This is a genomic window from Streptomyces sp. NPDC047130 (genome assembly GCF_040643475.1).
GTDB lineage: Bacteria > Actinomycetota > Actinomycetes > Streptomycetales > Streptomycetaceae > Streptomyces.
Genome location: NZ_JBEYUK010000001.1, coordinates 527,927 through 579,689, shown reverse-complemented (window position 1 = coordinate 579,689; position 51,763 = coordinate 527,927). Strand labels below are relative to the sequence as shown.

The 51,763-nt window shown below is 74.4% G+C and carries 49 protein-coding genes and 1 pseudogene; 20 read left to right on the top strand and 30 right to left on the bottom strand.

Annotated elements, in window-relative coordinates; all coding sequences use genetic code 11:
* Window positions 1-148: 148 nt before the first annotated feature.
* Complete coding sequence (locus tag ABZ836_RS02545) at window positions 149-1,663, bottom strand: DUF3152 domain-containing protein (RefSeq protein WP_361138505.1); 1,515 nt, start codon at window positions 1,661-1,663, stop codon at window positions 149-151.
* An 8-nt stretch (window positions 1,664-1,671) separates the two neighbouring features.
* Entirely contained in the window at window positions 1,672-2,715 is a 1,044-nt protein-coding gene (locus ABZ836_RS02540) for an alpha/beta hydrolase (protein ID WP_356130367.1), read from the bottom strand.
* A gap of 245 nt (window positions 2,716-2,960) precedes the next feature.
* Between ABZ836_RS02540 and ABZ836_RS02535 the strand changes: the two genes are divergently transcribed.
* The 4 genes from ABZ836_RS02535 (at window position 2,961) to ABZ836_RS02520 (ending at window position 4,870) form a co-directional block, all read left to right on the top strand.
* Window positions 2,961-3,203, top strand: a complete 243-nt coding sequence (locus ABZ836_RS02535; protein ID WP_356130365.1) for a hypothetical protein — start codon at window positions 2,961-2,963, stop codon at window positions 3,201-3,203.
* Window positions 3,204-3,404: 201 nt separating this feature from the next.
* Window positions 3,405-4,046 (top strand): TetR/AcrR family transcriptional regulator, encoded by a 642-nt coding sequence (locus ABZ836_RS02530; RefSeq protein ID WP_361138501.1) that lies wholly within the window; start codon window positions 3,405-3,407, stop codon window positions 4,044-4,046.
* A 129-nt stretch (window positions 4,047-4,175) separates the two neighbouring features.
* On the top strand, window positions 4,176-4,403 hold the full coding sequence (locus ABZ836_RS02525; protein WP_351114827.1) for a DUF3107 domain-containing protein: 228 nt from the start codon (window positions 4,176-4,178) through the stop codon (window positions 4,401-4,403).
* 182 nt (window positions 4,404-4,585) lie between these two features.
* Window positions 4,586-4,870, top strand: coding sequence for a hypothetical protein (locus tag ABZ836_RS02520; RefSeq protein WP_361138498.1), 285 nt, complete (start codon window positions 4,586-4,588; stop codon window positions 4,868-4,870).
* 85 nt (window positions 4,871-4,955) lie between these two features.
* Here ABZ836_RS02520 and ABZ836_RS02515 read toward each other — a convergent pair whose 3' ends face one another.
* Entirely contained in the window at window positions 4,956-5,708 is a 753-nt protein-coding gene (locus ABZ836_RS02515) for a ferritin-like fold-containing protein (RefSeq protein ID WP_361138495.1), read from the bottom strand.
* A gap of 548 nt (window positions 5,709-6,256) precedes the next feature.
* Here ABZ836_RS02515 and ABZ836_RS02510 point away from each other — a divergent pair.
* Together ABZ836_RS02510 and ABZ836_RS02505 are read left to right on the top strand one after the other, a co-directional pair.
* Complete coding sequence (locus ABZ836_RS02510) at window positions 6,257-8,425, top strand: DEAD/DEAH box helicase (RefSeq protein ID WP_361138492.1); 2,169 nt, start codon at window positions 6,257-6,259, stop codon at window positions 8,423-8,425.
* 82 nt (window positions 8,426-8,507) lie between these two features.
* The gene (locus tag ABZ836_RS02505; RefSeq protein WP_356130356.1) at window positions 8,508-9,389 is read left to right on the top strand and encodes an alpha/beta hydrolase; all 882 of its coding nucleotides are present in this window, start codon (window positions 8,508-8,510) and stop codon (window positions 9,387-9,389) included.
* Window positions 9,390-9,438: 49 nt separating this feature from the next.
* On the opposite strand, the gene ABZ836_RS02500 is transcribed toward ABZ836_RS02505, so the two are convergent.
* Window positions 9,439-10,344, bottom strand: coding sequence for an NYN domain-containing protein (locus ABZ836_RS02500; RefSeq protein ID WP_361138487.1), 906 nt, complete (start codon window positions 10,342-10,344; stop codon window positions 9,439-9,441).
* A gap of 197 nt (window positions 10,345-10,541) precedes the next feature.
* On the opposite strand from ABZ836_RS02500, the gene ABZ836_RS02495 reads away from it, so the two are divergent.
* Window positions 10,542-10,694 carry a hypothetical protein gene (locus tag ABZ836_RS02495; RefSeq protein WP_356130353.1) on the top strand — a complete coding sequence of 51 codons (153 nt, stop codon included), beginning with the start codon at window positions 10,542-10,544 and terminating at the stop codon, window positions 10,692-10,694.
* Window positions 10,695-10,793: 99 nt separating this feature from the next.
* Here ABZ836_RS02495 and ABZ836_RS02490 read toward each other — a convergent pair whose 3' ends face one another.
* The 4 genes from ABZ836_RS02490 to ABZ836_RS02475 all read right to left on the bottom strand — a co-directional run bounded on the left by ABZ836_RS02490 (window position 10,794) and on the right by ABZ836_RS02475 (window position 13,995).
* Entirely contained in the window at window positions 10,794-11,399 is a 606-nt protein-coding gene (locus ABZ836_RS02490) for a MarC family protein (RefSeq protein ID WP_356130351.1), read from the bottom strand.
* 132 nt (window positions 11,400-11,531) lie between these two features.
* Entirely contained in the window at window positions 11,532-12,422 is an 891-nt protein-coding gene (locus ABZ836_RS02485) for a PHP domain-containing protein (RefSeq protein ID WP_356130349.1), read from the bottom strand.
* Between the two features lie 137 nt (window positions 12,423-12,559).
* The gene (locus ABZ836_RS02480) at window positions 12,560-13,201 is read right to left on the bottom strand and encodes a DUF6758 family protein (RefSeq protein ID WP_356130347.1); all 642 of its coding nucleotides are present in this window, start codon (window positions 13,199-13,201) and stop codon (window positions 12,560-12,562) included.
* Window positions 13,202-13,410: 209 nt separating this feature from the next.
* Window positions 13,411-13,995 (bottom strand): suppressor of fused domain protein, encoded by a 585-nt coding sequence (locus ABZ836_RS02475; RefSeq protein WP_356130345.1) that lies wholly within the window; start codon window positions 13,993-13,995, stop codon window positions 13,411-13,413.
* A gap of 558 nt (window positions 13,996-14,553) precedes the next feature.
* Here ABZ836_RS02475 and ABZ836_RS02470 point away from each other — a divergent pair.
* Entirely contained in the window at window positions 14,554-15,711 is a 1,158-nt protein-coding gene (locus tag ABZ836_RS02470) for a magnesium and cobalt transport protein CorA (RefSeq protein WP_356130344.1), read from the top strand.
* 32 nt (window positions 15,712-15,743) lie between these two features.
* Window positions 15,744-16,259 carry a hypothetical protein gene (locus ABZ836_RS02465; protein ID WP_361138481.1) on the top strand — a complete coding sequence of 172 codons (516 nt, stop codon included), beginning with the start codon at window positions 15,744-15,746 and terminating at the stop codon, window positions 16,257-16,259.
* Window positions 16,260-16,354: 95 nt separating this feature from the next.
* On the opposite strand, the gene ABZ836_RS02460 is transcribed toward ABZ836_RS02465, so the two are convergent.
* On the bottom strand, window positions 16,355-17,107 hold the full coding sequence (locus tag ABZ836_RS02460; protein WP_356130341.1) for a hypothetical protein: 753 nt from the start codon (window positions 17,105-17,107) through the stop codon (window positions 16,355-16,357).
* A gap of 207 nt (window positions 17,108-17,314) precedes the next feature.
* Between ABZ836_RS02460 and ABZ836_RS02455 the strand changes: the two genes are divergently transcribed.
* Genes ABZ836_RS02455 through ABZ836_RS02445 form a run of 3 tightly spaced genes read left to right on the top strand, consistent with a single transcriptional unit; the run spans window position 17,315 to window position 20,466 of the window.
* A complete protein-coding gene (locus ABZ836_RS02455) occupies window positions 17,315-18,628 on the top strand; it encodes a CBS domain-containing protein (RefSeq protein ID WP_356130339.1) in 1,314 nt (437 codons plus the stop codon).
* Entirely contained in the window at window positions 18,618-19,289 is a 672-nt protein-coding gene (locus tag ABZ836_RS02450) for a DUF1003 domain-containing protein (RefSeq protein WP_356130337.1), read from the top strand. Before ABZ836_RS02455 ends, ABZ836_RS02450 begins: the two co-directional genes overlap by 11 nt.
* Before the next feature lie 43 nt (window positions 19,290-19,332).
* Window positions 19,333-20,466, top strand: coding sequence for an Mrp/NBP35 family ATP-binding protein (locus ABZ836_RS02445; protein ID WP_356130335.1), 1,134 nt, complete (start codon window positions 19,333-19,335; stop codon window positions 20,464-20,466).
* A 96-nt stretch (window positions 20,467-20,562) separates the two neighbouring features.
* Here ABZ836_RS02445 and ABZ836_RS02440 read toward each other — a convergent pair whose 3' ends face one another.
* The 5 genes from ABZ836_RS02440 to sigE all read right to left on the bottom strand — a co-directional run bounded on the left by ABZ836_RS02440 (window position 20,563) and on the right by sigE (window position 25,830).
* Window positions 20,563-21,210, bottom strand: a complete 648-nt coding sequence (locus tag ABZ836_RS02440; RefSeq protein ID WP_361138476.1) for a hypothetical protein — start codon at window positions 21,208-21,210, stop codon at window positions 20,563-20,565.
* 183 nt (window positions 21,211-21,393) lie between these two features.
* Window positions 21,394-21,903 carry a sec-independent translocase gene (locus ABZ836_RS02435; RefSeq protein ID WP_361138473.1) on the bottom strand — a complete coding sequence of 170 codons (510 nt, stop codon included), beginning with the start codon at window positions 21,901-21,903 and terminating at the stop codon, window positions 21,394-21,396.
* Between the two features lie 186 nt (window positions 21,904-22,089).
* Window positions 22,090-24,141: a trypsin-like peptidase domain-containing protein gene (locus ABZ836_RS02430; protein ID WP_361138470.1), complete on the bottom strand. Its 2,052-nt coding sequence runs from the start codon at window positions 24,139-24,141 to the stop codon at window positions 22,090-22,092.
* 97 nt (window positions 24,142-24,238) lie between these two features.
* Window positions 24,239-25,039 (bottom strand): zf-HC2 domain-containing protein, encoded by an 801-nt coding sequence (locus ABZ836_RS02425; protein ID WP_356137170.1) that lies wholly within the window; start codon window positions 25,037-25,039, stop codon window positions 24,239-24,241.
* Complete coding sequence (gene sigE, locus ABZ836_RS02420) at window positions 25,036-25,830, bottom strand: RNA polymerase sigma factor SigE (RefSeq protein ID WP_356137168.1); 795 nt, start codon at window positions 25,828-25,830, stop codon at window positions 25,036-25,038. Before sigE ends, ABZ836_RS02425 begins: the two co-directional genes overlap by 4 nt.
* A 206-nt stretch (window positions 25,831-26,036) precedes the next feature.
* Here sigE and ABZ836_RS02415 point away from each other — a divergent pair, with 206 nt between their 5' ends.
* Window positions 26,037-26,669 (top strand): O-methyltransferase, encoded by a 633-nt coding sequence (locus ABZ836_RS02415; protein WP_356137186.1) that lies wholly within the window; start codon window positions 26,037-26,039, stop codon window positions 26,667-26,669.
* Between the two features lie 112 nt (window positions 26,670-26,781).
* On the opposite strand, the gene ABZ836_RS02410 is transcribed toward ABZ836_RS02415, so the two are convergent.
* Window positions 26,782-26,949: a DUF3117 domain-containing protein gene (locus ABZ836_RS02410; protein ID WP_003966491.1), complete on the bottom strand. Its 168-nt coding sequence runs from the start codon at window positions 26,947-26,949 to the stop codon at window positions 26,782-26,784.
* 382 nt (window positions 26,950-27,331) lie between these two features.
* Here ABZ836_RS02410 and ABZ836_RS02405 point away from each other — a divergent pair, with 382 nt between their 5' ends.
* Window positions 27,332-28,132: an enoyl-CoA hydratase-related protein gene (locus ABZ836_RS02405; RefSeq protein ID WP_361138466.1), complete on the top strand. Its 801-nt coding sequence runs from the start codon at window positions 27,332-27,334 to the stop codon at window positions 28,130-28,132.
* Between the two features lie 61 nt (window positions 28,133-28,193).
* On the opposite strand, the gene ABZ836_RS02400 is transcribed toward ABZ836_RS02405, so the two are convergent.
* A complete protein-coding gene (locus ABZ836_RS02400) occupies window positions 28,194-28,814 on the bottom strand; it encodes a DNA-3-methyladenine glycosylase I (protein ID WP_361138463.1) in 621 nt (206 codons plus the stop codon).
* Between the two features lie 227 nt (window positions 28,815-29,041).
* Window positions 29,042-29,347, bottom strand: a pseudogene (locus ABZ836_RS02395) (DivIVA domain-containing protein); the annotation flags it as partial.
* A 128-nt stretch (window positions 29,348-29,475) separates the two neighbouring features.
* On the opposite strand from ABZ836_RS02395, the gene folP reads away from it, so the two are divergent.
* The gene (folP, locus tag ABZ836_RS02390) at window positions 29,476-30,336 is read left to right on the top strand and encodes a dihydropteroate synthase (protein ID WP_361138460.1); all 861 of its coding nucleotides are present in this window, start codon (window positions 29,476-29,478) and stop codon (window positions 30,334-30,336) included.
* Between the two features lie 89 nt (window positions 30,337-30,425).
* Here the strand turns inward: folP and ABZ836_RS02385 are convergent, their stop codons facing one another.
* Both ABZ836_RS02385 and dapE read right to left on the bottom strand, forming a co-directional pair.
* Window positions 30,426-31,217, bottom strand: coding sequence for a TIGR00730 family Rossman fold protein (locus ABZ836_RS02385; RefSeq protein ID WP_356137160.1), 792 nt, complete (start codon window positions 31,215-31,217; stop codon window positions 30,426-30,428).
* 251 nt (window positions 31,218-31,468) lie between these two features.
* Complete coding sequence (dapE, locus tag ABZ836_RS02380) at window positions 31,469-32,548, bottom strand: succinyl-diaminopimelate desuccinylase (RefSeq protein ID WP_356137158.1); 1,080 nt, start codon at window positions 32,546-32,548, stop codon at window positions 31,469-31,471.
* Between the two features lie 148 nt (window positions 32,549-32,696).
* On the opposite strand from dapE, the gene ABZ836_RS02375 reads away from it, so the two are divergent.
* Window positions 32,697-33,743 (top strand): heavy metal transporter, encoded by a 1,047-nt coding sequence (locus ABZ836_RS02375; RefSeq protein ID WP_361138557.1) that lies wholly within the window; start codon window positions 32,697-32,699, stop codon window positions 33,741-33,743.
* 386 nt (window positions 33,744-34,129) lie between these two features.
* Window positions 34,130-34,519: an ATP-binding protein gene (locus tag ABZ836_RS02370; protein ID WP_356137154.1), complete on the top strand. Its 390-nt coding sequence runs from the start codon at window positions 34,130-34,132 to the stop codon at window positions 34,517-34,519.
* A 73-nt stretch (window positions 34,520-34,592) separates the two neighbouring features.
* Here ABZ836_RS02370 and dapC read toward each other — a convergent pair whose 3' ends face one another.
* Window positions 34,593-35,690, bottom strand: a complete 1,098-nt coding sequence (gene dapC / locus ABZ836_RS02365) for a succinyldiaminopimelate transaminase (RefSeq protein ID WP_361138455.1) — start codon at window positions 35,688-35,690, stop codon at window positions 34,593-34,595.
* A 128-nt stretch (window positions 35,691-35,818) separates the two neighbouring features.
* Window positions 35,819-36,139, bottom strand: coding sequence for a ferredoxin (gene fdxA / locus ABZ836_RS02360; RefSeq protein WP_077966227.1), 321 nt, complete (start codon window positions 36,137-36,139; stop codon window positions 35,819-35,821).
* Between the two features lie 140 nt (window positions 36,140-36,279).
* Here fdxA and ABZ836_RS02355 point away from each other — a divergent pair, with 140 nt between their 5' ends.
* Window positions 36,280-37,284 carry a GNAT family N-acetyltransferase gene (locus tag ABZ836_RS02355; protein ID WP_361138452.1) on the top strand — a complete coding sequence of 335 codons (1,005 nt, stop codon included), beginning with the start codon at window positions 36,280-36,282 and terminating at the stop codon, window positions 37,282-37,284.
* Window positions 37,285-37,301: 17 nt separating this feature from the next.
* Window positions 37,302-38,180, top strand: a complete 879-nt coding sequence (locus ABZ836_RS02350; RefSeq protein WP_361138449.1) for a transglutaminase-like domain-containing protein — start codon at window positions 37,302-37,304, stop codon at window positions 38,178-38,180.
* Window positions 38,181-38,255: 75 nt separating this feature from the next.
* On the opposite strand, the gene ABZ836_RS02345 is transcribed toward ABZ836_RS02350, so the two are convergent.
* From ABZ836_RS02345 to ABZ836_RS02330, 4 genes are all read right to left on the bottom strand, one after another.
* The gene (locus ABZ836_RS02345; protein ID WP_361138446.1) at window positions 38,256-40,337 is read right to left on the bottom strand and encodes a hypothetical protein; all 2,082 of its coding nucleotides are present in this window, start codon (window positions 40,335-40,337) and stop codon (window positions 38,256-38,258) included.
* 181 nt (window positions 40,338-40,518) lie between these two features.
* Window positions 40,519-40,881, bottom strand: coding sequence for a DUF6113 family protein (locus tag ABZ836_RS02340; RefSeq protein WP_356137184.1), 363 nt, complete (start codon window positions 40,879-40,881; stop codon window positions 40,519-40,521).
* 74 nt (window positions 40,882-40,955) lie between these two features.
* Window positions 40,956-41,924 carry an N-acetyl-1-D-myo-inositol-2-amino-2-deoxy-alpha-D-glucopyranoside deacetylase gene (gene mshB, locus ABZ836_RS02335; protein WP_361138443.1) on the bottom strand — a complete coding sequence of 323 codons (969 nt, stop codon included), beginning with the start codon at window positions 41,922-41,924 and terminating at the stop codon, window positions 40,956-40,958.
* Window positions 41,925-42,028: 104 nt separating this feature from the next.
* On the bottom strand, window positions 42,029-42,223 hold the full coding sequence (locus ABZ836_RS02330; RefSeq protein WP_166021337.1) for a hypothetical protein: 195 nt from the start codon (window positions 42,221-42,223) through the stop codon (window positions 42,029-42,031).
* A gap of 177 nt (window positions 42,224-42,400) precedes the next feature.
* Between ABZ836_RS02330 and ABZ836_RS02325 the strand changes: the two genes are divergently transcribed.
* Window positions 42,401-44,563: a prolyl oligopeptidase family serine peptidase gene (locus tag ABZ836_RS02325; protein ID WP_361138440.1), complete on the top strand. Its 2,163-nt coding sequence runs from the start codon at window positions 42,401-42,403 to the stop codon at window positions 44,561-44,563.
* Between the two features lie 222 nt (window positions 44,564-44,785).
* Here the strand turns inward: ABZ836_RS02325 and ABZ836_RS02320 are convergent, their stop codons facing one another.
* The 5 genes from ABZ836_RS02320 to ABZ836_RS02300 all read right to left on the bottom strand — a co-directional run bounded on the left by ABZ836_RS02320 (window position 44,786) and on the right by ABZ836_RS02300 (window position 51,097).
* On the bottom strand, window positions 44,786-45,871 hold the full coding sequence (locus ABZ836_RS02320) for a dipeptide ABC transporter ATP-binding protein (RefSeq protein ID WP_361138437.1): 1,086 nt from the start codon (window positions 45,869-45,871) through the stop codon (window positions 44,786-44,788).
* Window positions 45,872-46,408: 537 nt separating this feature from the next.
* A complete protein-coding gene (locus tag ABZ836_RS02315) occupies window positions 46,409-47,413 on the bottom strand; it encodes an ABC transporter ATP-binding protein (RefSeq protein WP_361138434.1) in 1,005 nt (334 codons plus the stop codon).
* A gap of 6 nt (window positions 47,414-47,419) precedes the next feature.
* Entirely contained in the window at window positions 47,420-48,454 is a 1,035-nt protein-coding gene (locus tag ABZ836_RS02310; RefSeq protein ID WP_361138431.1) for an ABC transporter permease, read from the bottom strand.
* The gene (locus ABZ836_RS02305) at window positions 48,447-49,370 is read right to left on the bottom strand and encodes an ABC transporter permease (protein WP_356137134.1); all 924 of its coding nucleotides are present in this window, start codon (window positions 49,368-49,370) and stop codon (window positions 48,447-48,449) included. The genes ABZ836_RS02310 and ABZ836_RS02305 overlap by 8 nt, the downstream gene beginning before the upstream one ends.
* 50 nt (window positions 49,371-49,420) lie before the next feature.
* Window positions 49,421-51,097: an ABC transporter substrate-binding protein gene (locus tag ABZ836_RS02300; RefSeq protein WP_361138428.1), complete on the bottom strand. Its 1,677-nt coding sequence runs from the start codon at window positions 51,095-51,097 to the stop codon at window positions 49,421-49,423.
* Window positions 51,098-51,763 lie beyond the last annotated feature (666 nt).

Below are 51,763 nucleotides of genomic sequence, written 5' to 3'. Positions count from 1 at the left end.
GCTGCCGGCCTACGGGCTCGAGGAGGAGTACGAGGTCGTCGACAGCTCCACACCGGCCATGCTCACCGAACTCAAGCGCGCCTACGCGGAGAAGATGCAGCGCACAGCGACGGCGCGGTCGCACGACGTGCGCGCGCCGGGTCACGGATCAGCCGTTCGGGTAGGCCCAGGCGTTCGGCTTGCAGTGGATCCCGTCGTGGTCCAGGAACTTGGTCTGCTGCTGCATCACCGGCGCCAGCCCGCCGTCCTGGGAGCACTCCACGTGCCCGTACCCGAGGCGGTGACCAACCTCGTGGTTGATCAGCATCTGCCGGTAGGAGTGGATGCGACGGTCGCCGTAGGTCTCGGAACCCCGCGCCCAGCGATAGGCGTTGATCATCACCCGGGACGTCGAGGCCGAGTCGCAGGAGACGTTGTCGATGGTGGTGTCCAGGCCGGACTTGGCGCACCACTCGGCGGTGGTGCCGGGACTGGCCAGGGTGATCACGAAGTCGGGGCTCTTCCCGCCGCCCGCCGGGACCCGCTTGAAGGCCAGCCCGTCGTGTGCCCAACTCCGCCGGTCGTTCAGGGTCCTGTGCACGGCATCGGCGAACAGCTGCCCGTCCAGGCCGAGTTCGTCCTCGACGTCGACCCGGTAGGTCCACTCCTGGCGGGGCGGCGCGTCCTGGTCCGCCGCCGGGGGTTCGTCGGTGCCCGGCACGGCGGTGAAGGAACCCGGTCCCTCCAGCGTCGGGCTGAGGTCGTAGACGAGGCCCATCCGCTGTTTGTAGGTGAGCCCGTCCAGGTTCCAGGCGGACGGCAGCGGCGAGGGCTCCGTCGCGCCCAGCGGCTGCCCCTTCTGCGCGTCCCCGGCGGGCGCCCCGGCCGCCTGCGCGCCGGTCGCCGAGGCGGACCGGTCGGCCGCCACCTGCTCGGAGACCGTCACCCCCAGCACGACCAGCACGGCCACCGCGAGCGCGCCGGTGAACAGCCGGCCCTTCACCCCGCGCCTCGGGCCCACCGGACGTGCGGACCGGAACTCCGGCGGCAGCGGGGGCAGTTCGCCGTCGCCGTCACCGCCGTCATCCCCGCCGCCGGGGGTGTGCGCGAAGCCGCCGTGCCCCGGACCTCCGGGGTGACCGGCGTCCTCCACGAAGCGCGGGCCTTCCGGGCCGGGCCGGCGGGGGTGACCGCCGCGGTCGTCCAGCGTGTCGTAGTAGGGGGCCGGCTGCCCGTACCCCGCGGAGCCCTCGGCACGGCCCACCCGATCCCGGGGCTGGTCGGCCCAGGTCTGCGGACCCTCCCACTCGGGCCGGGGGTGCGGACCCTCCCGCTCGGCCCGGGTCTGCGGGCCCTGCCGCTCGGGCCGGCCGTACTCCTCGGGATGGCCGCCGCCCACGGGCGCGGGCGCGCCGCCCCGGCCGTGCGTCACGCCGGTCCGCCCGGACGGACCCTGCTCCGGCGCGGGCCGCCCGCGCTCCGGCTCCGGCGCGGGCCGCTCCCGCTCCGGCCGCCGCGCGGGCTCCCACGGGCTCCAGGAGTCCTCGGCGTCGAGGGGTTCCCCGGTCCCGGCGGGAGGCGCGGGTGCCGCGCCCCGCCCCTCGCGGGCGGCGGCGGGCGCCGCCGACGAACCGCGCGCGGCATCTGCGGGCCTGGCCGGCCCCCGGCGACTGTGCCGTCCCACGCGCTCCCTCAGCTTTCGGTTTCCGTCACGGCCAGGACATCGTCTCGCTCGCCCGGACGGCGCCCTCGCGCCTCCCCGCCGGCCGGCCGGGCATCGGCTCCGGCGTCGGCGAGGAACTCGCGGAAGGCACGGGCGACCGTGTCCGGACACTCCATCATGGCCACATGTCCGGCCTCCGGCAGGGCGAGGAGCCGCGAACGGCGGAACGCGCGGGCCGCCCGGCGGGCCATCCGGAACGAGACCAGCCGGTCACGGCCCCCGTAGACCAGCAGGGTGGGGGCGTCGACCCGTTCGGCGTGTCGCCAGAGCCGGTGCCGCCCCGCGAGGGTGTACGCGTCCACGATGCCGCGGGCCGAACGGGCCATGGCGTCCCAGAAGTAGGGGAGCCGCTGACGCCGTTCCATCTCCGCCACCGCCGCGGCCAGCCCCGCCTCGGTCACCCGCCCGGGGTCGCCGTAGGTCAGGGCCAGCACACCGCGCACCCGCTGCTCGGCCGTCCACTCACGGGTGAGCCGGGTGAAGAGCGCGGCCACCCCGGGCAGCGCGAGCAGACCGGTCGGCACCGCGCCGCGCTGCACCCGCAGCTCGGGCAGCGCCGGGGAGACCAGCGTCAGCGTGCGCACCAGGTCGGGACGGACCGCCGCGACCTTGGTGGCGACCGCGCCGCCCAGGGAGTTGCCGAACAGGTGCACCGGACCGCGCCCGGAGGCCTCCAGGTAACGGACGACGGCACGGGTGTGGCCGGTGATCGAGTAGTCGCCGTCGTCCGGCGGCGGGGAGTCGCCGAAGCCGGGCAGATCCACGGCCTCGCAGTCCAGCACGTCCTCCAGCAGCGGCATCAGCGCGGACCAGTTCTGCGACGAGCCGCCCAGGCCGTGCACGAACAGCGCGGGCTCGGCGCCGTCGGCGGCGTGCTCGCGGGACCGGACCGTGAGGGTGACGCCCCGCAGCGCGACCGACCGGATCCGCTCGCCCTCGGCGGGCCGGACCGGCGCCACCCGCGGCAGGACGTCGCCCGCGGGCGGGACAGGCGGGAGATCGGTCGAAGACATGCGCCAATGTTACGAGACGATCACGCCCCGCCAGGCTCACCCGCGGCCCCCGGTGGTGTGTGGGCGGTCACAACGCGCGCGCCGGTGTGACGGCGGCGGGGCCGGGCACACATCCGCACGCGGAGGCATCGCGCCTGCGCCGGGTGTCTCCTAGGCTCGATCCCACAGGGCACCCCGCCCCCGGAGCGGTCCGCCGCGCCGGGGGGAGGCGAACGGAACGCAGGTACCACCGAAGGGAGCCCCACATGCCCGTCGACCCGACCGACCCGGAGACCTTCGTCCACGAGGAGGAGCGGGAGGAGGAGCGGGAGGAGGACGTCCAGGAGTTCGGCGTCGAGGCCCCCGAGCACGACGCGGCCGAACAGCTCGCGGACGTCCGTCCCGTGCGGGACGAGCCGGTCCGCGGCGAGGCCGCCGACCGCGCCGCCGAGGCCGACCTCGCCGAACAGGCGAGGGTGGTGGAACTCGACGAGGACGACTACCGCTGACACCGCCGGCCTCCCGGCCCGCCCCCTCGACGGGGGAGAAGACGGCCCGGACGGGACCGGCGGCGGCCGGTCCCGTCGCCCCGGTCCCGGGGGCCGCTCGCGCCCCGGTGAAAATCTCCGGTCGCGCACCCCACAGGTCGGTTACCGAAAAGTACGATGGTGGGCGGCGCACACCGCGCAAGGACGATCATGGGAGGCGGCGTGACAGCCATCGAGCAGACAGAGGCGGCACGCCCGCGCGGCACCCGGCTACCGCGCCGGGCCCGGCGCAACCAGCTTCTGGGGGCCGCGCAGGAGGTCTTCGTCGCCCAGGGGTACCACGCCGCGGCCATGGACGACATCGCCGAGCGGGCCGGCGTCAGCAAGCCGGTGCTGTACCAGCACTTCCCCGGGAAGCTCGAGCTCTACCTGGCCCTGCTGGACCAGCACTGCGCGGCGCTCATCGAGTCGGTCCGCGCGGCGCTCGCCTCCACCAGCGACAACAAGCAGCGCGTCCGGGCCACCATGGACGCCTACTTCGCCTACGTCGAGGACGACGGCGGGGCCTTCCGGCTGGTCTTCGAGTCGGACCTGACCAACGAGCCGGCGGTCCGCGAGCGCGTGGACAAGGTGACGAACGAGTGCGCCGAGGCGATCTGCGACGTGATCGCGGAGGACACCGGCCTCTCCCGCGACGAGTCGATGCTCCTCGCCTCCGGCCTGGGCGGACTGGCCCAGGTGGTGGCCCGCGCCTGGCTGCACAGCGACCGCAGCGTGCCGCGCGACAAGGCGGTGCAGCTGCTGGCCTCGCTGGCCTGGCGCGGCATCGCCGGTTTCCCGCTGCACGGCAGCGAGAACGCCTGAGCGTTTCGCAGGCCCGCCCCGGGGCAGCGGCACCCCGGGGAACGCCCCGCCTGGACTAATGTGTGCCGGGTACGGCGCGGACGAGAGCGGAATGGTCCGCGCACCACTGACCGTCGGAGGGACATGGCCGTGGAGGTCAAGATCGGCGTGCAGCACGCGCCCCGCGAGATCGTTCTGCAGAGCGGTCAGAGCGCCGAGGAGGTCGAGCGGCTCGTGGCCGAGGCGCTCGCCGGCAAGTCGGCGCTGCTGACCCTGGTGGACGAGCACGGCCGCAAGGTCCTGGTCCCGGCGGACCGTCTCGCCTACGTCGAGCTGGGCGAGCCGGCTCCGCGCAAGGTGGGCTTCGGCGCGCTGTAGCCCACAGCGGGTCCGCCCGCGGCAGGCATGCGGAAGTCCCCGGAGTCGTACGCGACGTCCGGGCGACGCACGGAAAGGGGCCGGACGGCCGGTGAGCCGTCCGGCCCCTTCGCGTGTGCGGGCGGACCTGTGGGGGTAGTCACACCGGGACCGCTCGCACGCCCCGGAGAAGGGACCCCGCCATGTTCTACCTCTCGGCGTCGGCCTCGGTGCTTCTCGGGCTGCTGCTCGCCACCGCGGCCGTCCACCGGCTGCCGCACCGGCTGCCCCGGGCCGGCGTGGTCCTCCCGACGGGCGCGGTCGGCGCCCTGGCCGGCGCCCTGATCACCCAGGCCGCCCTGGCTCCCGCCGAGGCCGCCCCGCTGCTGCTGGGCGCCGCCGCGCTCTCGGTCGCGTCGGTCTCGCTCCTGCTGCGGACGGGGCGGACACCCCGCCGCGGCGCCGCGGCCGGCAACCCGGCGGCCTGACCGGGGCAGGACCCGCCCTGCCGGGCCGGGCCCCCGCGTCCGTCGCCCCGCCGGGGCCCAGGCCGCCAGGCTCAGGCGGCCAGGCTCAGGCGGCCAGGCCCAGGGCCGCCATCCGCTTGGTGTGCGCCTCGGTGATACGGGAGAACATCCGGCCCACCTCCGCGAGGTCGAAACCGTCCGCCACACCGCCCACCAGCATGGTGGACAGCGCGTCCCGCTCCGCGACCACCCGCTGCGACTGGGAGAGCGCCTCGCCCATCAGCCGCCGCGCCCACAGCGCGAGGCGCCCGCCGACCCGCGGGTCGGCCTCGATGGCCGCGCGCACCTTCTCCACGGCGAACTCGGCGTGCCCGAGGTCGTCCAGCACCGCGAGCACCAGCTCCCGGGTGTCGGAGTCGAGCCGCACCGCGACCTCGCGGTAGAAGTCGGCCGCGATCGAGTCGCCGACGTACGCCTTGACCAGGCCCTCCAGCCAGTCCGACGGGGCCGTCTGCCGGTGGAAGCCGTCCAGGGCGGCCACAAAGGGGACCATCGCCTCGTCGGGGTCGGCGTCGATCTCGGCCAGCCGCGCGCGCAGCCGGTCGAAGTGACCGAACTCGGCGGCGGCCATCTTGGCCAGCTCGCCCTTGTCGGCGAGGGTCGGCGCCATCTTCGCGTCCTCGGCGAGCCGCTCGAACGCCGACAGCTCGCCGTACGCGAGCGCTCCCAGCAGGTCCACGACGGCGGCGCGGTACTGCGGGTCTGCGGAGGCCTGCTCCCAGGTCTGCGCGGCGACCCTGGAGGTCGCGGCGTCCGGGGCGGGGTCGGTCTTGCCGGTGGCGTTGTCAGGCGTCGTCATGAAACGAACGATAGTCCGCCCGCCCGCTCCCCCGGCCGTCACCGCCCGTCCCGGCGGCGGGGGCCACCCGGGCCGCGAGCCGGTCACGCGGCGGGACCGGGAGTGAGTCCGGAATGTGAGGAGCACAACGTCACCGAAACGACCGTCGCATGTGCGCGTTTCCGGGGTATGGTGGTAATGCGCTCGCCCCTATCCGGCGGGCCGCACGAATGAGGATGCCCGGTCGGTGGCCCGATCGGCTCCGACCCGACAGCCCTCCTCGCCCGCGCGCTCCTCGCGTACGGCCACGGAGGGGACCCTCAGCGGTACGAGCGCTGGAGCGTCCGCGTGGTCCCGTGCCACAGGCCCGTCCCCCGAAGCAGGGCCGACGACGTCCTTCCGGTTCGGTACGGCCGTGCTCGGCACGGTTGACCCCCGCGCTCGCCTCGCGCCGCGCACACAGAAGAGGCAGCACCCTGACTACCACGTTCCGCGATCTCGGAATTCTCCCTGAGACGGCCGAAGCCCTCGAGGCGGTCGGCATCGTCACCCCCTTCCCCATCCAGGAGATGACGCTCCCGGTGGCCCTGTCGGGCTCGGACGTCATCGGCCAGGCCAAGACCGGCACCGGCAAGACCCTCGGCTTCGGTCTGCCGCTCCTGGAGCGCGTCACCGTCCCCGCCGACGTGGAGGCCGGACGCGCGCGGCCCGAGGACCTGACGGAGGCGCCGCAGGCGCTGGTCGTCGTCCCCACCCGCGAGCTCTGCACCCAGGTCACCAACGACCTGCAGACCGCCGGCAAGGTCCGCAACGTCCGCGTCCTGGCGATCTACGGCGGCCGCGCCTACGAGCCGCAGGTCGAGGCCCTCAAGAAGGGCGTCGACGTGGTCGTCGGCACCCCGGGCCGCCTGCTGGACCTGGCCGGACAGAAGAAGCTCGACCTCAAGCACGTCAGGAGCCTCGTCCTCGACGAGGCCGACGAGATGCTCGACCTCGGCTTCCTGCCGGACGTCGAGAAGATCATCAACATGCTGCCGGCGAAGCGTCAGACGATGCTGTTCTCGGCCACCATGCCGGGCGCGGTCATCGGCCTGGCCCGCCGCTACATGTCGCAGCCGACCCACATCAGCGCCACCTCGCCGGACGACGAGGGCAAGACGGTCGCGAACACCAAGCAGTTCGTCTACCGCGCGCACAACATGGACAAGCCGGAGATGGTCGCCCGCATCCTGCAGGCCGAGGGCCGCGGACTGGCGATGATCTTCTGCCGCACCAAGCGCACCGCCGCCGACATCGCCGAGCAGCTGCAGCGCCGCGGTTTCGCCGCCGGCGCCGTCCACGGCGACCTCGGCCAGGGCGCCCGCGAGCAGGCGCTGCGCGCCTTCCGCAACGGCAAGGTCGACGTGCTGGTCTGCACCGACGTCGCCGCGCGCGGCATCGACGTCGAGGGCGTCACGCACGTCATCAACTACCAGTCCCCCGAGGACGAGAAGACCTTCCTGCACCGCGTCGGCCGCACCGGTCGCGCCGGGGCGAAGGGCACCGCCGTCACCTTCGTCGACTGGGACGACATCCCGCGCTGGCAGCTCATCAACAAGGCGCTGGGGCTGGGCTTCAACGACCCGGTGGAGACCTACTCGACGTCGCCGCACCTCTTCTCCGACCTCGGCATCCCCGAGGGCACCAAGGGCGTCCTGCCGCGTTCCGAGCGGACGCGTGCGGGTCTGGGCGCCGAGGAGATCGAGGACCTGGGCGAGCCGGGCGGGCGCAAGGGCGACCGTGACCGCGGCCGGGGCGGCCGGGGTCGTGGACGGGACGAGCGTCCGTCGGAGGCGGCTCCCGCCGCTGAGGGCGAGCGCGCCCCGCGTACGCCGCGTCGCCGCCGCCGCACCCGTAACGGTGCGCCGGTGACCGCGGTCGACGCCGCCACGACGGCCGAGGCTCCGGCCGCGGCGCAGGCCGTGGCCGCCGCCGCTCCCGCCGCCGAGGCGGCCGTGGAGACGGCGGAGGGCGCGACCGCCGCGCCGCGCCGCCGGCGCCGGACCCGTGGGGGCGCAGCCGAGGAGGCCCCCGTGGTGGAGGCCGCGACGGTGGTCGAGGAGACCGCCGCCGCCCCGGCCGAGGCCGCCCCGAAGCGCCGCACCCGCAAGACCGCCGCGCCCGCGGAGGCCACGGACAGCGCCACGGACACCCCCGAGGCCGAGGCCGAGGCCAAGCCCCGCCGCCGCACCCGCAAGGCCACCACCCCCGCCGAGACCGCGGTGGACACGGCCGAAGCCACCGAGGCCGCCCCGAAGCGCCGCACCCGCAAGACCGCCGCCCCCGCGGAGGCCACGGACAGCGCCACGGACACCCCCGAGGCCGAGGCCGAGGCCAAGCCCCGCCGTCGCACCCGCAAGGCCACCACCCCCGCCGAAGCCGCGGTGGACACGGCCGAAACCACCGAGGCCGCCCCGAAGCGCCGCACCCGCAAGACCGCCGCCCCCGCGGAGGCCACGGACAGCGCCACGGACACCCCCGAGGCCGAGGCCAAGCCCCGCCGCCGCACCCGCAAGGCCACCACCCCCGCCGAGACCGCGGTGGACACGGCCGAAACCACCGAGGCCGCCCCGAAGCGCCGCACCCGCAAGGCCGCCGAGGCCGCGCCGACCGCCGAGATCCCCGCGCAGGCGGGCGAGGAGGCGGAGAGCAAGCCGCGTCGCCGTACGCGCAAGGCCGCGCAGCCGGCCGAGCACTGACGTCCGGCACCACGACGGCCCGGTTCCCCTCGGGGGAGCCGGGCCGTCGGCGTTCCCGGAACCGCTCGGTAACCTGACCGCCATGAGCAGGCCCGACACCTTCACTCCGCCGCCCGGTGCGCGGGCGTACCGACTCACCACCTCCCGGGGCGCGTTCGCCGCGATCGAGATGCCCGCCGCCCCGGGCGTCCCGCACCGCGGCACCGCCCTGCTGCTGCCCGGATACACCGGCAGCAAGGAGGACTTCATCGCCCTGCACGCCCCGCTGGCGGCCCGCGGCTACCGGACGGTCGCCGTCGACGGCCGTGGCCAGTACCGGTCCGAGGGCCCGGACCACGACGAGACGGCGTACGCCCGCGAGGAGTTGGCGCAGGACCTGCTCTCCCAGGCTCACCTCCTGGCCACGGAGTCCGGGACCGGCGTCCACCTGCTGGGCCACTCCCTCGGCGGACAGATCTCCCGCGCCGCCGTGCTGCGGGACGCCTCCCCGTTCCGCAGCCTGACGCTGATGTCCTCGGGCCCCGCCCGCATCTCCGCGCCCCAGCAGCAGCGCGTCACCATGCTCCGCGGCGCGCTCGCGTCGATGTCGATGGAGCAGGTGTGGGACGTGATGCAGGCCATGGAGGCCACCGCCGCCCCCGAGGAGCTGGCCGAGCAGCCCGACACGGCGCTGCTGCGGGAGCGCTGGCTGCACACCCGTCCGGCCCAACTCATCGCGACGGGGCGCCAGTTGTGCGAGGAGCCGGACCTGGTGGACGCACTGGCCGGGGTGGGCCTGCCCTGCCACGTGCTCTCCGGGTCGCACGACCACGTCTGGCCGATGGACCAGTTCGACGAGATGGCCGTCCGGCTCGGCGCGCGGCGCACCGTGATCGAGGGCGCGGAGCACTCCCCCAACGTGGACCGTCCGGCGGAGACGGCCCGCGCGATCGCCGACTTCTGGGACGAGGCGGCCACCGGCTGAGCCCCGCCCCCGCCGACGCGCGGGACGGGCACGGGGCGGCGGCCCGGGTTCAGCGCTGGGCGCGCAGGCGCTCCCAGAAGCCGTCCCGGAGCGCCCTGCGCAGGTCGGACTGGCCGCGCAACGAGTACCCGAGCAGCCCCTCCGCCTGGACCAGCAGGGACTGGTCGTCGGAGCCGGGCAGGTACGGCTGCTCCGCCAGGAGCGCGTCCATGGGTTCCGGGCCGCGCTCGGCCAGCCACCGGGCGGCGATCTGGGCGCCCACGAACCGCACGTCCTCCCAGGTGGGCCGGACCGCGCCCGCCTCGTGCGCGACGGTGACCCGGCGGGAGACGTAGGGCTTGAGGAACTGGACGTCCAGGGTGCGCTGGCTGTCGACCTCCCAGAGCAGCGGCTCGGCCTGGTTGCGTCCGTCCGGGGCCTCGACGCCCCACAGGTGCACCCGCGCGCCGTACTCCTGGGCCGCCTCCACCGCGGGCACCAGGTCCTCGTCGCCGCCGAGCAGGGCGGCGTCGGTGATGGCGCGGTGGCGGGCGAGGGCCTCCAGGTCGGAGCGGATCAGGCCGTCGACGCCCTTCTGCTGGTTGTTGGCGTTGAGGTTGCCGAGGCGCACCTTGACGTCGGGGAGCTCGGCGATGGCCTGCTGCTCGGCGGTGTGGATGCGCCGGCGGGCTCCGTCGTACCAGTACACCCGCAGCAGCCTGCTGTCCTGGAACAGCTGCGCGGCCCGGTCGATGAGCGCGGCGATCACGCCCTCGGTGTCCAGCTCGAAGGCCCGGCGGTCCTCGGTGCCCACCACCAGCCGCCCGGCGGCGGCGTAGAGGTAGCCGGCGTCGACGAAGAGCGCGTGGGTGGACCGCGGCGCGGACTGCGCCTTCACCACCGCGGCGAGAACCTGCTGGAGCATCCGGTTGGTGCTCTCGATGCTTGCGGTCAGCGCCGCGAGGTCGTCATTCATACCGGTCCCCATTGTCCCGGCGGTCACGGAGCGGACACAACCGGTCTCACCCGGTTCACACCTCGGCTGCACATGGGCCAGGACAGGGCGGGTAACCGATCAATACTTAGGCGGCCGAAAATTTTGCTTAGCTAGGGAATCTTCCCGCCCGGTTCGGGTGTTGTACCCGGTACATACCGACGTGGGAAGGGAGAAGCATGCGCTTCGAGATTCTGCGTCTCGACGACGTGAGCGGCCTGCCGGTCGACACCACCGTCGTGGACGCCGCCTCCGTCAACGGGATCGTCCAGCAGGCCGCGGCGATCGGCCAGCGCCTCTGGATCCGTCCGGCCGAGACCTCGGCCTCGTAACGACTGACGACGCCCTCGGACCACCGCGGCCCGGTGGGCAGCCTCCCCCGTGGAGGCTGCCCACCGGGCCGCAGTGCTGTTCCCCGGCGGGCGGGCCGGTCAGGCGCCCTGGACCACCTGGGTCACGCCGTTGATGATCTGCTGCACGGCGATCGCGGCGAGCAGCATGCCCGCCAGCCGGGTCACCAGGACCACGCCGCCCTCCTTGATCACGCGGATCACCAGCAGCGAGTTGCGCATGACCAGCCAGATCACCACGTGGATCGCCAGGATCGCCGTCCAGACGGCGACCTGGGAGCCGACGGTGCCGGCCTTCTCCACGGCCAGGATGACCGAGACGATCGCGCCGGGACCGGCCAGCAGCGGCATGCCGAGCGGGACCAGGGCGACGTTGACGTCCTTGGTCTGCTGCGGCTCGTCGGTCTTGCCGGTCAGCAGGTCGAGCGCGACCAGCAGGAGCAGCACCCCGCCGGCGATCATCAGGGCGGGCACCGAGATGTGCAGGTAGTCGAGGATGCGCTGGCCCACCAGGCCGAAGACGGAGATCACGCCGCCGGCCACCAGCACCGCCTGGAGCGCCATGCGCTTCTGGACGGCCGCGGGCCGGCCGGCGGTGAGGCCGAGGAAGATCGGGGTGACCCCCGGGGGGTCCATGATCACGAAGAGGGTGAGGAAGAGGGAACCGAAAACGGCGATGTCGAACACGGTGAATGGCCTTGCGGGTGGTGCGGAACGCCGCCGTCCGGCCGGGTCCGGGCAGGACGCGGCGCCACGCGGCGCGGGATGAGGGGATGCGGGCGGGCCCGGACGCGGCGGGACGCAGGAGGTCCGGCCGGGTCAGGCGGTGGCGGGTCCGCCGGCGCCGGGCACGGGGAACGCGCCCCAGGCCCGGCGGATGATCTCGCCGTAGACCTCGGGGTCGGTGAGGTTCTCGCCGAGGACGCAGGTCTTGCGGGTGCCGTGGTAGTCGGACGAGCCGGTGGCCAGCAGGCCCAGCTCGGCGGCGAGGCCGCGCAGGCGGGCGCGGGTGGCCGGGTCGTGGTCCATGTGGTCGACCTCGATGCCGTCCAGGCCGGCCTCGGCCATCGCGGCGATCGCGGACTCCGGCACGGTGCGGCCGCGCTTGGCGGCGCCCGGGTGGGCGAAGACGGCGACCCCGCCGGCGGCCTTCACCAGTCGGATCGCCTCGATCGGGTCGGTCTCGTGCTTGGGCACCCAGACGCGGCCGCGGTCGGCCAGCCAGTGCCGGGTGAAGGCCTCGTCCACCGAGTCGACGACGCCGAGCTCGACCAGGGCCGTGGCGACGTGCGGGCGGCCCACCGAGCCGTCGCCGGCGATGCGGGCGACCTGCTCCCAGGTGATGTCGACGCCCAGCTCGCGCAGGTTGGCCACCATGGAGCGGGCGCGCGGCACCCGGTCGTCGCGCACCAGCTCGCGCTCGGCGAGCAGCGCGGGCTCCTCGGGGTCGAACAGGTACGCCAGCAGGTGCATGCTGATGCCGTCACCGGGGTCCGCGCCGGGTTCGCCCCAGCGGCAGGAGAGCTCCGCGCCGGTGACCAGCGTCAGCCCCTCGGGGAGGGCCGCCAGCGCCTCGGCGTGCCCCCGGGTGGTGTCGTGGTCGGTCAGCGCGACGACGTCCAGCCCGGCCGCGGCGGCGGCGCGCACCAGCTCGGCGGGGGTGTCCGTGCCGTCGGACGCGGTGGAATGGCAGTGCAGGTCGATGCGCACGGCGACTCCAGCGGACGAGGGTTGGCACGGACGGGGCAACACCAGGATAAGGGGTCGTCCGAGTGGGTGACTCTTACCGCCCCCGCGTCACGCCCCACGAGGAGCCCACCGGCCCGCCGCGAACCGGAACGGCCAGGTCAGGGGGACAGGAGCCGGGGGGAGAGGGCGCCGCACGGCACGAGTTCGATCTCCGCGCCCGCCTCGCGCAGGTCGGTGAGGACCAGCTCCTCGTACATCAGCAGCCCGGACCGCTCGGGCCAGACCACCGCCCACAGCCACATGCCGAGGGCCTCCCCCGCGAACACCGCCCGGTCCTCCGGAGCGCCCTCCACCACCCACAGCGGGGTGGGACGGCCGGCCGCGTGCACCTTGGCCTGGGCGGGCTTGCCGATGTCGATGCGCGGGCCGGGATCGGGCCCGTCGATGCCCGCGTACCGGGCGCCGAGGCCGACGCCGAGCTCCTCGGCGATCAGGATGAGCTCGCCCACCCCGCCGAGCGGCCCCGGACCGGAACAGGCGACCGCCGAGGCGCGGCCTCCGCTGCGGTCGTCGCCCGCGCTGGCCACGCCGGTGAAGAGCCAGCCGACCGGGAGGGGCCACGGCATCCAGACGGGGACCCGGGTGCGGTGCACCACCACACCGAGGGCCTCGACGCTGGGCGGGATCACGGGCTGCACCGGATGCACCGGTCCGTGCGCGTCGCACTGCCACGCGTCGGCGAAGAGTCCGGGAGCCCTGACCCGGCCACCGCACTTCGGGCAACTGGGTTCGCCCCTCATAAGGTCCCACGGTCCTCCCCCGACCGCGCCGCGTCAAGGACGATCACCCGTCCGGCGGGCGGAGGCCGTGCCGCACCCGGCGCCGCCCCCCCGCGGCGGCGTCGACCGCCAGAGCCAAGTGGCCGTATCCGGCCATCCGTTGGGCACTCGCCCGGGTGACTTCCGTCACCTGCCGTGGCCGGTGGCGACCCGCGGCGACCGGCCCGGGGTCAGTCGAGGGCGACCGACCGGCGGGCGGGGTCGCGCAGGTCGGTGCCGCGGGCCAGCCACCGCTCCTGCAGCGCCTGCGCGCCGTGCACCCGCTTCCAGGCGGCCTCGTTCGGCGTCATCGGCAGCAGCGGCAGGAAGCGCACCGGGTCCAGCGGCTCGTCCAGCTCCAGGTCCTCGACCAGTCCCCCGGGCTCGCCCACCAGGACGGAGGTGAAGGGGGCGCCCGGCCACAGCGGCTCGCCCACGTCCAGCGACCCGCCGGGCGCCACGACCACCCCTTCGACCTGCGGGGAGGCGGCGAGCACGGCCAGCGGGCGGAGCACCTTGTCGGTCTCCGCGAGGCCGCGCCGCACGGACAGCACCAGCTCCGCCCGCGGCCCCTTCACCGGGTCCGCGACCATCGCCGTGGGGTCGTTCATCGGGTGGGCGGACATGCCCAGGGTGGCGTAGCGGACGACGTCCTCCCCGGTGAAGCGGAGCACCTCGACGCGGTCCGTGCCGAGGAAGGTCACGGCGGCCCGCGCGTCGGGTTCGCCCAGCGCCGTCCGCAGACGCGCCTCTACCAGGGGAAGAACATCAGCCATGCGGCGAGCATAGAACCCGTCCGGAACTCACCCGCGGTGGGCGAGCGGACACCTTGACAGTCACCTCGGCTGATAGTCTTGCCGGAGTTCGGGACAGCACGCCAAGCGTCGCGATCGAGTCCCGACGCCAGTCATACCCCCCTGAGAGCAGCCCCTGCGCGCTCTCCCGCAGGGGATGGATCGTCCCTCACGAGGGACCGGCCGGAGGAGGTGGGGCTGCGATGGACCGAAGTCGACCGTGCAGTACCACCCGCTCTTCCGGCCGCTGACGCGGCTCCGGCGTTCTCCACGCGTCCACCGCCCGCCCTGCGGGCCCGGCGGCGGCAGCACACCCCCACGCGCCGGGGAAGAGCACTTCGTTTCGTTCGCCTGATCTCTTCGATCTCCTCGATCTGCAGCATCAGCAACGAAAGCTCGAACGCCGCGACGGTGCGGTGCTCCCCGTTCCGCGGACGTGCCCGATCCTCCGACCCGCACGTCCCCGTCCCCCAGGGTTCCAGGGGAGCTCACCCGTCGGCGGTCCGTCCTTTCGTTGCCCGAAAGCGAAGGAGCCCCGCCATGTCGATGATCCGAGACCTGCGCGCAGCGGTCCGCCCCTCCGAGCGCGTCGCCCGCTCGGTCCGCATCCGGCCCTCCCGGCGGGGTGCCGCCACGCTGGCCCAGTTGGACCCGGCGGCCCTCGCCGTCCCCGACGTCCCGTCCGCGGTCGTCGACTGCGGCGTCTACCGCGACGGGCACCGCGTCGACGCCGACGGCGTCATGAAGCCGCAGGAGGCGATGCGGGCGGCCCGGCGTGACGGCGGCTTCGTGTGGATCGGCCTGCACGAGCCCACCCAAGACGAATTCGCGGGCATCGCCGCCGAGTTCGGGCTGCACCCGCTGGCCGTGGAGGACGCCGTCCAGGCCCACCAGCGGCCCAAGCTGGAGCGGTACGACGACAGCCTGTTCACCGTCTACAAGACGGTCCACTACGTCGAGCACGACCGGCTCACGCCGGACAGCGAGGTCATCGAGACCGGCGAGATCATGTGCTTCACCGGCCGGGACTTCCTGATCACCGTCCGGCACGGTAGCAAGGGCTCGCTGCGTGCCCTGCGGCGCCGGCTGGAGGAGAACCCGGAGCTGCTCGAGAAGGGCCCCTCGGCGGTGCTGCACGCCATCGCCGACCACGTGGTCGACGGCTACCTCGCGGTCGCCGACGCGGTGCAGGACGACATCGACGACGTGGAGACCGAGGTCTTCAGTCCCGGCCGCCGCGGCAGCGCCCCGCGGGGCACCGACGCGGGGCGGATCTACCAGCTCAAGCGCGAGGTGCTGGAGTTCAAGCGGGCGGTGGCCCCGCTGCTGCGGCCGATGCAGCTGCTCAGCGAGCGGCCGATGCGGCTGATCGACCCGGACATCCAGAAGTACTTCCGGGACGTCGCCGACCACGTGGCCCGCGTGCAGGAGCAGGTCATCGGGTTCGACGAACTGCTCAACTCGATCCTCCAGGCCAACCTGGCCCAGGCCTCGGTCGCCCAGAACGAGGACATGCGCAAGATCACCTCGTGGGCGGCGATCATCGCCGTGCCGACCATGGTCTGCGGGGTGTACGGGATGAACTTCGAGCACATGCCGGAGCTGAACTGGAAGTACGGCTACCCGGTGGTCATGGGCTTCACGGTGGCGATCTGCCTCGGCATCCACCGCACCCTCAAGCGCAACGGCTGGCTCTGAGCGCGCCGCGGGCGCCTCGCTACGCTGCTGCCATGACGACCGAGCTGTTCGACCGTGCCCTCGTCGAGGAGGCCGCGAAGAAGTCCGCGCTGGTGTGGGTGCGGGGGGCCGGCGGGGGGAGCCCCGAGCGGGCGCTGTGGCACGTGTGGCACGACGGGGCGGTCTGCGTGGTCGGCGACGGCCCCGGGGAGCAGCCGCTGCCGGGGCTGGCCGACGGAGGCCGGGCGGTGCTGACGCTGCGGAGCAAGGACAAGGGCGGGCGGCTGGTGTCCTGCCACGCCGCGGTCGCCGAGGTGACCGCGGGAACCGCCGCGTGGGACGAGGCGGTCGGCGAGCTGAAGGGCAAGCGGCTGAACGCGGCGGACGGCGAGGCGATGCCCGCGCGCTGGGCCCGCGAGTGCCGCGTCCTGCGCCTCACCCCGGTGGGCCAGGCCCTGCCCCCGTCCTCGGGGGACCTGGCAGCCGTGCCGTCCCCCACGCCGGCCACCACGCGCGAGCCCGTGCCGGCGGCCCTCCCCCGCCTCCTCCTCCGCCGCGGGCGGCGCTGAGCGGACGCGCACGGCGGGGTCCGGGGGGCCGGTCGCGGGGCCGGGCCGGTCGCGGGGTCCGGGGGGCCGGTCGCGGGTCCGGGGCCCGGGCGCCCTTACGTCTCGGGAAGGTCCTGGCCGTAGTCGACCTGCTTGCTCTTCGGGGGTTCCTCGAGGGCCAGCTTGTGGTTCCAGTCCGAGAGGCGGAGGGTGCCGCCGCCTCCGGGGCGTTCGAGGCGGACCGGGAACGGCGTGCCCTGCAGCGAGACGTCCAGGCGGCCGCCCGCCCCCTCGTCGACCTTGAGCCGGATCGTGCGGACGTCGTCGACCTCGTGGTAGTCGTCCTTGGCCAGCTTGCCGTCGAGGTCGAGGAGCCCGTCCAGCAGCAGGTCCATGTCCGTGAAGCCGCTGAACCGCTGGTAGGCGGGGTCCTTCTCCGGGACCTTCACGTACTTGCCGTCCAGCTTCTCGGCCGTCGTGCCCTCCAGCCCCTTGCCGTCGCCGCCAGCGGCCTGGTTCCAGAAGTCGGCCCCGGCCTGGAGGTACAGGTCCTCGCCGACCCGCAGCAGCCCGAAGGTCGTGCCGCCGGAGGTGACCTCGCCCTGACCGCCGCCGTCGGACAGCTTCATGTCCAGTTCGACGCCGCCGTCCTTGGTGATCACCGTGCCGGACAGGTGCACCGACCGTGCCGAGTCGACCGCCTTCATCGCCCGGCTGCGGATCTGACCCGGCTCCAGCTTCCCGACGCCGTTGGTCCCCTCGTCCGGGTCGGACCCGCACCCGGTGAGCCCCGTGGTCGCCAGGACCAGTGCGCAGACCGCCGCCGCGCGGGCGGCCGTGCGGGTACGACGCTGGGGGATCGGGGTCACAGGCGCGGCTGCCTCTCATCCGGTTTCTCGACGGGCTGGAGGCAGCGTACCGGTGGCTCGACGGGGCACACGGAGGCAGTCCGTCCGGACCCCTCACCAGGGCGTACCGGACCGGTACGGGCTAGCCTGATCCCCGCCCACTGCGGCGTTTCCGGGCAACTCGGGGCAAGGGCGGGAAGACGACCGCCCGGCGGAAGGAGGCTGTACATGGCGGGTGGGCGCATCTTCGTTTCCCACCTCGCGGGCGTGGCCGTGTTCGACCCGAACGGCGACCAGGTAGGACGCGTGCGGGATCTGATCGTGGTGCTGCGGGTGGGGCGCAAGCCCCCGCGGCTGCTCGGGCTCGTGGTGGAGCTGCCGACCCGGCGGCGGATCTTCCTGCCGATGACCCGGGTCACCGGGATCCAGTCCGGCCAGGTGATCAGCACCGGTGTGCTCAACGTGCGCCGGTTCGAGCAGCGTCCCCCGGAGCGGCTGGTCTTCGGCGAGCTGCTGGACCGGCGGGTGCGGCTGGACGAGACGGGCGAGGAGGTCACCGTCCTGGACCTGTCGGTGCATCAGCTGCCCTCCAAGCGCGAGTGGGAGGTCGACCGGCTGTTCGTGCAGCGCGGCGGCCGCGGCGGCGCGTTCCGCCGCAAGGCCGGCGAGCAGTTCCTGGTGGAGTGGACGGCGGTCACCGGCCTGTCCCTGGAGGAGAAGGGCCAGGGGGCGGAGAACCTGCTGGCCACCTTCGAGCAGCTGCGCCCCGCCGACCTGGCCAACGTGCTGCACCACCTGTCCGCGAAGCGCCGCGCGGAGGTCGCCGCCGCGCTCGACGACGACCGGCTGGCCGACGTGCTCGAGGAGCTTCCCGAGGACGACCAGATCGAGATCCTCGGCAAGCTGGCCGAGGAGCGCGCCGCCGACGTCCTGGAGGCGATGGACCCGGACGACGCCGCCGACCTGCTGTCCGAGCTCCCGGAGGGCGACAAGGAACGGCTGCTGAGCCTGATGCGGCCCGCCGACGCCGCCGACATGCGCCGCCTGATGGCCTACGAGGACCGCACGGCGGGCGGCCTGATGACCACCGAGCCGATCGTGCTGCGCCCGGACGCCACCGTCGCCGACGCGCTGGCCCGGGTCCGCAACGCCGACCTCTCCCCCGCGCTGGCCGCCCAGGTCTACGTCTGCCGCCCGCCGGAGGACACCCCGACCGGCAAGTACCTGGGCACCGTGCACTTCCAGCGGCTGCTGCGGGATCCTCCGTACACGCTGGTCGGGTCGATCATCGACGACGACCTGCAGGCGCTGTCGCCCACCGCCGACCTGCCGGTGGTGGCGGGCTTCTTCGCCGCCTACGACATGGTGGCGGCGCCGGTGGTCGACGAGACGGGCTCGCTGCTGGGCGCGGTCACCGTGGACGACGTGCTGGACCACATGCTGCCCGAGGACTGGCGCGAGACGGAGTACCACCTGGAGGAGCCGCCGCCCGCCGCGCACCCCGCCGACGCGCCGAAGGAGGCGACCGCCGATGGCTCCTGACCGCGACGACCGCCGCCACGGCGACGACCGTGTGCCCGGCCGCGGCCGTGCGACGGCGCACGGCCGGGAGCGCCGCGAGACCCGCGAGACCCGCGAGACCCGGGAACGCCGCGAGGCACGCGAGGGACGCCCCCTCGCGGGCGCCACCGGCACCCGCACCCGGGAGCGGCTCGACCTGCCGCTGGGGACCCGCCGGCGGCGGCTGCTGCCCGAGTGGGACCCGGACGCCTTCGGCCGCGTCTCGGAGCGGATCGCCCGCTTCCTGGGCACCGGGCGCTTCCTGGTGTGGATGACGATCGCGGTCACCCTGTGGGTGGGCTGGAACGTCGCCGCGCCCCCGTCGCTGCGCTTCGACGAGTACCCGTTCATCTTCCTGACCCTGATGCTGTCCCTCCAGGCGTCGTACGCGGCCCCGCTGATCCTGCTGGCGCAGAACCGGCAGGACGACCGCGACCGCGTCAACCTGGAGCAGGACCGCAAGCAGAACGAGCGGTCCATCGCGGACACCGAGTACCTGACCCGCGAGGTCGCCGCGCTGCGCATGGGCCTCGGCGAGGTCGCCACCCGCGACTGGATCCGCTCCGAGCTGCAGGACCTGCTGCGGGAACTGGACGAGCAGCGCGCGGAGCGCGAGGCGGGACGTGACGCAGACGACCGGTGACGGGCCTGCCGGGTGGCGTTCCGGGGGCCGTACCATCGACCTTATGGTTACGGAAGACGCGGTGCGCGAAGCGCTGGCGACGGTGAACGACCCCGAGATCCAGCGGCCCATCACCGAACTCGGGATGGTCAAGTCGGTGGAGATCGGCGAGGACGGCGCGGTCGCCGTCACGGTGTACCTCACCGTCTCCGGCTGTCCGATGCGCGGGACCATCACGGACAACGTGACGGCCGCACTGCAGCGCGTCGAGGGTGTGACCTCCGTCGACGTGTCGCTCGACGTGATGAGCGACGAGCAGCGCAAGGAGCTGGCGGCCGCGCTGCGCGGCGGCACCGCCGAGCGCGAGGTGCCGTTCGCCAAGCCGGGCTCGCTGACCCGCGTCTACGCGGTGGCCTCCGGCAAGGGCGGCGTCGGCAAGTCCTCGGTGACGGTCAACCTGGCCGCGGCGATGGCGGCGGACGGCCTGAAGGTCGGCGTCGTCGACGCCGACATCTACGGCCACTCGGTGCCGCGCATGCTGGGCGCCGACGGGCGGCCCACCCAGGTCGAGAACATGATCATGCCGCCGTCGGCGAACGGCGTGAAGGTCATCTCCATCGGCATGTTCACCCCGGGCAACGCCCCGGTGGTGTGGCGTGGTCCGATGCTCCACCGCGCGCTCCAGCAGTTCCTGGCCGACGTGTACTGGGGCGACCTGGACGTCCTGCTGCTCGACCTGCCGCCCGGCACCGGTGACATCGCCATCTCGGTGGCCCAGCTGGTCCCGAACGCGGAGATCCTGGTCGTCACCACCCCGCAGCAGGCCGCCGCCGAGGTCGCCGAGCGGGCCGGCTCCATCGCGGTGCAGACCCACCAGAAGATCGTCGGCGTGGTCGAGAACATGTCCGGCCTGCCCTGCCCGCACTGCGACGAGATGGTCGACGTGTTCGGCACCGGCGGCGGCCAGCTCGTCGCCGACGGCCTGACCCGCACCACGGGCGCCACGGTGCCGGTGCTCGGCTCCATCCCGATCGACGTCCGCCTGCGCGAGGGCGGCGACGAGGGCAAGCCGGTGGTGCTGACCGACCCCGACTCGCCGGCCGGGTCGGCGCTGCGGGCCATCGCCGGCAAGCTCGGCGGGCGCCAGCGCGGCCTGTCCGGCATGTCGCTGGGCATCACGCCGCGCAACAAGTTCTGACGGAGCCGTGCGGTCCGCGACCGCACGGCCAGGGGGCGCCGTCCCGGCGGGGGCGGCGCCCCTCGTCGTACGGCGGCCCTCGACGCGTGTGAGCGGTCAGGCGTAGGCGGCGATGTCCTCGATCGCCGAGAAGCCCAGGCCGTAGGCGCTCATCCCGCGCCCGTACGCGCCCAGGTGGACGCCGTGGCCGGTGGAGCCCGCCAGCACCCAGCCGAACTCGGACTCGCGGTAGTGGAAGGTGGTGGCCTCGCCGTCCACCGGCAGCAGCAGGGTGGACCAGGCGGGGCTGTCCAGGTCGTCGGCGAGCACCCAGGCCGTCTCGGTCTGCTGCTCCAGCCAGTCGTCGCGCAGGCTGTGGTCCATCTGCAGGGGCCAGGTGTAGGAGAGCAGCCCCAGACCGGCCAGCCAGGCGGCGGAGGAGACGGTGGTGGCGTCCAGCACGCCGGTGCCGTCGGCGCTGCGGCGGACCGGCTGGTCGGCCACGGTGACCACGACGGCGAATCGTTCCTTGTCCTCGGCCGCCTCGTAGCGCACCGAGGGTTCGTCCCCGTGGCCGAGGGAGCCGTGCTCCACGGAGCCGTCGGTGGAGGAGGCCACCTGCATCAGCCAGCGGGGCCCGGTGAACGCCTCGTCCAGGCCGTACCAGGGGAACGGCGCTCGCAGGTAGCCGTCGACCCCGCCCGTGGCGGGCCGGCCGCCCACGACCGCCGACGCCTGCGCGCCTACCCGACTTCTCGTCTCCATGCCCGGACGCCTCCTCGTTCTTCGCCGGACCGCGGGGAGATCGTGGAGGATCGGCCGCCGGTCCGCACAACAACTCGGCAGCATAGCCACCTTGCTTCACGGGTCCGGGATTACGGCCGAACGGGTGGGTCGGCGGGGAGCCGTCCGGGGAGGGGGGATTCCCGCGCGCCGACGCGCGCGGGATCAGGTGGCGTCGAGGTCGTACGGGGGCCGCTCGACGGCCTTCTCCGGCTTCTTCTCCAGGCCGACCGGGCCGGTTGCGGCGGCGGCCGGGGCGGGGGACGAGGGCGTCGCGGAGGAGGACGCGGGGGTGGAGGGCGTCGGCGAGGAGGACGCCGCAGAGGACGCGGACGCGGAGGGCGTCGCGGGCTCGACGGCGGCGTTCGGGTCGGTGAGCTGCTGGATGTCCTTCTTCAGGTCGAGCGACTCGCGGATCTCCTTGATGCCGAGGTCGTCGTTCTGCAGCTGCTTCTGGATGAACGTCTTGGGGTTGAGGTCCTGGAACTCGAAGTCCTTGAACTCCGGGCCGAGCTCCTCGCGGATGTCCTGCTTGGCGCTCTCGGAGAAGTCGCGGATCTTGCGGATGGTCCGCGAGATGTCCTGGATCAGCTTGGGGAGCTTCTCCGGCCCGAAGACGAGCACGGCGAGGACGACGAGCGTCACCAGCTCGAGCGTGCCTATGTCATTGAACACCTGAAGCTCCTTGCGATGTCCCGGGGCGGATCCACGGTACCCGGCCGACCGGCCACACCGGTACCGTCTCGCCGTCCTCTGACGCATACAACACACCCCGGGCCGACGGGCGGCCGCACGCCGGTGACGGCCGGGTGACGCCGCGGTGGCGCGGCGCGGTACCGGCGCCACCGGCGTACCCGCAGGTCAGTCCTGGGAGGAACCGAGGACCAGGGAGACCTTGCGCTCCTCGCCGTCCCGCTTCACGGTCAGCTCCAGTCGGTCGCCGGGGCGGCGGGCCCGCGTCTTGACGATCAGCTCGTCCCCGGAGTGCACCCGGACGCCGTCCACGGCGGTGATCACGTCGCCGGGCTTCAGCCCCGCCTCGGCACCGGGACCGCCGGGCGTCACCGGGGACCCGCCGTCGGCGCCACGGGTGTGGACGCGGGCGCCGTCTCCGGCGTAGGCCATGTCGAGGGTGACGCCTATCACCGGGTGGGTGGCCTCGCCCTCGTTGATCAGCTCCTCGGCGACCCGCTTCGCCTGGTTCACCGGGATGGCGAACCCGAGGCCTATGGAGCCGGACCTGCCCTCGTCGGTGTCGATGCCGGTGTCGGCGGAGCGGATGGCGGAGTTGATGCCGACCACCCGGCCCTGGGCGTCCAGCAGCGGGCCGCCGGAGTTGCCGGGGTTGATCGGGGCGTCGGTCTGCAGCGCGTCGACGTAGGAGACGTCGCCGCCCTGGCCCTCGCCGCCACCGGCCGTGATGGGGCGTTCCTTGGCGCTGATGATGCCCGCGGTGACCGTGTTCGACAGGTCGAAGGGGGCGCCGATGGCCACCACCGGGTCGCCGACGCGGACGTTGTCGGAGTTCCCCAGCGGCATCGGGCGCAGGCCCTCCACGCCCTTCACCCGGACCACGGCCAGGTCGTAGCCGGAGTCCCCGCCGACCAGCTCGGCGCGGGCGGTCTCGCCGCCGCTGAAGGTGACGACGATGCGGCCGTCGCCGGAGTCCTCGGCGGCCTCCACCACATGGTGGTTGGTCAGGATGTGGCCGCGCTCGTCCAGCACGAAACCGGTGCCGGTCCCGGCCTGCCCGGAGCCCTGGACGTGCAGGGTGACCACGCTGGGCAGGGCGCGCTCGGCGATCCCCGCGACGCTGTCCGGGTCGCGGGGGGTGTCGCTGCGGGGCGCCTGCGAGAGCTCGACGACGCCGAGGCCGCCGTACCGCTCCAGATGGACGCCGGCCAGCCCGCCGGCCAGCCCCGCCGCCAGGGCGACCAGGGCCGCCCCGCCGACCAGGACCCGTCGGCGGCGCGCGCGCCGCCGGGACGGGCTCTCGGCGGCGTGCGCGCCGCCCTGCAGCGGGGCGGCGGGCACGGATGCGGTGCCCGAGGCCGGGGCGGGTCCGGTGCCGGGGGTGGCCCAGGGGTCGTAACGGCTCCACGGGTCCGCGGCGTCGGGCGCCGGGTCGGCCGCGGCGGGAGCGGCGTCCTCGGGCGCGGGCGCGGGGGCGGCGGGCGCGGCGGGGCCGGGAGGCGGGTCCGTCGGACCCTGCGCCGGGGTCACGGGCGCCCAGGCCTCGCGCGCCGCGGCCTGCCCGGCCGGGACCGGGGGCGCCGGTGCGGCCGGGGCGACGGGCACGGCAGGGTCCCCGGCGGCGGGGGCGGGGGCCTGCGGCGGCAGGTGGGTGCCCGCGGCCGGGGTCCCGGGGTGCTGCACGGGCGGCGCGGGGGCCCAGGGGCCCGGGTTGCCGTAGGGCGGCGTGCTGTAGTGGTCCGGCTCGTGCAGGGGTCGCGCGGTGGCGGAACCGGCGGGGGAACCGGTGGGCGAACCGACGGAGGAACCGGTGGGGGAACCGGCCCCCGAGGACTCCGGCCCCCCGGGGTCGCCCAGGTGCGCCGGGGCACCCGGCGCGTCCGGACGGACCGCGTGGCCCTCGGCGCCGCCGAAGCCGCCCGTGTCACCCGCCTCGCCCCGCGCCGCGTGATCGACCGACGACAGCGGCACCGCACCCCCGCCGTGACCGGGGTCCACGCCGTGGCCCGGGGCGGTCGAGGCGTCCGGGCCCGTGCCGTGGCCCGGGGCGGTGGAAGGGGCCGCACCGGTGGGCCGGGGCCGGGGCGCGGCGGGCCCCTGGGGGTCCGCCGGGCCGGGCGCGGCGAGGGGGAAGTCGCCGGAGGCGTCCGGCTCCGGGGCGGGCCGGGGACGGCTCCACCACTTGGGCCTCGCGGACTTCCCCGGCGTGCCCTCGTTCATGCTCTCCCCAACACCTGGCGCGATTCGTCGACGCGCCGCCCCACGCGGCGCAGTCCGGATTCAATCAGGTTCCCGCACCGGCGCGCAGAGAACCTGGTCAGCGTCCCACGGGAGGGGAAGCCGTGGCTCCGGTCGGCGCGGGCGAGGGCGCGGTCAGCAGGCCCGGCAGCCCCGGCGTGACCGGAGTGCCCGGCTGTATGAGGGGCGTGGGCGCGTCCTCCGGCACGGACTGCGCGCCGCCGGCGATCAGGGGGGCGGCCGCCGGGGCGAGCTGCTGCCGTTGACCGGCCGCGCTGTGGGCGAGCAGCGGCGCCGCGGAACGGCGGCGGCTGTCCACCGTGGCGGCGGCTCCGGTCCCCTGCTGGCGCGACGGGGTGGCGTTGCTGCGCAGGCCGCCGCGGTCGGAGTCGGAGACCGGCACCACCGTGGTGACGCCGCCGAGCGCCACCGCGGCCAGCGACACCGCGCTCGCGGCGGCGAAGGCGAACCTCCGGCCCCGGGAGGCCGCGGCCCGCTCGGCCTGGGCACGGCCGACGTCGTGGATGGGGAAGCCGTGCGTGGCCGAGGCGGACAGGCCGAAGGCGTCGGTGTTCCGGGAGCCGAACAAGGCGCTCCCGGGACCCTGCTCCTCGGCCGCCCGGCGCAGCCGCTCGTCGGGCCCGCCCGCGGGCAGCCCCTGCAGGCGCGCGAGGAGGCTCTCGGACGGGGTGGGGCCGGGGACCTCGGCGAAGACGTTCTTCAGCCTGCGCTGGGCGTCGGCCTCGACCCGGCAGCGGGCACAGGTCGCCAGGTGCGCCAGCACGCGCTCGCGCGCCTCATGGCCCAGCTCGCCGTCCACCAGGGCGGAGAGCCGGTCCCCGAGGTGCTGCTCGGCCGGCGTCGGACGTGATTCACTCACGCGGTCGCGCCTCCTCCTCTCAGCGCCGGCAGGCGGGTGACGCCGAACCGGCGCTCGGCGCGCGCCTCGGGAGAGCGGTGGGCGAGCGCCTTGCGGAGCTGCGAACGGCCGCGGTGGATCCGGCTGCGGACCGTACCGAGCTTGACGCCCAGGGTGGCGGCGATCTCCTCGTACGACAGTCCTTCGATGTCGCAGAGGACGACCGCGGCGCGGAACTCGGGCGCCAGCGTGTCCAGCGCCTGCTGGATGTCGGCGTCGAAGTGGGCGTCGTTGAAAACCTGCTGGGGCGACGGCTCACGGCCGGGCAGCCGCTCGGCGGCGTCCTCGGCGAGGGCGTCGAAGCGGATGCGCTGCTTGCGGCGCACCATGTCCAGGAAGAGGTTGGTCGTGATCCGGTGCAGCCAGCCCTCGAACGTGCCGGGGGAGTACGTGGACAGCGAGCGGAACACCCGGACGAAGACCTCCTGCGTGAGGTCCTCGGCGTCGTGCTGGTTGCCGGTCAGGCGGTAGGCGAGCCGGTACACACGCGCGCTGTGGGTGCTGACGATCTCCTCCCAGGTGGGCGGAGTCCACGCCGCCCCCTCGCCGTCGGTGGCGAACGTCGCGGTGCGGGTGGGCTCGGCGGAGGAACGGTCGCCCTCCGGGCCGGCCGTACGGTCGGCAGCGGTGTCGGTCACGGATTTCGGCCTGGCCGCCGACCCGAGGAGGCGTCTGAGCCCTCCACCGCGGTCTGCGGGCGCGGCCGCACCTCCCCTGTCGGCTCTGGTGGTGTCCAGTGGAGCCCCTACCATAGCCATCTCGTCCGTTAGCTCCGGATAAGCAGTTTTGCGAGAGTTCGCCACTCGCTCCATCGTCGCTTCCCCCGTCTCCTTCGCGCCTTTCCCCTCACCCTTCAAACGCGGCGTCCCGCCGCCAGGTTCCCGACGGCGCCGGATACAGTCACGACGAATGGATCCAGTGGGACGCCTAAGACGCGGACGGGGACGGGAGGGCGGCCATTAGCGGCAACCGGCAGGCGAGTTGGGCGCTGGCCGACGCGTTCGTCGCGGAGGACGAGGCGCTGCTCGTGGCCCGCGACCGGGCTCGGGAGGCGGGGCTGCGCCCCGTGACGCCCGCCGCCGGCTCGGTGCTGCGGCTGCTCGCCGCGTCGGTGGGCGCGAAGGCGGTCGCCGAGATCGGCACCGGCACCGGCGTCTCCGGCGTCCACCTGCTGCACGGCATGCGGCCGGACGGGGTGCTCACCACGGTGGACACCGAGCCGGAGTACCAGCAGTCCGCGCGGCAGGCGTTCCGGGCCTCCGGCTTCGCCGTCAACCGGGCCCGGCTGATCCCCGGGCCGGCGCTGGACGTGCTGCCGCGGCTGGCGGACTCCGGATACGACCTCGTCTTCTGCGACGCGGACCGGCTGGAGGTGCTGGACTACCTCGCCGAATCGTTGCGCCTGCTGCGGCCGGGCGGTCTCGTGGTGTTCGCGGGCGTCCTGGCGAACGGCAGGACGGTGGGCACGGGGCCGCAGCCGACGGAGGTGCTGCGCCTGCGCGAGCTGCTCCGCGAGGTCCACGAGAACGAGCAGCTGGTCCACTCCCTCCTCCCGGTGGGCGACGGCCTGCTCTGCGCCGCCAAACGCTGACGCGGCACCGCGGCGACCGACGCGCCCGCGCGCCGCGCACGGCCCCGGAAAAGGCCGCTGCCCGGTCCCTGGGGGACCGGGCAGCGGCGTCACGCTGAGTGGTGGTCGCGCGTCAGCCGACGACCTTCTTGAGGGCGTCGCCGAGCGCATCCGCCTCGTCCGGAGTCAGCTCGACGACGAGCCGACCGCCGCCTTCGAGCGGAACGCGCATGACGATGCCCCGCCCCTCCTTGGTCACCTCGAGCGGGCCGTCGCCCGTCCGCGGCTTCATGGCCGCCATGCTCGTTCCCCTTCCTGAAACCAGCTCAACCGCCGTGCCGGAAGACCTCGGGGAGGGAGCGCCTCGAAAAGGGACGCGCCTCGAAAAGGACTCGCCTGACCCGAGCGGGCAGGCGTCACCGGCATCGAACACATTGCTTCCCGGCCATTATCCCGCATCTCACGCACCAATGACCAACATCAGTCCGCATCGCTTGCGCAACGCGCGAGGCCAAAACCACTCAATTCGGGGATGTCACTGCGATACTGCGCCGTCGATCCGACCGGCCGGGACCGAATGGTGACCGGAATTCTTTGTCCGAGGTCACACACCGGCCACCGTCCGGCTTCCGGAATCTCCGCCATGCTGTCCTGACGACAGCAACCGACGGAGGGATTCCGAGATGGCCGACACCGTGCTCTACGAGGTCAGCGACGCGCTGGCGATCGTCACCCTGAACCGCCCCGACGCGATGAACGCGCTGAACGTCGAGGCGAAGGTGGCGCTGCGCGACGCCCTGCGGGCCGCGGCGGAGGACCCCGGGGTACGCGCGGTGCTGCTCACCGCGGCCGGTGACCGCGCCTTCTGCGTGGGCCAGGACCTCAAGGAGCACATCGAGCTGCTCGCCGCCGGTGAGGACGGCGGGGAGGGCCGCCTCAGCACGGTGAGTGAGCACTACAACCCGATCGTCCGCGCCATCGCCGGGATGGCCAAGCCGGTGGTCGCGGGCGTCAACGGGGTGGCCGCCGGGGCCGGCTTCGGCTTCGCGCTGGCCGCGGACCACCGGATCGTCGCGGACACCGCCAAGTTCACGACCTCCTTCGCGGGCGTCGCGCTGACCGCGGACTCGGGGGTGTCCTGGACGCTGCCGCGGGTGGTCGGCCCGGGCCGCGCCACCGATCTGCTGCTCTTCCCCCGCTCCGTCGACGCCCGCGAGGCGCTGGAGCTGGGCATCGCCGACCGGGTGGTGCCGGCCGCGGAGCTGCGCGCGGAGGCGGAGAAGACGGCCCGGAAGCTGGCCGAGGGGCCCACGGTCGCCTACGCGGCGCTCAAGGAGTCGGTGGCCTTCGGCCTGACCCACTCCCTGGAGGAGACCCTGGAGAAGGAGGACGAGCTCCAGGGCCGGGCCGGCTCGTCGGAGGACCACCGGATCGCGGTGCAGGCGTTCCTCGACAAGGAGCGCCCGAAGTACCTGGGCCGCTGACGCGGCCGGCGCCACGCCCCACGGGTCCGGGCCAGGCCGCGGGGCCGTCCGGGCCCGCGGGTCAGCCCTCGCGCACGGCGCAGTCGGCCAGGTGGTCGTTGACGAGGCCGCAGGCCTGGAGCATCGCGTAGGCGGTGGTGGGGCCCACGAAGCGCAGGCCGCGGCGCTTGAGGTCCTTGGCCAGGGCGGTCGACTCCGCGGTCACGGCGGGCACGTCGGCGAGGGTGCGGGGGGCCGGGCGGGGCGCGGGGGCGTGGGACCAGATCACCTCGTCGAGCTCACCCGGCTTCCACTCGGCCAGCACCTTGGCGTTGGCCAGGGTGGCGTCGACCTTGGCCCGGTTGCGGATGATCCCGGGGTCGGCCAGCAGCCTGGCCCGGTCCTCGTCGGTGAAGGCGGCCACCTCGGCGATCCGGAACCCGGCGAAGGCGGCCCGGAAACCCTCACGGCGGCGCAGGATGGTCAGCCAGGACAGCCCGGACTGGAACGCCTCCAGGCAGAGGCGTTCGAACAGCGCGTCGTCCCCGTGGACCGGGCGGCCCCACTCCTCGTCGTGGTAGGCGAGGTAGTCGGGCGTGGACAGTCCCCAGGGGCAGCGCGGCCGTCCGTCCGGCCCGGGCATTGCTCCGGAGTCCGGCACGCTCTCCGTCACGGCCGCGGGCGGCGGCTCGGCGGGGGTCATCGGGCCTCCCCCGGCCCGGCCCACCCGTGGTGGCCGCCGCCGTCCTCCCGGCCCGCCGCCCCGGCACCGCCGGGCGGAGTCCCCTCGGGGCTCCCCTCCCGGTCCGGCGCGTCCTGGTCCCGCTGGTCCCGGTCCGGGGCGTCGTCCCGGTCCGGGGCGTCGTCCCGGTCCCGCTGGTCCGGTGCGCCCCGGTCCCGTTCGTCCTGGGCCGCGAGGATCGTCGCCCGGGCGGCGTCCGCGCGGGCGGTGTCCAGGGCGGACTCCAGGGCGGCGATGCGCTCGTCGCGGACGGCGAGCTCGTGGGCCAGCCGGAGGAGGGCGTCGTCGACGTCCGCCATCCGGTAGCCGCGCAGGGCCGGCGGGAAGCGCAGCGCCTCCACGTCCCGCGTGGTCAGCCCGCGGTGCGGGGGCAGCGGGTCGTGGAGGCGGTCCGGCGGCGCCTCGGGCAGCACGGCGCGGTCGCCGCCGCCGACGACGGCCAGTGTGGTCGCGGTCACCACCACGGCGAGCGCGACGACCATGAAGAGGAACATTGACAAGGCTGCGGCCCCCGCGGGTGTCGAAGTTGCCAGGGGTCCGATCGTGCCATGCCGCCGGTGCGGTTAGGGTCGCAGAGCCGAAGACCGGTGCAGCGGGACGCAGAGGAAAGAGGCCGCACGGAATGCTCAGGCTGGGCAGGCGTGAGTTCGACACGCACGAGCCGGTGATCATGGCCATCGTGAACCGGACGCCGGACTCCTTCTACGACCGGGGCGCCACCTTCCGTGACGAACCGGCACTCGCCCGGGTGGAGCAGGCGGTGGCCGAGGGCGCCGCGATCATCGACATCGGCGGGGTGAAGGCGGGTCCTGGCGAGGAGGTCGACGCCGAGGAGGAGGCCCGCCGGACGGTGGGCTTCGTGGCCGAGGTGCGACGCCGGTTCCCCGACGTGGTGATCAGCGTGGACACCTGGCGGCGCGAGGTCGGCGAGGCGGTCTGCGAGGCCGGCGCGGACCTGCTGAACGACGCCTGGGGCGGGGTGGACCCCGGGCTGGCCGAGGTGGCGGCCCGGTACGGGGTGGGACTGGTGTGCACCCACGCCGGGGGCGCGGAGCCGCGGACCCGGCCGCACCGGGTGGCCTACGACGACGTCATGGCCGACATCCTGAAGGTGACCGTGGGGCTGGCCGAGCGGGCGGTGTCGCTCGGGGTGCCGCGTGAGTCGGTGCTGATCGACCCGGGGCACGACTTCGGCAAGAACACCCGGCACAGCCTGGAGGCGACCCGGCGACTCGGCGAGATGACGGCCACCGGGTGGCCGGTGCTGGTCTCGCTCTCCAACAAGGACTTCGTCGGCGAGACGCTGGACCGGCCGGTCAAGGAGCGGCTGCTGGGCACGCTGGCGACCACGGCGGTGTCGGCGTGGCTGGGCGCCCAGGTCTACCGGGTGCACGAGGTCGCGGAGACCCGGCAGGTCCTGGACATGGTGGCCTCCATCGCCGGCCACCGCCCGCCCGAGGTCGCCCGCCGCGGCCTGGCCTGACCGGCGGCACCCGTCCGGCGGCACCCGTCCGGCGGCGGCGTGCGCGCGGGGGCCGGGCGGGACGGGCCGGGCGGGGGGGACGGGAGCGTCTAGCGGCCGGCCGCCCCGCGGGAGACCAGGGCGACGGCCTCGTCCACGTCGTCGGTGAGGTGGAACAGCTCCAGGTCGCGCTCGGCGCACTTGCCCCCGGCGACCAGCGTGGACTTGATCCAGTCGACCAGGCCGCCCCAGTGCTCGCTGCCGAACAGGACGATCGGGAAGCGGGTCACCTTGCCCGTCTGGACCAGGGTGAGCGCCTCGAACAGCTCGTCCAGGGTGCCCATGCCGCCGGGCAGGACGACGAAGCCGCGCGAGTACTTCACGAAGCAGGTCTTGCGCGCGAAGAAGTACCGGAAGTTCAGCCCGATGTCGCAGTAGGGGTTGAGCCCGGTCTCGAAGGGCAGCTCGATGCCGAGGCCCACGGAGACGCCGCCGGCCTCGCGGGCGCCCTTGTTGGCGGCCTCCATGGCGCCCGGGCCGCCGCCGGTGATCACCGCCCAGCCGGCCTCGGCCAGCCCCCGCCCCAGCCTGACCCCCGCCTCGTACTCGGGCGAGTCGGGCTTGGTGCGGGCGGAGCCGAAGACGCTGATGGCGTGCGGCAGCCCGGACAGCGCGCGGAAGCCCTCGCCGAACTCGGCCTGGATCCGGGCGACCTGCCAGGCGTCGCGTTCGGTCCAGCCCGACTCGCCGTCCGGGTCGAGCAGTCTGCGGTCGCTGTCCCCCACCGGACCGGTCGTCCGGTCGGCGGAGGCGGCCTCGACCGGGTCGAGGCCGTGCAGCAGGTAGCCGAGCCGTTCCTCGCGCGGGGACACCTGCGTTCCCTCGGAGTTGCCTGCGGTCATGGGCTCTCCCCTCCGTGACGGTTCTCCGCGTCCTCCGCGGAGAGGTCCTCCGCAGAGAGTAGGTCTACGCGGGTTACCCACTGGGGACACGAACATGTCCGTCGTGTGCCGTCCAGTACCCGTTTCGGTGCCCTTTACGGACCTGCCGCGCGCCCCGGGAGCCCGCCGCGGCCCCGTCCGGCACCTGCCCGGCGCCCGCCCGGTGTCACCGGCAGGCCCCGCCGCGGCCCTTCCCCGGCCGTCCGGCCGCCTCAGCCGGTCAGCCAGTCCCGCAGCCGGCGCTCGGCCTCGGGGATCGTCGACGCCGTCACGCGCTCGTCCCTCTTGTGGGCGAGCAGCGGGTTGCCGGGTCCGTAGTTCACCGCGGGGACGCCGAGGGAGCTGAAGCGCGACACGTCGGTCCAGCCGAACTTGGGCTGCGGGGTGCCGCCGACGGCCTCGATGAAGGCCTGGGCGGCGGGGTGCGAGAGGCCGGGGAGGGCGCCGGGGCTGTGGTCGTCGACTACGAACTCGTCGATCGGGCAGTCCGCGAAGACCTCGCGGACGTGGGCGATCGCCTCCTCCTCACCGCGGTCGGGCGCGTAGCGGAAGTTGACGGTGACGGTGCACACGTCGGGGATGACGTTGCCGGCGACGCCGGCCTCGATCGCGACCGCGTTGAGGCCCTCCCGGTACTCCAGGCCGTCGATGACCGGGCGGCGCGGTCGGTACTCGGCCAGGCGGCTCAGGATGGGCGCGGCGGCGTGGACGGCGTTGGCGCCCATCCAGGAGCGCGCCGAGTGGGCCCGCTCGCCGGAGGTGCGCAGCTTGACCCGGAGGGTGCCCTGGCAGCCGCCCTCGACCTGCCCGTCGGTGGGCTCGAGGAGGACCGCGAAGTCACCCTCCAGCCAGTCGGGGTGTGCGGCCGCCACATGGCCGAGCCCGTTGAGGTGGGCGTCGACCTCTTCGTTGTCGTAGAAGACGAAGGTCAGGTCGCGATTGGGCTCGGGCACGGTGGCGGCGATCCGCAGCTGCACCGCGACGCCGGACTTCATGTCGCAGGTGCCGCAGCCCCAGAGCACGCCCTCCTCGTCCAGGCGGGAGGGGACGTTGTCGGCGATCGGCACCGTGTCGATGTGCCCGGCTAGGACGACGCGCTCCCGGCGGCCCAGGTGGGTGCGGGCCACCACGTTGTTGCCGTGCCGGTCGACGGTGAGGTGGGGCAGGGTGCGCAGCGCCGCCTCGATCGCGTCCGCCAGGGGCTTCTCGGTGCCGCTCTCGGAGGGGAGGTCGACGAGCCTGGCGGTCAGCAGGGCGGCGTCCAGCGAAAGGTCAAGCGGGGATTCGGCCATGGCCCCGACCCTAACCCCCGCCCGGCGGGGAGAGGTTGTCCACAGGGCTCGGGCACCGGCGCGCACCTCCGTTACCGTGTTACCCGTGAAAGAGACGTCAACCGCCCCCAAACGTCGCGGTCGCCTCTTCCGTTACGGAGCGGCCCTGGTGGTGCTGTGCTCCCTCGCGGGTTACGTGGCGGCCCGGCAGCTGCCCGGTGGCGCCGGTCCCTCCGGACCGGGCTGCGAGGTGGTCGCCTCCGGCGGACGCGGCGAGGCCGCCCGCTACGCGTTCACGCCCGAGCAGGCCGTGAACGCCGCCACCATCACGGCCGTCGGCACGGCCCGTGACCTGCCCGAGCGTGCCGTGACGATCGCCCTGGCGACGGCGCTCCAGGAGTCCTCGCTGCGCAACATCCGCTACGGCGACCGGGACTCCCTCGGCCTCTTCCAGCAGCGGCCCTCGCAGGGCTGGGGCACGCCCGAGGAGATCATGGACCCGGCCTACGCGGCCGGACAGTTCTACGACCACCTGGTGAAGGTCCCGGACTACACGGAGATGCCGCTGACGGTCGCCGCGCAGGAGGTGCAGCGCAGCGGTTTCCCGGACGCCTACGCCAAGCACGAGCCGGACGCCGCGCTGATGGCCGCGGCGCTCACCGGCCGCAGCGCGGCCACGCTGACCTGCTCCGGACGGCCCGCGCCGGACGCGCAGGCCGGACCGGAGGCGGTCCGGGCGGCGCTGACGCGGGACTTCGGCACCGACGTGCTGGACACGGCCGCAGCGGAGACCACCGCGGACCGGGCCGGCGCGGAAACCCTGGCCGGGGCCGACGACCGGGCCGGGGAGCGGGCCGGGGAGCGGGCCGACGACCGGGCCGGGGAGCGGGCCGGGGAGCGGGCCGACGACCGGGCCGGGGAGCGGGCCGGGGAGCGGGCCGGGGAGCGGGCGTCCGCGTCGGCGAAGTCCCCCTCCCCGGTGGCCGAGCGGACGGTGACGGTCCCGGTCGCGGAGCCCGAGGAGCGCCGGCAGGGCTGGCAGTTCGCCCACTGGGCGGTGGCCAACGCGTCCTCCCTGGGCATCGAGAAGGTCACCTACGCGGGCCGGGAGTGGACGTCCGGCCGGGTCGGGTGGCACCGGCCCCTCGACGAGGGCGCCCAGGGCGCGCCCGGTGCGCCCGGCGCCGGCCAGGTCCGGATCGTCACCTCGCGGTAGGGCCCGTCCCGCGGATCACGCCGTTCCGGCCGCCGGGGGGTGTGCTCACCCGCACCCCCACACCCTCGATCAGGCATGCGAGGCTTCGCCCGGTGGGGCCAACCGTCCGTCTGCCGTCCGGTGTTCCGCGGCGGTTATCGCACTGGTGGCCCACCGGGCGCCGTTTCCGTTGCGGCAGCGGCGGCGGAAGGTTTCCGCAGCGCTCGTCACCCTGTCCGGAACATCCCGTTCCGTCCGCAGCCGATAATGCGACGCATTGCCAACTCTTTACGTCGGCGGTCCGCAACCTTCGGCCCGCCCGGTCCGTAAACACTGCGTCCGCCTCGCCGGACCATGACCTGGCGGTCGACCCACGAGGCCGCCGTGGACCGAACGTAAGGAGCACCATGTCCCTCCCCCTGACCCGCCGGATCGCCCGTGCCGCGCTGCTCGTCGCCGCGGGAGCCGCGCCCGTCGTCGGCGCGGCCGGATCCGCGCAGGCCGCCCCCGCCCTGCCGGACCTGGCTCCGGTGGCGGCGCTGGACGGCGCCGGAGAGCTGGGCTCCACCCTGAGCGGCGTGACCTCGCACGTGACCGGTCTGGCCGGCCAGGCCGGCGGCGACGCGGTCGAGGGCGGGACCAAGGCCGCCACCGGCGGCGCCACGATGGCCGGGAAGGCCGCCGAGGGCGTGCCGGACGTCCAGAAGGTGGTGGGCGGGGTCGCCGGGCAGGCGGGCACCATGGTCGGCGACGCGACCGGCAACCTCCCGGTGGGCGACCTGCCGCTGCCGGTCTGACCACCGCTCCCGCGGAAGCGGCGGGCCCCCGGAGCCCATGGGCTCCGGGGGCCTCCGTGTGCTCGGGGCGCCGTCAGCCGAGCCGCTCCACGGCGGCCGCCACCCGCTCGTCGGTGGCCGTGAAGGCGACGCGGACGTGCCGCTCGCCGGCCGGGCCGTAGAAGTCGCCGGGGGCGACCAGGATGCCCAGCGAGGCCAGGTACGCCACGGTGTCCCAGCAGGACTCGTCGCGGGTGGCCCACAGGTACAGGCTGGCCTCGCTGTGCTCGATGCGGAAGCCGTGCCGCTCCAGCGCGCCGCGCAGCAGCGCACGCCGGGCCGCGTACCGCTCGCGCTGCTCGGCCACGTGCCCGTCGTCGCCCAGCGCGGCCGTCGCGGCGGCCTGGGTGGGCATGGAGGTCATCATCCCGCCGTGCTTGCGCAGCTGGAGCAGCGGCATCAGCACCTCCGGGTCGCCCAGCAGGAACGCCGCCCGGTAGCCCGCCAGGTTGGAGCGCTTGGAGAGCGAGTGGACGGCCACCAGGCCCTCGTGGGAGCCGTCGCAGACGTCGGGGTGGAGCACCGACACCGGCTCGGCCTCCCAGCCGAGCTCCAGGTAGCACTCGTCGGAGACCACCAGCACGCCGTGCTCGCGCGCCCAGGCCACGATCCGCCGCAGCTCCTCCTTGGGGAGCACCCGTCCGGTCGGGTTGGACGGCGAGTTCAGCCAGAGCAGCTTCAGGGAGCCGGGGTCCAGGTCCTTCGTCGGGTCGTCGTAGGCCGCGAAGTCCGCGCCGGCCAGACGGGCGCCCACCTCGTAGGTCGGGTAGGCCAGCCGGGGGAAGGCCACGGTGTCCCCGGGGCCGAGACCGAGCTGGACCGGCAGCCAGGCCACCAGTTCCTTGGAGCCCACCACCGGCAGCACGTTGCGGTGCGTCAGCCCCTGCGCCCCGAGCCGCCGCCCGGCCCAGCCGGTGATGGCGTCCCGCAGTTCCGGGGTGCCCCAGACCGTCGGGTAGCCCGGCGAGTCGGCCGCCTCGGCCAGCGCCTTGCGGATCAGCTCCGGCACCGGGTCGACCGGCGTGCCGACGGAGAGGTCGACGACGCCGTCCGGGTGCTCCGCCGCGGTCGCCTTGTAGGGCTCCAGCTTGTCCCAGGGGAAGTCCGGCAGGCGGCTCGAGAGCTCGGACACGGGTTTGGCTCACTTTCCTCGTGGCGCGGGTGGTGCGGGGTGGGCGGCGAAACGCCTCGGTCCCGCAGGCGACCGGTGCCGGATCGCCGTACGGGACCGAGGGGGAGTGATCACTCCTACGGGTTCCGCTACTGGTTCTGCGGGGGCAGCGCGGCGACGAACGGGTGGTCGCGCTCGATCAGGCCCAGCTTGCTGGCGCCGCCGGGAGAGCCGAGCTCGTCGAAGAACTCCACATTGGCCTTGTAGTAGTCCTTCCACTCGTCCGGGGTGTCGTCCTCGTAGAAGATCGCCTCGACCGGGCAGACCGGCTCGCAGGCACCACAGTCGACGCACTCATCCGGGTGGATGTAGAGGGAACGCTGCCCCTCGTAGATGCAGTCGACCGGGCACTCCTCGATGCACGCCTTGTCCTTCACGTCGACACAAGGCTGCGCGATGACGTAGGTCACGCTGTCGTTCCTCCTCGATAGGGCGCTGGCGGGCCTCCGCAGGCTCCGCCGCCTGGCGCGCGGGAGCGCGGCGTCGTCGATGCCCGCCCCTAGTATCTCCACTTCGGGACCCGAACCGAACACGAGGGGTGAACCGACCAGTGGAAATCTCCGCCGAAACGCGATCCGCGCTGCACCTTAACGGCTCTGACGTGGGCAAACGCGTCTCCGTGCGGCGGCTCGCCGAAGACGGCGACGCGGGTGCGAAGTTCACCGACACGGTCGGGGTTCTCACATCATGGAACGACGGCGTGCTGTCGATCACCCGTCGCGACGGCGAACGGGTGCGGATCGACGAGTCGGCGCTGGTCGCGGGCAAGGTGGTGCCTCCGGAGCCGGCCCGCCGCCGCGGCCCGGCCGCCTCGTACCGCGAGCTGGCCCGGGTGGCCGCCCGCGGCTGGCCCCCGGTGGAGAGCGAGCCGCTCGGGGAGTGGGTGCTGCGCGCCGCCGCCGGCTTCACCCGGCGCGCCAACTCGGCGCTGCCGACGGGCGACCCGGGGGTCGGTGCGGACGAGGCGCTGGACGCCGTGTCCGCCTGGTACGCGGAACGGGGCCTGCCCGCCTACGTCCAGGCGTCGACCGGGGCGGAGGGGACCGACGAACTGCTGTGCGCGGCGCTCGAGGAGCGCGGGTGGGTGCGTGAGGTGACGGCGGAGCTGTGGACCGGCGGGCTCGCCCCGGTGGCCGACGCGGTGGACCCGGACACCGCCGCGGTCGTGCTCTCCCGGCACACCGACGAGGCGTGGCTGGCGCGTTACCGCCGCAAGGGCGTCACCGAGGTGGCGCGCCGGGTGCTGGAGGGCGGGCCGTCGGTGTGGTTCGCGACCGTTCCGGGCCGGGAGGGCGAGCCGCCGGCCGCCATCGGCCGGTGCGTCGTGGACGGCAGGTGGGCCGGGTTCGCCGCGGTGGAGGTGGCGCCGGAGCGGCGGCGGGAGGGGCTGGCGACCCGCGTGATGGCGGCGCTCGCCGGGCAGGCGTTGAAGGAGGGCGCCTCCGCGGGCTGGCTCCAGGTGGAGACCGACAACACCGGGGCCCGCCGGCTGTACGACGCCCTGGGTTTCACGGCCCACCACGCCTACCACCACTACCGTTCACCCGAGGCCTGAGGAGGCGACCGCACGGCATGCTGACCCCCGACCCACCGGTCCCCTCCGGACCGGAACAACGCGCCCGCTGGACCGCCCGGTTCGCCGCCGAGGCCCGTGCCGAACGTCCCGACCTGGTGACGCTCTGCCTGCTGATCGGCGCGGTCGCGGACGCCTCCTTCGACGAGGCCGGCATGGACGAGGTCCAGATGGAGCTCGACCGGCTGGCCGGACGACTGCCCTTCCGGCCGGGAGGCCCGCGCGAGTGGGCCGAGGCGGCGCGCAGGCTGCTGGGCGACGAGGAGGGGTTCGCGGGCGGCGAGGCCGACTACCGCGACCTGCGGTCCTCGCTGCTGCACCAGGTGCTGCGGCGCAGGCGGGGCCTGCCGATCCTGCTGTCGGTGGTGTGGACGGAGGTCGCCCGGAGGGCGGGGGCGCCGGTCCACGGGGTGGCGCTGCCGGGCCACTTCGTCGTCGGGTTCGGCCCGGCCGACGACCCGGCGCGGCAGGTGCTGGCCGACCCGTTCGCGGGCGGGCGGCTGCTGACCGGCCCGGACGCGGAGCTGCTGGTGCTGGACGCGACGGGCTCCTCCCCCGACCCCGCCGACCCGTCGGTGTACGAGCCCGCCCGGCCGCTGGAGGTGGTGGTGCGGATCCTGAACAACGTCCGCGCCTGGGCGGCGGCCCGGCCCGAGCAGTCCGCGACGGCGCTCTGGGCGCTGGAGCTGTCCCTGCTGCTGCCCTCCCGCCCGGCGAACCTGCGCTACGAGTACGCGCAACTCCTGGTGAACAGGGGCGAGTTCATGGCCGGTGCGGAGGAACTGGAGGTCTATGCGGACGTGGTGGAGGAGGTCGACGAGGAGCTGGCCGAACGGGTGCGCGGCCAGGCCAGGTCGGCCCGCGCCCGGCTCAACTGACGGCCCCGCCGGACGGGTCCGCCCGCACCGCCCCGAAGGGCCGAGCGGGCGGGGGCCGTCGGGCGGGTCGTGGGGTCAGCTGGGGTTCGTCTCGATGACGCCGACGCGCTCGGTCCTGTCGAGCAGGGCGGGGCGCAGGGCGCCGATGACGTCCTCCACGGTCACCGGGGTCTTCTGCCCGGTGGCGCGGGTGACGAGCACCCCGTCGAAGGTCTCGCCGTAGAGCTTCTGCAGCTCGGCCTTGTCGTAGCTCTCGACCAGCCGGCCGTCGACGGCCTGCACGCGCAGGAACCGCCAGAGCGACTTCTCCGGGCTGAAGGAGATGGTGTGCGCCGCATCGGTCCGGACCGTCACCAGGCCGGACATGGCGGGCTGGGCGAACTCCTTCATCATGCGGTTGACCTCGGCGTCCGGGACGCTGGGCTCGCGGGTGACGACCGGCAGCTCCACGGCCTTCGCGTCGCCGGTGGCGACCTGCTCGCGGTAGGCCGCCTTGACCGCGGGCACGGCCTTCGCCACGTCGACGCCCTCGCCGGGCTTGCCGTAGACGGGGACGGCCTTCCCGGCGCGGAACTCGATGCCGCCCTCGGTGACCGAGCCGGTGCCGCCGGCGGCCTCCTCGAGCGCCGCGCGCAGCTTCTCGGCGTCGACCGGCATGTCGGGCTCCACCACCCGCTCCTGGCCGAAGAGCGAGCCGATCACGGAGACCGGGTTGTAGTCGCTCCGGGCGGCTTCGCCGACGGTGGCGCGGGTGTCGATCTCCAGGCCCGCCTGCTCCGGCTCGAGGTTGACGACCTCGCCGTCCACGGCCAGCTTCAGCGGCTGGCGCATGCGCTCGCCGAGCGCCTGGTCCAGCTTCTGCGCGGCCTCGTCGCGGGTGCCGCCGCCTATCTCCACGCCGAGCACGGTGGTGCCCTTGGGCACGTCGGAGTGGTTCAGCAGCAGGCCGGCGCCGTAGGCCACGGCCGCGAGGGCGACCAGGGCGCCGCCGAGCAGGGCCACCTTGTTGCGGCCCTTCTTCTTCGGCGCGGCGGGCGGGGCCGGGGCGGGAGCCGGGGCCGGGGAGGGGGCCGGGCTGAACATGCCGGGCGGCGGGACGGCCGGACCGCCGGGGGCTCCGCCGGCCGGCGGGGCGCCGGGGCCGGCGGGCACCCGGGGGATGCCGCTGGTGAGGGTGTCGCCGGAGACGTTGTCCTGACGGCGCGGGGCGCCGGGAGCGGGGCGCTGCGGGGTGAGCACCGCGGTGTCGTCGCTGAGGCCGCCGCCGAGGTCGGGGGTGAGCGGACCGCTGCCGGTCACCGGGCCGCCGGTCGGGCCGGTGGGGGGCTCGGGACGGGAGGCCGGTGCGGCGCCCGCGCCGGGGGCCCGGCCCGCGGGGGTGGTGGCGCCGGTGGAGGGCGCCCGGCCGCCGCGGGGGCCGAGCGGGCCGGCGTTGAGCGCCTCGGTGACGTCGACCGAGCCGGTGCCGCCGCCGTGTCCGGGGGCCACCGGTCCGCCGGTCGCGCCGGGGAGGCCGGAGCCGTTGGTGCCGCCGGAGCCGCCCTGGCCGGGGCGCGGGGCGCCACCCGGACGCGGGGCGCCGGCCGCCGGACGCTGCCCGGTGGGGGCCGCGCCGCCGGGGCGGGGTGCGGTGGGCCGCTGCGGGAGGGCCGGGGCGGAGGTGCCGGCCGCCGCGGGCGTGCGGCCCTGGCCGGAGGGCGAACCGCCCTGGCCCGAGGGGGCGGAGGGGCCGGAGGGAGCGGACGGGCCGGACGGGCCCGGGAGTGCGTTCCGGCCCGGCTTGGCGCCCGCCGGGTCGCCCTGCGGCGCGGGCGCGGGGGCCTTGCGCGGGGCGAACCAGTCGCTGGTCTTCTCCTTCGCCGGGGCCTCCGGCTGCGCCGGCCTCTCGGCGGGCGCCGCGGACGCGGCGGAGGTGTCCGTGCCGCCGGCGGGGGTGGCCCCCTCGGGCGCGGACTGCTCGCCCGCGGCGGACCCCTCCCCCACGGGCTTGCGCACCACCACCGGCGGGATCGGCCGGGACCCCGGGATGTTGATCTTCACCCGGGTCGTCAGCGTGGTCTCGGTCTTGCGGCCTTCCGGCGCCGTCGGCTCGGAGGGGTGCGCGGATCCGCCGTTCCCGCTGGGCGTGGGGGACGGATTGTCAGTTTCACGACTCAAGGCAGGTTCTCCCGGTTGGCTCCGCCGCCCGTCACGACCTCACAGCGGGCTTCTCGGCGGCGCGCTCCACGATACTGGCCGCTTCCCGCGGGTAACCCACGGCCGAGGGCATATCTACCCCCGGTGGCCGCCGGGGCGACGGGACGAAGCGGGACGTCACTCCCAAGTGGGACGGCGGGACTCAGCGGTCGCGGCCGCCTCGGAGGGTGGCGCAGATCATAGCGACCACCATGCCGCCGAGGAGGAACAGGTAGGGCCGCAGGCCGGCGCCGAACACGAAGTCGCCCTCCGGGCGGCTGGTGGTGAGGAGCACGACGGCGATCAGCCAGCCCACCACGGGGACGGCCGCCCCCGCCCGGGAGGTCATCAGCCGCGCTCCGGCGAGGAAGGTGCCGGCCGTCCCGGCGAGGGCGAGCAGCAGGCCGCCGGGGAAGAACGCGCCCTGCACCAGGGCGCCGGCCACCCCGACCACCGCCCCCAGCAGGAGCAGGCCGGCGTAGGCCGCGGTGCGGCCGGCCGAGGGCAGTCTCAGCGGCTGGGCCAGGAGGCTTCCGGGGCCTCCAGCGCCTCCGGGGCCTCCCGGGCGTCCGGCGGGCGGCGTTCCCTTGGCGTTCGTGCTCACGCGGCATCTCCTTCGGCGCCGTCGGAACCGGCTGAACCGGCACAACCGGCAGACCCGGCTGACCCGGAGGCGCCCGCGGTCCCGGCGACGCCCGCGAACAGGTCGCCCTCCACGCCCGGACCGCCCGGCTCGCCCTTCACCAACTCGTAGTGCTCCACCGCGAGCAGCGGCTGGGCCAGGTCGTTGGAGAGCGCGAACCAGGGCCCGCGCACGGCGATCTGGGTGGCGTGGGCGGTCATCGCGGCGGCCTTGGCGGCGGCGTACGGGGTGCCCTCGGCGTCCAGCCGGGCGGTGATCCGCGCCGGGTCGTCGACGATGCCGGGCAGGTCGTCCACGGCGGCCGGGGCGGGGAACGGGAGCCCCGGCAGGGCCTCGTGGAGGCGGGCGAAGGCCTCCTCGGCGACGGCGCGCGGCATCCGGGTCCAGTAGATCTTGGGGATGTCCCAGGCGTCGCCGAGGTCGGGGCGCAGGCCCGGGTCCGCGGCCAGTTCGGCCGCGCGCATGGCAACCCGGTGGGCCTGGATGTGGTCGGGGTGGCCGTAGCCGCCGTTCGGGTCGTAGGTCACCAGCACCTGCGGGCGGACCTCGCGGATCACGGCGACCAGGTGCCCGGCGGCCTCGTCCACCGAGGCGCCCCAGAAGGCGCCCGGGGCGTCGTTGTCGGGCAGGCCCATCATCCCGGAGTCGCCGTAGCGGCCCTCGCCGCCCAGCAGCCGGACGTCCGTCACGCCCAGTTCGCGCATGGCCGCGGCCAGCTCCTGACGGCGGTGCGCGCCCAGCGCCGCGCCCGAGAGGTGTGCCAGCTCGGGCGGGATGACCTCACCGAGCTCGCCGAGGGTGCAGGTGACCAGGGTGACCCCGGCGCCCTCGGCCGCGTAGCGGGCCATGGTGGCGCCGTTGTTGATCGACTCGTCGTCCGGGTGCGCGTGCACCAGCAGCAGGCGGCGAGCGGGCGTGTCCGTCATGGGGCCAGCTTAGGCGGGCGCCCAGGGCCCGGCGGATACCCCCGGCCCACGGACCGGTGTAGGCCGCCGCTCCGGGGGTATCCGGGAGCGGGGAGGACGACGGGTCAGAACTTGAAGCTGCCGATCATGCCCGCGATGTTGTTCGTCAGTTCGCTGATCGTGGGGGCCACCGACGAGGCGGCGAGGTAGAACCCGAGCAGCATGCAGACGATCGCATGCCCCGCCTTCAGCCCCGACTTCTTGATCAGCAGGAAGACGACGATCGCCAGCAGCACCACCACCGAGATCGAGAGTGCCACGGCGGTTCACCTCCAAAGCTCCCTAGGACACAGGCAGTCGGACCGAAGGGGCGACAAATCCTTCGCGCAGCCAGCAGGTTGATACCCATCGGACGGCAGCGATCATAACTATCCGAGGGCACGCATGAGTCGGCGCACAGCCGCACGCGGGGGGCGCATGGCCAATATGGTCAGGTCATGCAGACGGACACCGAATCCTTCCCCCGGCGGCACGCCCGCACCCAGCGGTTCACCCTCGGGGCGCCGCGCGCGTTCACCGTGGCACCCGACGGTTCCCGTGTCGTCTTCCTGCGCTCCGGCTCCGGCACGGACCGCGCCGGAGCCCTCCGGGTGCTGGACCTGGACGCCGCGGACGGTCCCGCGGAACGGCTCGCGGCGGACCCCGCGGCGCTGCTGGACGGCGCCGGGGAGGACCTCTCCCCCGAGGAGCGCGCGCGGCGCGAGCGGAGCCGTGAGGGCGGCGCCGGCATCGTCTCGTACGCCACCGACGCGGCCGTGGAGCTGGCGTGTTTCGCCTTGTCAGGGCGGCTTTTCGCGGCCGAACTGAGGGCCGGGACGGTGCGCGCACTGCCCGTCGAGGGGCCGGTCGTCGACCCTCGCCCCTCCCCCGACGGACGCCTCGTCGCGTATGTGGCGGGCGGCGCCCTGAGGGTCGTCGGGGTGGACGGCGAGGGCGGCCGGGCGCTGGCGGAACCGGAGTCGGGGACGGTGGCGTACGGGCTCGCCGAGTTCGTCGCGGCGGAGGAGATGCAGCGCTTCCGCGGCTTCTGGTGGTCCCCGGAGTCGGACCGGCTGCTGGCCGCGCGGACCGACGACGCGCCCGTCCGGCGCTGGTGGATCGCCGATCCGGCCCACCCCGAGCGGGAGCCGCGGCCCCAGGCCTACCCCGCGGCCGGCACCCCCAATGCGCGCGTACAGTTGTTCGCCTTCGGCCTCGACGGCAGCCGCACGGAGGTCCTCTGGGACCGCGAGGTGTACCCGTACCTGGCACGAGTGCACTGGTCAGCGGGGGGTTCGCCGCTGATCCTGGTGCAGTCGCGGGACCAGCGCGAGCAGCTCACCCTGGCCGTCGACCCGGACACCGGGGCCACCCGGACGCTGCTGAGCGAGAGCGACCCAACATGGCTTGAATTGTTCGCTGCCACGCCGTGCTGGAGCCCGGCCGGGGAGCTGGTGCGGATCACCGACGAGAGCGGGGCGCGGGCCCTCGCGGTGGGCGGCCGCACGCTCACCGACGGGCGGCTGCACCTGCGGGCGGTGCTGGACGTCTCCGAGCACGACGTCCTGGTGTCGGCCTCCGCGGGCGAGGCGGCCGACGCACCGGAGATCGGGGAGGTGCACGTCCACCGGGTCACGGCCGACTCCGTGGAGCGCGTCTCCACGGAGCCGGGCGTCCACACGGCGGTGCGCTCGGGCGGGGTGACGGTGCTGGTGTCGTCCACGCCCGACCGGCCGGGCGCCCGGGTGGTGGTGCTGCGCGACGGCGAGGAGGTCGCCCGGATCGCCTCGCACGCCGCCGACCCCGGGCTGACCCCGCGGGTCTCCCTCACCGAGGCGGGCGCGCGGCGCATTCCGTGCGCCGTGCTGCTGCCCACGCACTACCGCGCGGGCGAACTCCTGCCCGTCCTCATGGACCCGTACGGCGGCCCGCACGGGCAGCGCGTGTACGCCTCCCACAACGCCCACCTCACCTCCCAGTGGTTCGCCGACCAGGGGTTCGCGGTGATCGTCGCCGACGGGCGCGGCACCCCGGGGCGCTCCCCGGCGTGGGAGAAGGCGGTCAGGGGCGACCTCACCCTCGCCCTGGAGGACCAGATCGACGCCCTCCACGACCTGGCCGAGCGGTATCCGCTGGACCTGTCGCGGGTGGCCGTGCGGGGCTGGTCCTTCGGCGGGTACCTGGCCGCGCTGGCCGTGCTGCGCCGGCCGGACGTCTTCGCCGCGGGCGTCGCCGGGGCGCCGGTCACCGACTGGCGGCTCTACGACACCCACTACACCGAGCGGTACCTGGGCGACCCTGCGGCCGACCCGCGGGCGTACGCGGCCAGTTCGCTGGTGACCGACGACGGCCTCTCCGGGGCCGCCGAGCGCGGCCGGCCGCTGATGGTGATCCACGGGCTGGCCGACGACAACGTGGTGGCCGCCCACACCCTGCGGCTCTCCTCCGCGTTGCTGGCCGCGGGACGGCCGCACGAGGTGCTGCCGCTGTCGGGCGTGACCCACATGACGCCGCAGGAGCGGGTGGCGGAGAACCTGCTGCTGCTCCAGGTCGACTTCCTGCGCCGCTCGCTGGGCACGGCCCCTGCGGGGGCGGACGGCGCGTCCCGGTCGGCGGGCTGACCGGGCCGCGCGGGCACGGGCGGAGGCCGGCGGGAACGGCGGGGGCCCACGGGGGGCCGGCGGGAACGGCGGGAACGGCGGGGGCCCACGGGGGGCCGGCGGGAAGGGCACGGGCCGGGGCGACATGGCGCGCCCCGGCCCGTTCACGGCACCCGCACGGCCGTACCCCTTCAGCGTTCCCCGTCCGTATATCGGATGCGGGTCGACGCAATTACCTGACTGTTAACGGGCCGGCCCGCCCGGCTCGTCCTCGGGCACCACCCGCTTCTCCTCGGCGAAGTGACAGGCCGACGGATGCGCCGCCGGGCCGCCCCGTTCGCGGAACGCCTCCGGGACGGCGAGCGCCGGGACCTCCTCGGCGCAGCGCTGCCGCGCCTTCCAGCAGCGGGTGCGGAAGCGGCAGCCGGAGGGGATGTTCGTCGGCGAGGGCACGTCCCCGGTGAGGATGATCCGCTCCCGGCGGTCCCGGGCCGCCGGGTCGGGGACGGGGACGGCGGAGAGCAGCGCCTGGGTGTAGGGGTGCGTGGGGTGGTCGTAGATGGCCCGGTCGGTGCCGGTCTCCACGATCCGCCCGAGGTACATCACCCCGACGCGGTCGGAGATGTGCCGCACCACGGACAGGTCGTGCGCGATGAACACGTAGGCGAGGCCGAACTCGTCCTGGAGCCGCTCGAGCAGGTTGACCACCTGGGCCTGGACCGAGACGTCGAGGGCGGAGACGGGTTCGTCGGCGACGATGATCTCGGGCCGCAGCGCGAGTCCGCGGGCGATGCCGATGCGCTGGCGCTGCCCGCCGGAGAACTGGTGCGGGTAGCGGTTGACGTGCTCGGGGTTGAGGCCGACCACCTCCAGCAGCCCCTGCACGCGGCGCCGGCGGTCGCCCTTGGGGGCGGCCTCGGGGTGGATGTCGAAGGGCTCGCCCACGATGTCGCCGACGGTCATCCGGGGGTTGAGCGAGGTGTACGGGTCCTGGAAGACCATCTGGATGTTCCGGCGCACCGCCTTCAGGGCGCGGCCGGACAGCCGGGTGACGTCCTCGCCCTTGTAGCGGATGGATCCCGCGGTGGGCCGCTCCAGGTTGACCAGCATCCGCGCCACCGTGGACTTCCCGCAGCCGGACTCCCCGACGATGCCGAGGGTCTCGCCGCGGCCGAGGGCGAAGTCGACGCCGTCGACGGCCTTCACGGCGCCGGTCTGCTTGCGGAAGACGATCCCCCGGGTGAGCGGGTAGTGCTTCACGAGCCCCTCGACCTCGAGGATCGGCTCGGTCGTCGTGTCCGTGCCGGGTGTGGGCGCCATGGTGGCCATCGGTTCTCCTGGCGGTGGTCGAGCGGACGGGCGGGGCCCCGGAACGGCGGCGGGTGCCGGCCGGGACGGCGGGACGGGGCGTTCGAACGGTCACGGCGCGACCGGCCCGACCGACCCGCGGCCGGGGGCGCCCGCCGCGGTGCCCGGTGGCCGGTGCCCGCCCCCGGGAGTCCCGGACATGGTGGGCGGACGGTCGGGCCGGGCGGTCGGGCTGTGCGGGCGGTCAGGGCAGGCGGGGCGGTCGGGCGCTGGGGGCGGTCGGGCAGGCGGGGCGGACAGGCGGTTGGGGCGGACGAGTTGTGCGGGCGACGGGTCGGACAGGCAGTTGGTGCGGTCGGGCGGTCGGAGCGGTCAGGCGGTCGAACCGTGCAGGCGGTCGGGGCAGACGGGCCGTGTGGGCTGTCGGCCCCGGACAGGCGAACGGGGCGGCTGGTGCGGTCGGACGGTCAGGCGGTCAGGCCAAGCGGTCGAACCGTGCGGGCGGTCAGGGCAGGCAGGCCGGGCGGGCGGTAGGGGCGGGTGTGCACAAGGGGCTGGTCAGTGGGGGGTGGTGGATTCGAGGCAGTCGCGCCAGAAGTGGCAGGCGCTGCCGCGGTCGGGGCCGGAGGCGGGGCCCCGGTCCACGGCGTACAGCGGCGGGACGTCGGTCCGGCAGACGTCCTGGGCCATCGGGCAGCGGGGGTGGAACGGGCAGCCGGGCGGGACGGCGGTGAGGCTGGGCGGCAGGCCCTTGATCGCGTAGAGCTCGCCCCCCTTGTGGTCCAGGCGCGGGATGGAGTCCAGCAGGCCTCGCGTGTAGGGGTGCGCGGGCGCCTTGTAGAGGTCGTGCACCCCGGCCGTCTCGACGATCCGGCCCGCGTACATCACGGCGATCCGGTCGGCCACGTCGGCGACCACACCGAGGTCGTGGGTGATCAGGATCAGTCCCATCCGGTACTCGCGCTGGAGCTCGGCGAGCAGGTCCATGACCTGGGCCTGGACCGTCACGTCCAGCGCGGTGGTGGGCTCGTCGGCGATGATCAGCGCCGGTTCCAGCGCCAGCGCCATGGCGATCATGATGCGCTGGCGCATGCCCCCGGAAAACTGGTGCGGATAGTCCCGCACCCGCTGTGCCGCCGCGGGGATGCGGACCCGGTCCATCAGCTCGACGGCCTTGGCGCGGGCGTCCTTCTTCGACAGGCCGCGGTGGACGACGAACATCTCGCCGAGCTGGTCCCCCACGGTCATCACCGGGTTGAGGGAGGAGAGCGCGTCCTGGAAGATCATCGCCATCTCCGCGCCGCGGACGGTCCGGCGTTCCTCCTCCTTGAGCCGGAGCAGGTCGCGGCCCTGGAAGAGGATCTCGCCGCCGGTGATCCGGCCGGGCGGCGTGTCGAGGATGCCCAAGACGGCCTGGGCGGTGACGGACTTCCCGGAGCCGGACTCGCCGAGCACGGCGAGGGTCTCGCCCGCGTCGACGCTGTAGCTGACCCCGTTCACCGCCTTGGCCACGCCCTCCCGGGTGGTGAACTCCACGCGCAGGTCACGGACGTCGAGCAGCATGGCGGCTCACCTCAGCTTCGGGTCGAGGGCGTCGCGGACCGCGTCGCCGAGCATGATGAACGCCAGCACCGTGAGCGCCAGCGCGCCGGCCGGCCAGAGCAGCATGTGCGGGGCGTTGCGGATGTACGGGGAGGCGGAGGAGATGTCGATGCCCCAGCTGACCGTGGGCGGTTTCAGCCCGACGCCCAGGTAGGACAGCGTGGCCTCCAGGGCGATGTAGGTGCCGAGCGCGATGGTGGCGACGACGATCACCGGGGCGACCGCGTTGGGCGCGATGTGCCGCAGCAGCATCCGGGGACCGGAGGCGCCGAGGGCGCGGGCCGCCTGGACGTAGTCGTGCTGCTTGGCGGTGATGACCGCGCCGCGGGAGATGCGGGAGATCTGCGGCCAGCCCAGCAGCACCATGAAGCCGATCACCGGCCAGACGCTGTTGCTGGTGACCACCGACAGCAGCACCAGGCCGCCCAGGACCACCGGGATGGCGAAGAAGACGTCGGTGAGACGGGAGAGCAGCGCGTCCCAGACGCCGCCGAAGAACCCCGCGAGGCCGCCCAGGACGCTGCCGAGGAGGGCGACGCCGAGGGTGGCGCAGACGCCGACGGTGACCGAGGTGCGGGCGCCGTACACGGTGCGCGTGTAGACGTCGCAGCCCTGGCCGTTGAACCCGAACGGGTGGCCGGGCTGGGAGCCTTCCTGGGCGCGGGCCAGGTCGCAGTCGAGCGGGTCGCCGGAGGTGAGCAGGCTGGGCCAGACGGCGATCAGCAGCAGGAAGAGGATCAGCAGCGAGGAGACGACGAAGACCGGGTTGCGGCGCAGGTCCCGCCAGGCGTCCGACCACAGGGAGCGCGGCCTGGCGGTGGGTCCGCCGCCGTCGGGCCCGGGGTCGTCCTCCAGCGTGCGGCCCTCGTCGGTGGCCAGGTCCATGGAGCCGCCGAAGCCCGTGCCGGCGATCGCGCCGTCCTCGGCGGCCCGGCCGCCCTCGGACCGGTCGCCGCGCGGGTGGTCACCGGGGTCGGGAAGCGGCTGCCGCGGTTCAGGCATAGCGGATCCTCGGGTCGAGTACGGCGTACAGAAGGTCGACGATGAGGTTCGCCACCAGGAAGACCAGCACCAGCACCGTCACGAAGCCGACGACCGTCTGGGTGTTCTGCCGGAGGATGCCCTGGTAGAGCTGGTAACCGACCCCGTGGATGTTGAAGATCCGCTCGGTGACGATGGCTCCGCCCATCAGTGCGCCGACGTCGGTGCCGATGAAGGTGACCACGGGGATCAGCGAGTTCCGCAGCAGGTGCCGGGTGACCACCCGGCGGCGCGGGAGCCCCTTGGCGACGGCGGTGCGGACGTAGTCGGAGCGGCGGTTCTCGGCGATGGAGGTGCGGGTCAGCCGGGTCACGTAGGCCAGCGAGACGGAGGCCAGCACCAGGCCGGGGACGATCAGCTCGCCGAAGCCGGCCTCGTAGGAGACCGAGGGGTTGATCCAGCCCCACTTCACGCCGAGCAGCAGCTGCAGCAGGAGGCCGGTGACGAAGGTGGGGACGGAGATCACCACCAGGGTGGCGACCAGGACGCCGGTGTCCACCGGGCGGCCTCGGCGCATCCCGGTGACCACGCCGAGGGCGATGCCGATGACGATCTCGAAGAGGATCGCCACCAGGGTGAGCCGGATGGTCACCGGGAAGGCGGTGCCCATCAGTTCGGTGACCTTCTGGCCGTTGAAGGCGGTGCCGAAGTCCCCGGAGAGGACGTTGCCCATGTAGGTCAGGTACTGCTTCCAGACGGGCTGGTCGAGCCCGAACTCGGCCTTGAGGCGCGCGGCCGTCGCCGGGTCGCAGGCCCGGTCGCCGCAGAGGCCGGCGACCGGATCGCCCATGACGTTGACCATCAGGAAGATCAGCAGCGTCGCGCCGACGAACACGGGGATCATCTGGAGCAGACGCCGGATCACGTAGCGTCCCATGCTGCCTCCCGGCCAGGGTTGCGGACCGAACGGTGGGGGCGGTCCCCCGGTCAGCCGACCTTGATCCGGTCGTAGACCGGGACGCTGAAGGGGTTCAGGGCGACGTCCGAGAGGCGCTCGGAGTAGCCGGCGGAGCCGTTCTGGTACCAGAGCGGGATGGCCGCCATCTCGTCGCGGACCACCTCCTCGGCCTTGAGGAAGTTGTCCACCGCCGTGCCGGTGTCGGACTCGGCGTTGGCCTTGTCGACCCAGTCGTCGAACTCCTCGTTGGACCACTTGCCGTCGTTGGACGAGGCGTTGGTGTAGTACAGCGGCTGGAGGAAGTTCTGGATCAGCGGGTAGTCCATCTGCCAGCCGGCCCGGAAGGGACCGGGCATCTTCCGGTCGGAGATCTGGTTGCGGTAGTCCGCGAAGGTGCCGACGGGGTTGGGGACGCACGCCTTGCCCTGGCCCAGCGCGCGGTTGATGCTGTTGCAGACCGCCTCGACCCAGTCGCGGTGCGAGCCGGTGTCCGCGTTGAAGGTGATCCGGACCCGGCCGCCGGGCAGGCCGCCGCCCTCCTCGATGAGCTTCCTGGCCTCCTCCGGCTTGTACTCGCAGGACTCGCCGCAGAAGCCCTCCCGGAAGCCGCCCTCCTCGCCGAGGACCGGGGAGGTCCAGTCCGTCGCCGGGGTGCGGGTCTTCTGGAAGATCGTCTCGGTGATCTGCTGACGGTCGATCGCCATGGACAGGCCCTTGCGGACCTTCTCCATGCCGGGCTTGTTCCACTGGGGGTCGTAGAACGGGAAGGCCAGGGTCTGCAGGATGCCCGCCGGGGTGTTGATGTACCGGTCCCCGAGGTCGGCGGGGGCGTTCTTGAGCTGGCTGGCGGGGATGTCGTCGACCAGGTCGAGGTTGCCGGACATCAGGTCGTTGTAGGCCGTGGCGTTGTCCGTGTAGACCTTCAGGTCCACGCCGCCGTTGCGCGCCTTGTCGGGGCCGGTGTAGCCCTCCCACTTGCGCAGCGTCATCTGCGAGCCCTTGGCGTACGACTCGACCTGGTACGGGCCGTTGCCGACCGGCTTGGCGACCCAGGCGTCGTGGTCGTCGAAGAAGGCGCGGGGCAGCGGGGCGTAGGCGTTGTACCCGAGGGTGTCCGGGAAGGTCGAGAACTTCTGTGTGAGCTTGACGGTGAAGGTCCGGTCGTCGACCAGCCGCAGGCCGGAGAGGGTGTCGGCGCTCTGCGAGCCGCTCTCGGGGTGGGTCTTGTCGTACCCCTCGATGTACTGGAAGAAGTAGGCGTTCTTCTGGTTGTTCTTCAGGCTCGCGCCGTAGTTCCAGGCGTCCACGAACGACCGGGCGGTGACCGGCTCGCCGTTGCTGAACTTCCAGCCGTCCTTGACGGTGATGCGGAAGTTCTGCGAGTCGGTGGTCTCGATCTTCTCGGCGAGCATGTCCTTCGCCTCGCCGGTCTTCGGGTCGTACTTCTTGAGGTTGCGGAAGATCATGTCGAGGACCTTGCCGCCCTGGACCTCGTTGGTGTTGGCGGGCTCCAGGGGGTTCTGCGGGTCGCCCCAGGAGGAACTCAGCACGGCGCCGGCGTCACCGCCGCCGCCCCCGCCGCCGCCCCCGCCGCAGGCCGCGGCGAGCAGCGCGACCGTGGCGGCGCCGGCCGCGGCGGTCGTCCTGCGGGTCGCGGTGCGTGGGCGTCGTGGGGTCGCCGCGGGCCCCCTTCGTCCTCCGCGCATGGCGTGCCTCCCTCTCCCTGGGCGGACCCTGACCGGTGGCTGACCGGTGTCCGGGCGATCGGTGACCGATCGTTGACCGATCCGTACGGTGAACGATGCATATCGCCATTGACGTTCCGATTCATCCGGGATCCACCCGTTCGGGTGGGGAGGTCGCTCGGGTGGACGCGGGGAGGGGGTGCCTGGCCCTGGCCTCCGCGCCACGAGCCGCGTGCGGCGGCCGGGGCCGGGGGTGCCGCCTGGTGCACCCGCCGCGGCATGCGTCGGCCGGGCTCGCGCGGGCGACGGGGCACCGGGACGGCCTCCCGCGCCCTCACGGCGGCGTACGCGGGCCCAGCTTCGCGGGAACCCGCCCGCCCACCCCGAACCCTCGGCTTCCGCCCCGGCAGCCGCACGGCACCCGCGGAGGGGGTGCTCGTTGTGGCCGTGGAAGGCGGGGTGGGGCGGCTGCCGCGCACGGGCACGGCGGGCGGGCCGGGGGTGCGGCGTGGGGCCGAAGGCCGAGAGGCGAAAGGACCCAAGGCCAAGGGTGCGAGCAGGCCACAGGGCAGAGCAGGCCGCAGGGCCGACTCGACCACAGGACAGGGCGGACCAGACCGCAGCGCCAGGCAGACCGCAGGAGCGACCAGACCACAGGGCAAGGCAGACCCCAGGACCGACCAGACC

Excerpts from the sequence above, each read along its gene's own strand:
- ABZ836_RS02540 (WP_356130367.1), bottom strand. The coding sequence starts at position 2,715 with ATGTCTTCGACCGATCTCCCGCCTGTCCCGCCCGCGGGCGACGTCCTG.
- ABZ836_RS02535 (WP_356130365.1), top strand. The coding sequence starts at position 2,961 with ATGCCCGTCGACCCGACCGACCCGGAGACCTTCGTCCACGAGGAGGAG.
- ABZ836_RS02520 (WP_361138498.1), top strand. The coding sequence starts at position 4,586 with ATGTTCTACCTCTCGGCGTCGGCCTCGGTGCTTCTCGGGCTGCTGCTC.
- ABZ836_RS02515 (WP_361138495.1), bottom strand. The coding sequence starts at position 5,708 with ATGACGACGCCTGACAACGCCACCGGCAAGACCGACCCCGCCCCGGAC.
- ABZ836_RS02510 (WP_361138492.1), top strand. The coding sequence starts at position 6,257 with ATGACGCTCCCGGTGGCCCTGTCGGGCTCGGACGTCATCGGCCAGGCC.
- ABZ836_RS02505 (WP_356130356.1), top strand. The coding sequence starts at position 8,508 with ATGAGCAGGCCCGACACCTTCACTCCGCCGCCCGGTGCGCGGGCGTAC.
- ABZ836_RS02500 (WP_361138487.1), bottom strand. The coding sequence starts at position 10,344 with ATGAATGACGACCTCGCGGCGCTGACCGCAAGCATCGAGAGCACCAAC.
- ABZ836_RS02495 (WP_356130353.1), top strand. The coding sequence starts at position 10,542 with ATGCGCTTCGAGATTCTGCGTCTCGACGACGTGAGCGGCCTGCCGGTC.
- ABZ836_RS02480 (WP_356130347.1), bottom strand. The coding sequence starts at position 13,201 with ATGAGGGGCGAACCCAGTTGCCCGAAGTGCGGTGGCCGGGTCAGGGCT.
- ABZ836_RS02475 (WP_356130345.1), bottom strand. The coding sequence starts at position 13,995 with ATGGCTGATGTTCTTCCCCTGGTAGAGGCGCGTCTGCGGACGGCGCTG.
- ABZ836_RS02470 (WP_356130344.1), top strand. The coding sequence starts at position 14,554 with ATGTCGATGATCCGAGACCTGCGCGCAGCGGTCCGCCCCTCCGAGCGC.
- ABZ836_RS02465 (WP_361138481.1), top strand. The coding sequence starts at position 15,744 with ATGACGACCGAGCTGTTCGACCGTGCCCTCGTCGAGGAGGCCGCGAAG.
- ABZ836_RS02455 (WP_356130339.1), top strand. The coding sequence starts at position 17,315 with ATGGCGGGTGGGCGCATCTTCGTTTCCCACCTCGCGGGCGTGGCCGTG.
- ABZ836_RS02450 (WP_356130337.1), top strand. The coding sequence starts at position 18,618 with ATGGCTCCTGACCGCGACGACCGCCGCCACGGCGACGACCGTGTGCCC.
- ABZ836_RS02445 (WP_356130335.1), top strand. The coding sequence starts at position 19,333 with ATGGTTACGGAAGACGCGGTGCGCGAAGCGCTGGCGACGGTGAACGAC.
- ABZ836_RS02440 (WP_361138476.1), bottom strand. The coding sequence starts at position 21,210 with ATGGAGACGAGAAGTCGGGTAGGCGCGCAGGCGTCGGCGGTCGTGGGC.
- ABZ836_RS02430 (WP_361138470.1), bottom strand. The coding sequence starts at position 24,141 with ATGAACGAGGGCACGCCGGGGAAGTCCGCGAGGCCCAAGTGGTGGAGC.
- sigE (WP_356137168.1), bottom strand. The coding sequence starts at position 25,830 with ATGGTAGGGGCTCCACTGGACACCACCAGAGCCGACAGGGGAGGTGCG.
- ABZ836_RS02410 (WP_003966491.1), bottom strand. The coding sequence starts at position 26,949 with ATGGCGGCCATGAAGCCGCGGACGGGCGACGGCCCGCTCGAGGTGACC.
- ABZ836_RS02405 (WP_361138466.1), top strand. The coding sequence starts at position 27,332 with ATGGCCGACACCGTGCTCTACGAGGTCAGCGACGCGCTGGCGATCGTC.
- ABZ836_RS02400 (WP_361138463.1), bottom strand. The coding sequence starts at position 28,814 with ATGACCCCCGCCGAGCCGCCGCCCGCGGCCGTGACGGAGAGCGTGCCG.
- folP (WP_361138460.1), top strand. The coding sequence starts at position 29,476 with ATGCTCAGGCTGGGCAGGCGTGAGTTCGACACGCACGAGCCGGTGATC.
- ABZ836_RS02385 (WP_356137160.1), bottom strand. The coding sequence starts at position 31,217 with ATGACCGCAGGCAACTCCGAGGGAACGCAGGTGTCCCCGCGCGAGGAA.
- dapE (WP_356137158.1), bottom strand. The coding sequence starts at position 32,548 with ATGGCCGAATCCCCGCTTGACCTTTCGCTGGACGCCGCCCTGCTGACC.
- ABZ836_RS02370 (WP_356137154.1), top strand. The coding sequence starts at position 34,130 with ATGTCCCTCCCCCTGACCCGCCGGATCGCCCGTGCCGCGCTGCTCGTC.
- ABZ836_RS02350 (WP_361138449.1), top strand. The coding sequence starts at position 37,302 with ATGCTGACCCCCGACCCACCGGTCCCCTCCGGACCGGAACAACGCGCC.
- mshB (WP_361138443.1), bottom strand. The coding sequence starts at position 41,924 with ATGACGGACACGCCCGCTCGCCGCCTGCTGCTGGTGCACGCGCACCCG.
- ABZ836_RS02325 (WP_361138440.1), top strand. The coding sequence starts at position 42,401 with ATGCAGACGGACACCGAATCCTTCCCCCGGCGGCACGCCCGCACCCAG.
- ABZ836_RS02320 (WP_361138437.1), bottom strand. The coding sequence starts at position 45,871 with ATGGCCACCATGGCGCCCACACCCGGCACGGACACGACGACCGAGCCG.
- ABZ836_RS02315 (WP_361138434.1), bottom strand. The coding sequence starts at position 47,413 with ATGCTGCTCGACGTCCGTGACCTGCGCGTGGAGTTCACCACCCGGGAG.
- ABZ836_RS02310 (WP_361138431.1), bottom strand. The coding sequence starts at position 48,454 with ATGCCTGAACCGCGGCAGCCGCTTCCCGACCCCGGTGACCACCCGCGC.
- ABZ836_RS02305 (WP_356137134.1), bottom strand. The coding sequence starts at position 49,370 with ATGGGACGCTACGTGATCCGGCGTCTGCTCCAGATGATCCCCGTGTTC.
- ABZ836_RS02300 (WP_361138428.1), bottom strand. The coding sequence starts at position 51,097 with ATGCGCGGAGGACGAAGGGGGCCCGCGGCGACCCCACGACGCCCACGC.